This window comes from Methanolapillus africanus, from assembly GCF_032714475.1.
Taxonomy (GTDB): domain Archaea; phylum Halobacteriota; class Methanosarcinia; order Methanosarcinales; family Methanosarcinaceae; genus Methanolapillus; species Methanolapillus africanus.
Genome location: NZ_JAWDKD010000020.1, coordinates 57,672 through 115,342 on the forward strand (window position 1 = coordinate 57,672; position 57,671 = coordinate 115,342).

Genomic DNA, 57,671 nt, shown 5'->3' on the forward strand with positions numbered 1-57,671 from the left:
GCTTTGGAGATCCGTCACGTTAAACATCACTTTCGGCGTGCTGTCCATATCGATCATAATTCTGGAAATCACCGGCGCTTTTTTGTCGACGTTGGAAACCGTCACGACTTTAACGGCTTTGTTGCCGACATTGTCTTCCGTGTAAATCGTGTATTTTCCGTTTGCGGAAGCGATGAACTTATTGTCGCCGGTAATATCAGCGGCTGTGCTGTTCGGGAAAGTTGTCACATCAAATCTGCCTTTCTCGTATTTGACAAAGGCAACATCGCTTTGCGTATCCTCAACATGGAAAGAAACGTCAACCGTTTGGTTCCAAGTGTCTTCATCCGGACTCAGAGAAATCTGATCAATTTTCGGCGCTTTTTTGTCAACGTTGGTCACTTGAACCACCGTCACTCTTTTGTTTCCGGCATTGTCCGTTGCGCAAACTGTATATCTGCCGTTTGCGGAAACTGTAAATTCGGGGGAAGAGGTGATGTCGGTTGCCTCGCCGGTCGGGAAATCGGCGGCCGTGTATTTTCCTTTGATATACATGACGGAAGCCACAAGGCTTTGTTCGTCAGAAACAGTAACGGAAACATCAACCGTTTGATTCCAAATGCCTTCGATTGGATCCAGTGTCACGGATTCAAATGTCGGCGCCTTTTTATCCACATTGGTCACTTGGACGACATAAACCGCAGCGTTGCCGGCGGCGTCTATTGCATAAACTGTGTACCGTCCGTTTGCGGAAACTGTGAAGTTGGCATTGTCTGAGCTGTCCAAACTAATCGCATTTGACGTGCTGTCGGATGTGAAATTATCCGCCGTGAATCTTCCTTTCGCGTATCTCACTTCGGAAACGTCGCTTTGAGAATCTGTCACAAGAATAGAAACGTTGATGGTCGGGTTCCAAGAAGATGCCGGATCCAGTGAAGCCGTTCCGAATTCAGGCGCAGTTGTATCTATATTGGCGACTTCTTGAACAAAAACAAACGCATTGCCGACATTGTCGACCGCATAAATCGTATAATTATCATTTTCGGTGACGGTAAAACTGCCGTTTCCCTCAGCATCAAGGTCGACAGTCGTTTCGGTTCCGTCGTCCGGAAAATCATCAATCGTAAAGACGCCTTGCGCGTATTTGACGGCGGCGACGCCGCTTTGCAAATCCGTAACGGTCAGTGAAATATCAACCGATTGTCCCCAAGTTCCGTCGTCCGGATTCAATTCAATCGAATCAATGGCAGGCGTTGTGTTGTCTATTTTTTCAATCGTCAAAACAGAAGTATTCTTTCTTCCGTTGTCATCTTCCACATAAAAAGTCAATTTTCCATCGTCGGTGACATTGAACGGAATCGTATAATCAGAATAGTCCAGGGGATCTGTTGGGAATGTGTCGTTGTCATATTCGCCGACGACCCAGCGCGTGTATTTAATCGGAACTTTCGTCGTCTTGGAAACAATCGTTACTGTTTTTTCTTGAGACCAATCTTCAGGAGAATAGCTGCCGGAAACTGAAATTGCCGCGGCAATTTGTCCGGAACCGCCCGGGTTGACGTGAATCGGATCCGAACCACTTCCGGTTCCGCTGCCCGATGTACCGTCTGAGCCGGAATTGTTTTCCGGTTCAAATCCTTCGCCGGAAGAGCCGGCCGGCGGCTGAACCGAACCGTTTCCGGACGGACCGGGGACGGCCGGATTGCTGAAATAATCGTTGCCGACCACATAAACGGAAACGGAAAGAATGAGAACCGCTAAAACGGCTGCCGCGATCCAAAGAATTGTTTTTGAATTTTTCTGCGTCATGTCAACCCAACTTGAAATAATTTTAAACCACAAATATGTCTTTTAATTTCAAAAGTATACAAATATATTGAAAATATAATCTAATTTTTAAAGAATAATTCTTCATTTTTAGTATAAAAACTTAATGGAATAATATTAATATTAAATAGGTTCGACAGGTGCTGAATATCCAAAAATATAATTCGGAACAACTATTTAAAAATCAATAAACATGAGTATAATATTAAAAATGTCAAAAAAGAGATGAAAAAAGAAAAAATAATTGGAAAAAATCATCAAGAAGAAAGAGAAAATAGACGGAGAAATAAGGCAGAGAAGCAGAGAAAAAAGAACGAAAAAAAATAAAAAAGAAATAAATGATATCTGTCTGTCATTCCCAACGGACAATCTGATTTGCCGGTTCCGGCATCTCTGATATCTGATTTATTTCACTTTATTTTGAATTATCCCAGCTTTTGCCGGACCGTGTCGTAGAAACTGGCTTCCGAAAATTTCACGAAGCGTCCGGGATACCGGGCGCGTTTGATGGTGATCGTGTCGTGTTCCGTCACTTTCAGATGATGTTCGTCTTCGTGAACGCCGCTGCGCTCGCCGGCTTCGGCGGCTTTTTCAATCTTTTCATAAATCTCGTCGGACTTCTCGATGACTTTTCCGTCGGTCACGATGACGATTTCTTTGGGAACTTTGAGGCGAAGCGTGATTTCGCTGTCAAACGGAATAATCCACGGGCGGGACGACAATTTAAACGGCGCGATGGGGACGATCAAAATCGCGTCCACATCGGGAGACACGATCGGTCCGCCGGCGCTCATCGCATATGCGGTCGATCCGGTCGGCGTTGAAAAGACGATGCCGTCGGCACGGATTTCGTTGAGGAATTTGCCGTTGACCAACACTTCGTACGTCATCATTTTGGCGGGATAAGCGGACGTCGCCACCACTTCATTGATGGCGGTGCCTAAAAATTTCCCGTTGAGAGAAATTTCAAGACGGGGGCGTTCGTCGTACATAAATCCGGAAATGGCGCGCTCAATGGCGGCAATCGCGTCTTCCGGTTCGATGTCCGCCAAAAACCCGAGATTGCCCATGTTAATGCCGAGCATCGGAATCGGGTCCTTCATTTTGGACATGTTGCGCAGGATTGTGCCGTCGCCGCCAAGCGAAATGACAAAATCGACGCCGAGTTCTTCCATTTGAGCGACCGTAACGCCACGCTCTTCCATGCCGAGCAGGCGGGCGGGCGACGACGACAAATAAACGTCGACCTGGTCTGAAAACGTGTCAATAATGTGATGAACCATCTCGAGCGCCGCGGGGCTGTCGCAGCGGGAAACGATCGCGATCTTTTCCACGTCGCCTTTGTAATAGTAACGGTCGCCGCGGCACGAAATTTCCGGATAGGTGAGCAGATTGAGAATTTCCTGGTGAATGATGCCGTTGGACGCCACCAGATTGAGCGGCTTGATGTGGTTGTCCGGAATGGACAACGGATTTCCGATGCCGTCGGTCACGATGCCGCCCGCTTCCCGGACAATCAGTTGTCCGGCGGCAATGTCCACCAGGCGCAGCGCCATTCGGACGTCGATGAACGCGTCGATTTTGCCGGCGGCGACGTAACAGAGTTCAAGCGCGACGCTGCCGAGAACGCGCAGTTTTTGAACACGGGAACAGATTTTGGAGGCGCGGTCGGTGTTTTGGCGGTAACCGTAAGCGCTGATGGTCAGCTCCCGAATGGATGACGCCGTCGACGACACAATTTTTTGGTGATTCATAAACGCGCCCTTGCCGGCTTCGGCATAAAACTCGTCGCCGTTGGCCAAATTGGCGACGTATCCGAAAAAGATGTTTTTGAGATTCGGGCTTGAAAACGCAATGGAAAGGCTGTAAAACGGAATATTTTGAATCGCGTTGGTGGTGCCGTCAAGCGGGTCGACGATGACGGCGAACTCGGGGTCGTTGCCGATCACGATGCGGCCGCATTCTTCGCTGACGATGATCATGGATTTGCCGTACGATTTCAAGCGTTCGACGACGGCGTCTTCCGCCACCAAATCGATGCGCTTGGTGTCTGTTCCGTCGTCGCCGACAAACATAAAGTCGCCGGCGTCAATGGTTCCCCGCAGCGACGAAATCGCAAAGACGACGTCCCGGTAAATGGAGCGGCAGAGGTCAAGAAGTTCGGAACTCGGCACGGAACAAGAAAAGGCGGCTTTTTTTTCACTCATAAGATGACCCTTGTTTTTGAAATATAATTAAATTTGAAATCAATATCTATAATTTGAGATTTGCTTTTATTTTGAATTGAATGGTAATAATTCTTTTGTAAATATAAATGTGTCAGATTCCGCCATCTGATTTTGAGGCGCTTTTTGCTTGAGTTTTTAAAAAACAAATGTCGGTTTTTGAAAAATGCGGATCAAAAAAGTGCCGCCATAACGCTTGCGTATGCCGCCGCCAAAAAAAACGTTGCGAATTTAGATTCCCCCGCCGTTAACAAATCCGGGAAAGCGCAGAGTTTTGATACAAAATATGCCGGATGCACAGGTATAAAAAAAGAAGAAAGATAGAGGGAAAAAATATGAAAATAATATCGATGAATTATTGAATAATAAACATTAATTACAAAACGAAGACGATAATATTTTGATTGTAAAGTAGTTAGTCGAAACTATTATATATAAATCACAACATATATATCTAAATTATAAATATGAATTAAATAGAAATATGTTCGACAGTTTAAAAACGAATGCCGGAGATGCCGATGCAAAAAACCGATTTTAAAATACGAACTGTTCAGAGATTGCGTCCGTTCCGGCAATTCGGAATGCCGGCGGCATATGAATTAAAAAAGCGGGCCTATTGCGATTCGAACGCAAGTCGACGGATGTCTTCACAAGGATTTTGTTTCGAAGTCCGTCAGGATATCCGCTACCCTATAGGCCCAAAAGGCGGACTCAACAAAGATGTCTTTGATTTTAAAGCTTTTGCCGCCCGCGAGCGAATCAAACGCATGGTCCCTGAACAATCAACGCCAATGATATCATTGCCGTGTTTGAGGATGAAACACGGAAGTGTGTGATATATCGGAATATCTCACGTATTATTTGAAAAATATTATATATTTATTTAATAATATATAATTCACAGGGATTACTTGATTGAAATAAAATAAAATTTTGAAAAAAGAAATACTTATATAATAGATACGGTAATAATAAATGAAACATAAAGTAGTTTAATCAAATAATAATACACAAAACGAATAACTAAAACGAATAACTAAAACGTACGAATTATAGATTCTTATTCCATTGTAACTTAAAGAGTTGTAATATGACCTCCAAAAGCCTTACACCAATTCTTATTTGCCTGATTTTGGTGGCAACGTTGATCCCGCAGGCTGCATTAGCGGCACCGGCCGGCGTGTATCACACGGTCACATTTAATGTCGGGGGCGAAGACCCTTTTACACAACAAGTCCTGAACGAAACCCTCGTTTCTCAGCCGGCCGATCCGGCTGCCGGAGAGGACGGCATTCCCTTTTTGGGATGGTACGTCATGAACGGCAGCGTTCTTGAGCCCTATAATTTTAAGAAAATCCTGAAAAACGATTTGACTTTAACGGCAAAGTTTTCAGACGATCATTATATCCTGCTTTTTGACGACGGCCAAGGCGTTTACTTGGATGCGGTTGAAGTCGCCAAAGGCGATGCATTACCCGTGGAAAACATTCCGGTCAGAACGGACCTTCCGATTGAAAAAGGCATTGAATATTGGTCTTTGGATTCGGATGACAAGGAAAACACAAAAGTCGACTTCAATGATCTGGACTTTGAGAACAATGTTGTCGTTCTCTATCCGATGATTTCCGATAGAAACGTCGCCGTTTTCGTGACAAACGGCACGATCATTGAACCGCAGACCAACTTTGAACCATTTAAAGTCCTCAAACCGGATGATCCGGTCAGAGTCGGATACAACTTTGCCGGATGGACCGTGGGGCCGGAAAGCGACAGCGGAAGTTTCAACTTTGAAGATACCTATGTGGAAAACGGTACCAAAATTTATGCGCAATGGAGTCCCAAAGACGTCAACTACACGGTCAATTTCTGGAATGAAAAAGAAAATATTTCCGGCACACCGGGGCCGAATGACTATGAATTGGTTTACACCGTTGTGGTGGAAAACGGCGCTAAAGCCGGTTCAACAGTGACGTTCCCGATAAATACCGATCCGAGTCAATGGAGCGAAGCTGATAAATTGTATTTGGCCGGCAATAATAATACGCCGGTCGACCAAACCTTGAACTTTTCCACGATGACTCATTCGGAAAGTAAGACAATTTCAGGTTCCGGCGAAACGATCGTCAATGTTTATTACACGCGCAATATTTACAATGTAACATTTGATTTAACCAGAAATAATACAACGAGTACGAATCCGAAGCTTCCTGCCGGCGAGATCGTCACAGCAATCTTCCCCAACAGTGCAACAATTTCCGGCAACGGGACGACCACAGGTACATTGCCGGAGGGCATATTTTATGATCCGGATACACCCGGAATGTTCTCAATCAATGTCAAAATGGGACAAAATACCAGCAATATTTGGCCGCAGGAGATGACTTCTACAAACACAGCTGTTAAAGCCACCAACTGGAATGGTTATGCTTCTGTCGTTCAAACAAACATCTCAAAAGGTTTTATCAATAATATAACACACCCGCACAACAGCGGCTCCGCTGTGGTTAAAAACAGTTATGAAAACTACAGCCGAACAGATGTGCGTGATAAAACAATCATATTGGGATGGAAGAATGTCGCTTATACGGAACTTCGACATTATTACCAAGAGGTACTCCCCGGAGAAGAAGACGATAGCGGCGTTGTGGCATTTACCGGCAAAGGCGCCGATAAAACCGTTAAATATTATAAATATTATGCAGACGGCACGCCAAATAACCAATCATCCAATCCAAGTACGTCTGCGAGGGGATGGCCCGGAAAAGAATTCGAAGGGTTCTTGTCAATCATGAACGGTTCGGAATATAACGGCAATAGGATAAATATCAGCGACTATCAAGACATTGTCCGGGACGGCAATTCAAATCATTATGATATCTATTATTATATGCCGCGTCTCTCCTACGACTACACGTTGATTATTGGCAACGGAATGACGGATGAATCGATCGAAAAACTGGAACAAAACGGCTTCACAGTGGAGGGCAGCACCGCTCGGAAAACGGTGCTTTACGGAGACGAGATCGGAACGTTGCCTGCCGACATCACGGTTCAAGAGGGATATAACTTCAAAGGCTGGTACAGTGATGATGAATTGAAGGACGAATTCACCGGAACGATCGACGGCAGCAGTAAAATGCCCGCGCACCAAATTACCGTGTATGCGAAATATGAAGGAGACGCTTACACCGTCACCTATCATGACGGCAGCGACATCGTCGACACGCAGCAGTATCTGAACGGTAAATTCATCACCGAACACAATCTGACGAACAATCAGCCCTACAATAATCTGACAGTCGATCCCTACATGCCCGGAAGAGGCGAATTTTTGGGTTGGTTCTATCTGCTGAAAGTCGGAACGCAGACCTACATGGTTGAATTCCCATTAGATATTGAAATGACACAAAATTATGACTTGTACGCCCTTTGGGACTCAGAGGAATACACAGTTTTCTATTATAATTGGAACTTTGAAACGAACGGATACGACCTTGTTGAGAAAGTGACCTTAACGGCCGGACGCAACACACTGGCGACGAATGGTAAAAACGCACCAGTCCCGACCAAAACCGGTTATACGTTTGACGGTTGGTATATCCACGGGGGCGAGTTTGTCCAGTTTACAGCTGCGTCAAAAGTGACGGGTGATTGGGACGTTTATGCAGAATGGACACAGAACGACTATACTGTGACGTATGAAAATGGGACGAGTCAGCCGATCAGCAACATGCCGGTCAATCTGTCCGAGAAGCATTACAAGGATGAAATTTTGATTCCATCCGATGTTCCGGAATCTGACGGCATGATATTTTCTGCATGGGAAGATGTTGAAGGCAAAACCGTGTATCATCCCGGAGACATGTTTGAATTGCCGGCCAGAAACGTCACATTAAAGGCAACATGGGCCGGTATTCCGGACAGTGCGGATGGTGACAGTGCGGATGGTGAAGATGAAAGCGATCCGACGAGCGGCGGCGGATCCAATGGAACAGGAAAAGCCACCGTTACGAATCGTAACGACGGAACCAACATCATCAACGGCGCACAAGCAAACGAATCAGCCGGTTTCACACATGAATCCGTCGGGTCGCCATCCGGCGGCAACTGGGCCGTTGCCAACCTGGCCGCTGCCGGCGCCGGCATATTAATTGCCGCCGGTGTGGTTGCAAGTATGATCTTGAAGAGAAAAGACATCAAAGTCGACAAGTTCTTTGTCGTGAATGTCCTGGCTGTTGTCGTCGCGGTTGTTTCCGGCGGACTTTTCGCCTGGGGCGACGAACTGGGCGGCACCATGGTCATGACAAACGAATGGACGATTTACATTGTCTTGTTGCTCGTGATCGAAGTGGCGTTGCTTCTGCTGGGCAACTTGAATCTTTTGAAGATGAAATTGTCCAAAGAAGATGCGGAAAAAGCCGAATAAAATGCTTTAATAAACGCAATTGAAATAATGGAATACGAAAAACAGAAAAATAAAAAACAGAAAAACAAAAAATAATCAGGCAATGTAAAAAAACGGGAAACGGCATCATGCCGTTTTCCGTTTTTTTTTTGGATTATACTTTTACTTTTTTGAATTATACTTAATCGAAAAAATGTTTAATTTTTTCCGTCTTCGTGAGTCGGATCGATTGCAATGATATTGAATATGTTGTTTTCTTTAAATCCGTGAAGTCGAAACTTTTTATCCACATAAATGTGTTTCACTTGGACAGACAAATCTTTACGGAATTTCAAATTGCTGTTTTGATTTTCAAATCGTGTCAAAAACTCATCCCGGCGGCAATGATGCGCGCGATGTAAAAATTGACTTAATTTTTTGAGGGATTGGATATCCATTTCGCAAAAACACCGGTGTGCTCTTCTATTTGTTCCGCTCCCAAGATGTTCAAAGTTAAAATTCATAAACAAATCAATAGAAGGATCTGTCAGTGAATACTTCAATGAATCCGAATCCGGTGAAACACAAGTCATTGTTTTTAATTGAACCGTCGGCTTGAAATCCTTGATTTTTTTATTTTTAGTCATTTTGCGCCTCTTCATACACGCGCCGGTAAAATTTTTTCATGTCGTCAATCGAAATGATGTTTTCCGACGGCTCATATTCTTCAAGACCTTCGCGAGCGATAATCCATGGATCTTCATCATGTGTTAAAAATTCCAAATCATATCCTGAAAGGTCCTTGTACGTGTCCCACACCAATTCGAAAACATCCTCTGATTCTCCAAAATCTTTTTTCCCAAAAAGTTGGGGAATCGGCGTCCAGACGTAATTTTTATATTTTGAATAGAGGATGGAATTGACCGGTCCGTGAACCCAAGCTTGAAATTCATCCCTCCGGCAAAGCGGGCGGTCCAATAAAGCATAATGCCAAGCCACTGCGTAGTAACACAGTTTTTGAAGCCGTTTGTGCTGCACCGGACATTTGTTTAAAAACCAATCGGCGACATCCATAATGTCAAATTGTATGTTTTTGTTCATCGGGGAACCTCTTCAAATTTTTTTAAAAATGATTGTCTTTTCAATTTTTCTGAAATAAAGCAAAAGATGCGTGATTTCAATCTTATTTATCACTTTTTATATTTGTTTGAATCCGATAATTTTTCAAATTATATTAATCCGAAAATACGTGAACAGAAACCATTTAATAATCCCTTCTCTTTTTTGTTTCATTCATTTTTTGTTTTTTAATTTGTTTTTCGTTTTGAGGAAGTTTCATGAAGATCAGCCCGCGTTGTCCGTATTGTCTTTTGTCCCGCGTTCATTACCAATGCAATCTGTCCACAAACGATCCTGTTTTGGTGGAAACCGTCATGAAAGAGTGCTTGGGCGTCATGAGCCGGGAATACCGCGGCGGACGAACGTCGACGGACGTGGCGACCGCGGTTCACCGGAAATGTTACGCGGTGCTCAACGACAACGATCCGTACCGGCACGTCAAAAAAATCAACAACGAAACCGCACTTGAGATTTTGCCGTCGGTGTTGAAATTGATTTACGGCGCCGATACCGATGCCGACACTGACGCCTCCGGAAAGGCTTACACGCTTGACAACAGTCCGCTTCCTTTGGAAACGCTTTTCAAAAACGCGGTTTTGGCGGCGGTCATCGGCAACTATTTTGATTTCGGCGTGATGGGACACGACGCGTCGGACGAGGATTTTAAAAAGGAATTTGAAAACCACTTCCAAAAAGGATTGGCGATCGACGACACGGACGACATGCTCAACCGGCTGTCCAATGTGGTTTATTTGATTGACAATTGCGGCGAAATCATTTTTGATCGGGAAGTTTTGAAGATCATTCAAAAAATTCAAACCAATATGAAGAACAGCGGTCAAAAGACGAAACTCGTTCTCGTGGTGCGCGGAAAACCGATTTTGACGGACGTCACCATGGCGGAAGCGGAAGAGTTGAATTTAAAAGATTTCGTGGACGAAATCTTGACCACCGGCACCGACACGGTCGGTATTTCCGTTCGGGAAGCGCCGGCGGAAACGGTGGCGGCCATGAAAGACGCGTCGCTGATCATCAGCAAGGGCATGGCGAATTACGAAAGCCTGTCGGATGAAAATTTGGGTCCGATCGCGTTTTTGCTTCGGACAAAATGTGAAGTGGTGGCGGAATCTTTGGGACTGCCGATGGGCATGTCGGTGGCTAAAATGGTTCACGGGGATTGATCACGGAATTGATTTCAGGAACCGGCTCAGACTGATTCAGACTGATTCGGACTGATTCAGGGATTGATTTCAGATATTCAAATGAATGATTCAATTATATCTTTTAAAAATAATTATGGTTTAAAAACAAAGGGGAAATTTCAAATAATTTTCTTGGTTTCTTATGGATAATTTAATCTTTCAATTATTTTTTATTTAATTTTTATTTTTGTATCTATGACATATATCTTAAGTTCAAGAGGAAATGAAATGGCAAAAGTCAAAGTCGCAATCAACGGATACGGAACCATCGGAAAACGCGTCGCGGACGCCGTCGCTTTACAAGACGATATGGAAGTCGTCGGCATTTCCAAAACAAAACCGAATTTTGAAGCGCAAGTGGCCGCTTTGAAAGGATATGACATTTATGTGCCGGAATCGAGCAAGGATTCCTTTGCGAAAGCCGGCCTGAAAGTTGCCGGCGTGATTGAAGACATGATTGAAAAGGCGGACATCATTGTGGATTGCACGCCCGGAAAAATCGGCGTTACCAACAAAGCGCTTTACGAAAAGGCCGGCAAGAAAGCTATTTGGCAGGGCGGCGAAAGCAAAGACGTTTGCCCGATCTCTTTTAACGCGGAAGCGAATTATGATCAAGCCTACGGCGCCGACTTTGTTCGCGTCGTTTCCTGCAACACGACCGGTCTTTGCCGCGCGATTTATCCGCTCGACCAAAAATACGGCGTCGAGAAGGTTCGCGTGACAATCGTCCGCCGCGCGGGCGACCCGGGAGACATTAAAACCGGTCCGATTGACGCGCTGGTTCTCGATCCGGTCAAATTGCCGTCCCACCACGGTCCGGATGTGAAAACGATTATGCCGCACATCAACATCACGTCGGCCGCCATCAAAGCGCCGACGACGTTTATGCACCTGCACGTTCTCAACATCAAACTTAAAAAAGAATGCACGGCTGACGATGTACGGGCGTTGTTCCAATCCCGTTCCAGAATGAAACTGATTTCGGACGGCATTTCTTCGACCGCCGAAATTATCGAATTCGGCCGCGACTTGGGACGCAGCCGCAATGATATGTGGGAAAGCTGCATCTTTAAAGATTCAATTTCAATGGACGACGGCGAACTTTATTTCTTCCAGGCGATTCACCAGGAATCCGACGTGATTCCGGAAAACGTTGACGCGATCCGCGCCATGATGAAACTGGAAAAGGACAATTTGAAATCCATCGAAAAGACAAATAAAGCGATGGGCATCGGCTTATAATTTCAATTATTGCCGTTGTTTGGGATCTTTCGATTTGCCGGCGCTGCCGGCAAACGGATTGTTTAATCTGGCCGTTTCAGTCTTTTCAATGTATTTCTGAACATTTTCAATACATATTTCACACATATTTCGCACATATTTGATGCACATGGATCAACCGGACCAATTTTCAGATTGGGCGGAAAAATTCCGTCCGAAGACGTTTAAAGAAATTATCGGCAACAAAAAAGCCCTTCATGAGCTTCGCTTGTGGGCGGACGAATGGACCGTGAAGGTTCCGGAAAACCGCGCCGTCATTTTGTACGGTCCGGCCGGCGTCGGAAAAACAACGTCGGCACATGCGCTGGCGCGTGAGATGGGCTGGGAAATGATCGAACTCAACGCCGGAGATCAGCGAACGGCCGACGTCATTGACAAAGTGGCCGGCTCCGCCTCCCGGATGAGAACGCTTTTTTCACACGAAAAGGCTGAGGGCGACGACAAAGGGTCGGACAAACGTTTGATTGTTTTGGATGAAGCGGATAATCTGCACGGCACGTATGATAAAGGCGGCAGCAAAGCGATTTCCGACGTCATTTCCAAAACGACGCACCCGATTATTCTTATTGCGAACGATGTTTACGGGATCACGCAAACCATTCGTTCTCAATGTCTTGAGATTCCGTTTTCAAGCATTCAAAGTCGTTCCATCGTTCCGGCACTGAAACGCGCGTGCGACGCGGAAGGGTTGGTTTGCGGCGAAGACGCGCTGATGAAAATCGCGGAAAATGCCGGCGGCGACCTTCGAAGCGCCATGAACGATTTGCAGGCGTGCGCGGCCGGGAAATCTGAAATTAAAGCGGAAGACGTTGTGGTTTCCGGACGCGATGTGAAAGAAACGATTTTTAAAGCCCTTGTCAAAGTGTTTAAGGGTAAAAACCGAAAAGAAGCTTTGGACGCCGTCGGAACCCTCGACGAAACGCCGGAAGACTTGATCATGTGGGTGGATGAAAATCTGCCGCTTCAGTTTCCGGACGATCCGAAAGCGCCGGGACCAAAAATGGTCAATCCGGACATCGCCAACGGTTACGCCGTTTTGTCGCGCGCCGATCTTTATTTGGGCCGCGTGCGGCTGCGCCAAAACTACCGGATGTGGCGGTACGCCGGTTTTATGATGACGGTCGGTCCGATGTCGGTCCGTTCCAAGGAATATACCGGATTTATCAAATATTCGTCGCCGTCCGGCTGGAAACGGATGGGGCAAGCCAAGTCGATGCGTTCCATGCGGGACAACATCGCCGTCAAGATTTCTGCCCGCCATATGGATTCGATGCGGGTTTCCCGAAACGAATTGATCCCGTATTACATGCGCCTCATGGAAAACGAGGATTATGCCGTCAACTTGACGGGCGTTTCCGATTTTGATTTAGACGAACTTGTTTATTTGCTGCGCGCCAAATCCGCCACGAAAGCCGTTCAAGGCGTCTACGACAAATCGCGCGCGATTGCCGCCAAACATCACGGCGCCGAGCCGGAATTCTTTAAAGAGAAAAAGCCGCGCAAGGAAAAAGAAGATAAGAGCCAAATGACGCTTGAAGAAATCGCAGCGGCTGCCGAGAAGAAAAAGCAGTTGGATGCGGAAAAGCAAAAGGCAGAGGCGGATGAGAAAGCCAGAAAAGAAAAAGCAGAGAAAGGTGAACCGCCGAAAAATCAGAAAAGTTTGTTTGATTTTTGATTTTTCGAATCTTTTTTTATTTTAATTTTTTCTTTTTGGCGAGCCGCTGCGCGCGCGTTATGGCATACATTTTTGTTTTCGTTTTTAAAAATCGTGTGGTCACTTTTTACAAATGTCAAGCAAACCATCCCGTAAAATCAGATGCGAAGCATCTGTATTTTACGGATATCGCGAACTGATACAGTTGAGATGGAAAACTGTAGGTGCAAATTGGTTTTATTCTGTATTTGCAAACTGTAAATGCAATCCGAAATCTAAAAACAGTTACCCGTATGTGCAATCTAAACTGTAAAATATAAGCAGTAGGTGTAATCCGTACTGTAAATTGGAATGTATCTACTGATCGGATTCCGCAAAATACAGACGCAAAGCGTCTGATTTTGCGGGGCGGCTTGCTCGATTTGGATAACCGTTTGCGGGATGGTTTGCTTGATTTGGCATAAATGTTTGCAGGTCGGTTTGCTTGATTTGGAATAAAATTTGAGGATCGGTTTGCCTGATTCCGATTTAATGTTGTTTTTAAAAATTTTATTTTTCAAAACAAACTTTTTAAAATATACAGGTAAATATAAAAACATTCAACTCCTTTCTTTTTCCATGACTGCCTCTCTTTACAGCCGCTTGCAAACGGCTCAATCGGAACTCGAATCTTATCAAAAATCACGTCAGGACGACCAACAACAATCTTTTCTTTATTTCGTCCGCTTTTCCGAAAGCGTGAAAGGAATCATGGACGACCTTTTCAAGGAAGTCGTCGACATGGAATCCGGGATGGAAACGTCTCTCATTGGAAGGCACAACGCCAATACCGTTGCAGCCGTTCGAAATTCCGCGCGCAAAAAAATCGCGGAAAACAAACTCAAATCTCAAGCGGCTGAATTTCCGGCGTCGAAGCGCTGGACAAGCAAAGGAATCGACGCGCATATGGAACGGGTCAAAGAACTGGAGCGGTCGGCTAAGGGCAGCATGCAAACGATGGACGAACTGGAGTCTTTCATCACGAAATATATGACCGTTGCCAACTACAAACTGGCGCGGGACAATGTCGTGGTCGGGCTTCAGAAACGGAAAACCAATCCGGACTTTTCGGTTGACAGCCTGATTGACGCCAAATACCGGATTTTTGTCAACAGCGGCGACATTAAATCAGTCAACGTCATTTTTGATTTTCTGATTGATGAGATCGACGCGCCGGAACTGGCGGAAATCGGCGCCATGAATTACGTTCAGTTCAAATACGTGATGATCTCGGCGATTGACGCCGCCCGCATCAGCGCCGAATTTTTGCCGAGCTACGAAGTTTACCGGTTCGCCGCAGGCCTTCCGAAAAACCCGACCGAAAATTCCGAGCTGGTTCAGAAAACGCCGGAATTGATTGCGTTTACGGTCGATAAAATGAAAAACATGATGAAGCTCGCCAAATCGTACGAGAATTTTGAAAAAGACGAAGAAAAAGTGATGAGCTGATCGTTTTTTTTATTTTATTTTTATTTTTGAAAACCAATCCTTTCTTTTTTTAAATCAAGAGAATGTGCCGCCGTAACGCGCGCGGCGCCGGGCACAAAAAAATGAACATGAAACGAAATATCTTTCGTTTCATATTCCTTTTTTAATTGTCGCTCAAAATTGCACGAAGACCGACGACGGTTTTTTCGACGTCTTTGGCCGGAATCGAGAACAACAATTCGTCGTCCATGATTTTGGTGTAAGAACGGCTGCCGCTGCAGCCGATTGTCATGTTCGGTTTGTTGTTTTTCATGACGTGGGCCACCGCGTCGGAACAAACGCTTTGTTTTCCAGAGAATGCCGCCTCAATCCGGCCGCCGTCCCGGTATTCGTAGCCTTGCGTGAGAAGCATGGCTTGCTTCGGATTGCAAATGAAAATCACAACATCGGGGTCGTAGTTGACGGTTTCAAGCGGCGCGTAAAGTGCGGCAATCCGGGTGTTGGGTCCCAAAAATGTGATCAGGTCGACGGTTTTTTTTGCGCTTTCCACGGTTTTGAAGTGGTGCAGTCCGTCGCAATAGAACTGTCCGCTGCGGACCTTGTCCGGAAGAACGCCCAGGCCGAGCGCGGCGGCGCCGCCTTTGCATTGGTGGTCGTCGTACGTCGTCGAAAAGCTTTCGCCGGTCCGGCGGACGTAGTCCGTCATTTGGCAGTGGCGCATCTGTTTGTCAATTTTGTTCATGCCGGCGGGAATGTCGGATTCGCGGCCGGGCTCAATGAGCTTGACGGCAACCGGAGATCCGTTTAATTTTAAAAGGTCTTTGAGCTCGTTTCCGTAGGCGTTTAATTGTGTGCGTTTTTCTTGGTTTTCAGTCATTTTCTCCACCTCAAGTTTAAGATTAAGTCAAAAGATTATATCTATTTCATGATTTATTTATCCGGCAAAATAAAAAGATATTGTTTGATTTGTTGACCTATTAAATATGTTGATCTATTGAATATCAATTGATATGATCTGTCTCATTTTATTTCATTTAATGTTTGTCAAGTATTGTAAATTTAACGAAAAATAGTTCAAAGGTTTACATATATGTCTTCTTTTCCACATTTTCTTTATTTTCATGCGTAAGGTTTAAATATATCCGTCAATTCCTAAAATTTAGAAAGATATTTGGAGTTTCGATTTTTTCAGACGGAAATCGGCAAATAAAGGGTTGCTTCTTTCTGTTTTTTATTTGTAGTCCGATCCTTCTTTGAATATCTTTTTGATAGTCAAACCAACAAGCCGATTTCTCCCATAAAATACATATAATACTTTGATTTTTATAGACAAAGACCCCCGAAAAGGAAGGTCGGCTAAATATTTTAATGAAAATACATTATGAAAGACAGAATGTCTCAAAAACGAATCCGAAATCCAAACTGTTCGCCAAATTATCATGAATGTTCTCAATCATTAAATTTTATGATCTATGAATGTCATGAATTTTGGAAAATAAGCGGATTAATTTCAGGTGATTGAATGAGTAAAACAGTAGAATATAAACCAACAACAAGACATGAGGGACACACCAATTTGGTCTTAACGGTCGATGATGAAGGTATCGTCGAATACGGCGCGTATCACAGCGTGACGCCCGTCCGTGGATTTGAGAAATTCCTGACCGGAAAAGTCGCCGATTTCGCACCGATTGCGGTTTCCCGGTTCTGCGGCATTTGCCCGACCTCTCACTCCGTCTCCGCCGTCGAGTGTATCGAAGACGCCTGCAACATTGAGCCGACCAAAGACGGTTTGATCTTGAGGGAACTCACCGGCATCGGCAACAAAATGCAATCCCACCCGCTTCACCAGTTCCTCGTTTCCCCCGACTATGTTCCGGCCGAGGACCGCGTGGAAGTCATCAAAAGAATCCAAGAAATGAGACGCATCGGTCAATATTTCGTGGACACCATCGGCGGCGAAGCCATTCACCCCCCGAACGTCAAAATCGGCGGTATGGCCAAGAACATCACGCCCGAAGCTAAAAATAAACTCATCGAACGCGCCAAAGAATACCAAATCTTGGCGGAAATCCAGTCCGAATACATGATGGACATTTTCAACAAAGGAAAACTGGCTGACGGTACCGAAATTCCGGAAAAGCTCGGCGTTCACAAATACCCGACCCTGGCCACCAGTTTGACCTACCGCGACCGCTCTTTATACAACCACGCCGACACCGTCGAAGTGTCGCCGTTTGAGGTTTTCCCCAAAGAAGTCGCTCTTCACGCTTGTACCAACGTTCCGAAATACAAAGGCAGCTTGGTCGAAGTCGGTCCCCGCGCCCGCATGGCCAAATTCCAAGGTTTCAAAGAACAAGGAACGCTTGGCATCCACAAAGCCCGCGCGCTTGAAATGTGCCACTACGCGCCCAGAGCGCTTGACTTGTTGGACGCGCTCAACACCAACGGCGCCCCGCGTTCGGAAAGCCCGATCGTCGGCGACGGCGAGAAAGTCGGCGTCGGACCCTTTGAAGCCGCCCGCGGCCACAATGTGCACACCGCGGTCATCGACCGGAGCGGCCGCATTGTCGACTACACCGCCATCGTTGCCACCACCTGGAACATTCCGATCATCGGCGAAGCCACCATCGGCCAACACTACAAGTTTGCCGAACACGTTGCCCGCGCCTACGACCCCTGTGTTTCATGCGCCACGCACATGATTGTCAAGGACCAGGACGACAAAGTCATTGACGAAAAGGTGTTCCAGTAAGAACGTTCACGTTCACCGTTCGTTCATCGCAATGCAGATTAAAATGCAGATCATAAAATAATCATAAGAAAACATGTCAAACTGAGAGGGTAAAAATTGCCGGAATATTTGGAAAAAGAAGTCCTTGTATTGGGCTGCGGAAACATCTTGTTCGGAGATGACGGATTCGGATTCCATGTCGTCAACCGTTTGAATGAACTCAAAACGGGCGGCGCGGGAAGCAGCTGCGATGCTTCCGTTTTGTCAAACGACAAAATCGGGTTCATTGACGCCGGGACCGGTGCGTCTCACTTCATTCTTTCCCTGATTGACGAATCCACGATTATTCGAAAGATTATCATCGTCGACATCGTTGATTACGGGCTCGTTCCCGGGGAAATGATCAAGCTGTATCCGAAAGATTTGCCGAACATTCCGAAATATCAAATTGACGCGCATGATATGCCGCTTGCGGGCATGCTGGTCGATTTGAATAAAGATTTCGGAATCGACGTCGTTGTCGTCGGCTGTCAATACAAGAATATGCCGGCGCCGGACATTTGTATGGATTTGTCTCCCGAAGCGGAAGGATCCATTGACAAAGCGGTCGACATGGTTTTGGATGAATTGCAGATGCTGGAATTTTAACGGTTGAATTGAAAACGTTACGCATTGTATTCAGATAATTTAGATTGATTTCATAGGAATAATAAATAATTGAATAAAATCGGGTGATAAATTGGTAAGAGTCTCACACGTCCACTTAAGCGGATGTACGGGGTGTCTCATTTCATTTGCTGACACTTACGAAAAACTGCTGGATATTTTAAACATGGTCGATTTGGTCTACGCCATTACGTTGGCAGACGAATTGACCCAAATTACGGAAACGGAAGACAAACTCACAATTGCGCGCAACTATCCGGAAAATGTGGATATTGCGCTTGTGGAAGGCAGCGTCTGTTTGGACGACCACCATGCGGTCGAACTCATCAAAGACGTCCGCGCCAAATCCAAAATTGTCGTTGCGCTCGGCGCTTGCGCCACCACCGGCTGTGTGACAAGATTCAGCCGCGGCGGTCAAAACCCGCAGCCGACCCACGTCGCATTCGTTCCTGTTTGCGAAGTGGTGCCGGTCGACTTTGCGATTCCGGGCTGCCCGCCGTCGACGGACGCCATCGTGAAGTTCGTGGTGGCCGCGCTTGAAGGCGACACGGACTACTTGGAGCCGTACGCCGAATTCGTGAAGAACAAAGACGCCAGCGGCGACGACTTGTGGAAACGCGTCATCAGCCAGGGCCTTTGTATGGGCTGCGGCTCTTGTTCCGCCGCTTGTCAAACACGTGCGATTGAAATGTTTGAAGGCAAACCGGACGTCCGGATGGAACTCTGTATCAACTGCGGTTCCTGCATTATGCAATGCCCGAGAATCAGAATGCCGAAAGCTAAGGGAATTTTGGGGGTATAAATATGTCATCTGTCGGAGAATATATTTCAGTGATTGCCGCCCGGTCGACGGACCCGGAAATTTTAAAGCGGTCCCAAGACGGCGGTATTGTGTCGGCCGCCTACATTTACGGTCTTGAAAAAGGCCTCTTGGACGGCGTGATTGTGGCGAAAACGGAAGAGGGATTCACCCCGAAACCGAAAATTGCCCGCACCAAAGACGAAGTTTTGGCTGCCGCCGGCACGAAATATTCCTTGTGCCCGAACGTTTCCATGGTCAAGAGCGCCGTTAAAGAATACGCGCTTGAGAAAGTCGGTTTCGTCGGTACCCCGTGTCAAGTCATTGCCATGCGCAAAATGATGCAGTACCCGGCCGGATTCCGCCTCACCGCCGGAAACATCGGCCTTGTGATCGGTATTTTCTGTATGGAAAACTTCCCGTACGAAGGCATGAAAACGTTGATTGAGGAATACGCCGACGTGAAAATGGGCGACGTTCTCAAAACCGATATCGGAAAAGGAAAACTCTTCGTTTATCCGAAAGACGGCAGCGAGCCCAAAGCCATTCCGATCAAGGAAACCATGCCGTACGAGCAAAAGGCCTGCCACATCTGTATGGACTACACCTCCGAATACGCCGACTTCTCCACCGGATCAGTCGGAACGCCGGACGGCTGGAGCACCGTGCTCATCCGCAACCAGCGCGGCAAGGACTTCATCGACCAGATGATTGCCGACGGCAAACTTGAAACCCAGCCGATCGACATGGAAGGAAAAATCGGATTCCCGCTTCTTGAAAAATTGTCCGTGGACAAAAAGACGAGAAACGCCAAGGAAATCGAACACCGCCTCGAAATGGGCTTGCCCGTTCCGTACTAATGAAAACCGGCGCGAAAGCGCCAAAACATACTCTTCATTCACCTCAAAATTGAAAGAGAAAAGCAGCAGTTGTCTGTTTTCTTCTTTCTTTTTTGATTGAGTTTTGAGAAAATCTATTTTGTGTGTGTTTTCTTTTTTATTGTTTTTTTCGGGCGGCTGCGGCGCGCGCGTTATGGCGATGATTTTGACCGCGTGTCAAAGAAAATTAGGTCGCATTTTTTTTAATATTTTGAATCCATCTTTCAATTTCTATTTTTTCAGTTGTTGATGATTTTAAAATAACTTCTTCTGGTGTCGTTTTATATATTGGGGTATTTCTTTTTTGGAAATTATATACAAGAAAATTGTATTCAATCGACATCAATTTAAAAATGCTTATATCTTATTGATTTTTTACGGTTATTTCAGATAAATCCAATATGAGAGGTTGTAATTATGGATGAAACATATTATCTGAGATTTCCTTCCGTTTTGAAAAAAGCATTGTTGAATCGTAAAGTTGTTTTTGATGCATTCTTGATTTGTCATTATGAACCGTTTTTTGCTTATCGGGCAATCGACCGGAAAAAAGATGATGGCACACCGATCAATCGAAAAGACTTCAGATCTTATGCCGAACTTCACGTCGATGGCGTTTTTAAAGGCCGGGTTCGGAAGAACATTTCTTTTTACGGATGTTCTTTATTTACAAATTTGAATGAGATGAAAGAAAAAATGAATTGCAAGCTCCCCGGTATTTCAGATTCTCAAAAGATTATTGCCGGATATGTTAAAGATTCAAACGGGCCGTGTGCTGTTAAAAATGAAAACAGTCATGTGGATTGGTGGTTGTTTGAGGGGTGTGATCCTTCTTCCGATTTTGAGGTGATGTCATGAAAGAAGTTTATTTTTCAGTTCCGGAGACCGGATCTCTTTATTTAGATGAAGTATTGGTTCAAATAGACGCCGTTGCGCTCTTGTTTACTTGCCGGGATGAACAAAACCGGCCGTATTTGTGCGTCTGTACGGATTCTTATGAACCGGGATACGTCGTTGTTTTGACGACGCCTGAAATTTTAATTCAAATGCTCAACAATGAAATTCCAATGTATGACGCCTTCTTGCAATCGCCGGACGGAATCGCTTTTAAAATTGAAGAGAAGGATTCGCTTGAAAATGATATTGTTGCATCCGTTTCAATTCATGATGTTTCGGAGAAAGACTTACCTCTGAGGAATGCTTTTTTTGAAATTCATACGAAAAGCATCACGGATTACATATTTCGATTGCAAGAAGGATTTGAAAACGAATCTTTAGACAAATCTGAAGGGACCCGATCCAATAAGCAGTTCGCTTTCGATGATCAAAATCATGTTAAGCCGGTAATTTATGAGACGAAATAAAAGATGTTTGTGCAAAAACTGTTTCAGAAACCGTCATTCCTAAAATGAATTTGTTCTTGAATGATTTGATTCAATAACATATCATTCCATTTTTCATATAATATTTTATAGTTGATATAATAAAGTATAAATAGGATATCCTCTTTTAATCATTTGTTATTATAAAAATCCAAAAATGACTCATAACAGAAAGGTATCTTCATGAAACTCATTCGTAAAGCGTCGTTTGTCCTCGCTCTCTTGTCGGTCTTATTGGTCCTGACCGCTTTAGCCTTGGCCGGCTGCGATTGTGAAAACGATGTTGAGTTGACCGAGTTCTCTGTCCAAAACGGCGGACAGAATGCTTCCGCCGAGAATTATTCTTATCTATACAAAAATGCCGGCGACAGTGCCGCCGGCAGTTACTACACAACGGATTGCGGATTTGAGAGCGCCTCCTTCTCAAATCCGACCGTTGAGAATCCCGTTCGCGCCGAAACGGTGTGGCACGAATGCGGTTTGTTTGGAGAATGCCGGAACCTGTTTTTATCTTGGATTGAATAACCGGAAAAACAGCTTTTTCATTCTTTGATTTTTTATTTTCTTTTCATTTTCTCTTTCTCTTCTTTTCTCATTTTTTCCTTTCATTTTTTCCTTTCTTCTTGCAAATCTTTTTATGGCTTTGCCGTTTATTTTTAAAGCATGGATCCGATGTTTGAAATCCGGAACGTTTCTTTTCAAAACACAATTTTTTATCCGGACATATCGATTTTTCCGAATCAAGTTACTTTTATTTCCGGCGAGAGCGGCAGCGGCAAAAGCACGCTTCTCCGGTTTTTAAACGGCACGATGACGCCGAATTCCGGTTCCGTTTTGTTCTTCGGAAATGACGTTGCGGTTATGGATCCGATCGATCTGCGCCGGCAAGTGTTGCTGGCCAACCAATCGGTTTTTTTGTTCGACGGCAGCATCCGGAACAATTTCGCTCAATTTTATTCTTTTTTGGACAAAAAGCCGCCGTCGTATGATGAGATTTCCCGCTTTCTCCGAATTTGCTGCCTGGATTTTCCGTTGGACAAGAATTGTTCTGTCTTGTCGGGTGGCGAACGCCACCGTGTTTTCATCGCCGTCTGCCTCTCTTTTTTGCCGAAAGTTCTTCTCATGGACGAACCAACATCGGATTTGGACGAACGAAACGCCGTTTGCCTGATCCGAAACGTGATTGCCTTTGCCAAAGAAAAAGGGATAACGCTTGTGATTGTGAGTCATGACGCCGAGATTGTCAAACAGTTTTCGGACTGGACGATTGTCATTGAAAAGTCGAATGAAAGCTGTGATGGTGCCGGCGCCCACGCCGGTTCCGGCGTGGACGCGGACGCGGTTTCGGATGCAAGTGATAATGGTGCGGACAATGATGTGGATAATGGTGCGGACAACAGTGCAGAAATCAAATCGGTTTCCGACAAAAAAGAGTATTCAGGCGGTGACTTCTGATGGACAACGTCGTTGTGCTCAACTTTTTCCAATTCGCACTCATTTACCTGCTGCTTTTGATTGTTCTGGCAATCATGAAACTTTCAAAAGCGGGACAATCGAAGCAGATCATTCTGGCGAGCATGACGATGACGGTTCAGTTGATTTTGGCCGGCCTCATTTTGTCTTACATTTTCAAAAACCCGAATCCGGTTTTCGTTGCCGTTTATGTCGCCGCCATGATTGCTTTTTCGATTTGGCGCGTTTTATCGAAGAATAAGGGTCTCAACAAACGCTTTAAAATCGCCGTTGCCGTTTCCATCGCCTTTTCCGGCCTTTTCGTGGTCGTTTATTTCGTCGGCATCGTTGTCGGCATCAGTCTTTTTAACCCGCAGTATGTGATTCCGATCAGCGGCATGGTTTTCGGAAACACGATGACGGGCGTCGGGCTTGCGCTCAAGACCTTTGACGAGAGTTTAAAATCGCAGCGCTTAAAGATGGACGTGCTTCTTAATTTGGGCGCGGCGCCGAAAAAGATTCTCCGGCCTTTCGCGAACAACGCGCTTGAAACGGCGCTTTTGCCGACGATTAACTCAATGTTCGGGATGGGGATTGTGTCGCTGCCGGGCATGATGACGGGACAAATTCTTGCGGGGACGGATCCTTTTGTGGCTATTTTGTATCAAATTGCCATCATGATTTCGATTTGTACAGCGGTTTGTTTGAGCGTTTATTTGTGCTTGGAGATGGGTTATCGGACTTTGTATAATAAGAAGGGGCAGTTTGAGTTTTGATTTTTTCAAATCTTAACTCAATAATAAATTATTAGAATTTTTAGATTCAGTTTCAGAATTTATAAAAATTAGCTTATTGAATGTAACCAGAAGAGTTCTAATGCTAATTATGGCAAAATCTGTTCTTGAAAATGATGTATTGACTAAATATTCTTCATCTGCTTCTAATATTTGTTTTATATTTTCAGAAATGATTGCTTCCATTTCTTCTTTGGAATATAAAACACTTAGAGATGAAATTGTTTTTATGAATTTTTCAGTTTTTTGAACATTTTCGGCATTCTCCCTATAATAACTGGGTATACTTTTAAGAAGTGGGGTCAGTGCTGTAAAAATCAAAGGTGAAAATATTTCAAAAGCTTGTGGAATCTTCTTGTAAATATGAGTTAAAAGTGAAGATATTGAAGAAATGAGTTTTTCTTTACTTAATTCTTCAAATTCTTTTGGAATAAAGGGCTCAATTTCTGAAAAAACAATTGATAATAATTCATTAATTAGTTCGTAATTTTTTACTAAAAAAAGTTTTATCTCACGTATTGAAAATTCAAATGATATAGAGGCATTATCTAGTTCTATAATTGGAATATTTCCATAACCTTCTTCCATTAAAGCCCAATGTGCACGTATCAGTAATCCTTCAAGAGTTGTGAAATTTTTATTTTTGACTACCTCTATATTTTTCTTATTTATACCAATTAATTCTTTTAACTCTTTTTTATATCTATTAAATTCATTATAATCAATTGTATGATTATGTGCAACTTGATTCCTTCCTTCTCTTACGTCTTCCAACATCATACTATCAAAGGATGAAAAATCGTTAATAAATAGTCTGTCCCATAAAGAATGTGGTCTGAATTTATTTAAACTACTTATGATTTCCTCCTTGCTCATAGTTTGCATATTAGAATCAGACAAATAATCCCATAATTCTTTATTTGTTTCTTCCTTATCAAACAAAAATTTATATAATTCTGTAATTGTAGATGCCTGCAATCCATATTCTATTTTATTGCTTGTTTTTACCTTAAATCGAGTTTGTTCTGGCCAGTTTGAACCATACGTTCTAATCACAACTAAATAGGCTAATTCTCGCAATGAATTTTCAAATGTTCCAAAAAGAGGAAATAAACGCTTACAATAATATTCCGAAGACTCATCTTTAGTTTTTACAATATAGTAATTTTTTCTATGGGAATTAGATGTAATAGCTTTATGAGCTTGGCTTAAAATTCTCGCATCCTTGTTTATTGGACCTTTTTTTGATTCAATCCAAAAGTAACATAAATTGTTTTTAGGGTCCAAAACTTCATCATAAGAAATATTGATTAATTCATTTCCATTTATTATTTCTAATTTTTTTCTGTATATCTTTGAACAGACATTTTTTAAAAAGTCTTCTGATGGTGATTTAATTTTTTCGTTTTTTGACATTATCAAATATTCTATTTTCATGTTTTTATCACCATTTTTAATATTACATGTTCCAATACTTTCTTTTTTTGTTTTTTAAATATTAAAATTTTTTCTTTTCCATTCAATAATATTTTTATAATTTCGGATACAATTGTTTTGAAATTATATTATTCTAAATACTTTTTATTGTTTGTATTCATTGTTGTTTTTATAATTGGTTTTGGTGTTTTGGGATGGAAAGTAATTTCAGCTTCTTGAAGGAAGATTTTCCGGCACTTGAAAAGCTCGGCAGCCTAGCGGAAAACTATCTTTATTCTGACCCGAATGCATGTCTTCTCAAGATGGGAATGTTTGCCGAATCTGTTGTGAATTATATTTTTGAAATTGAGGGGCTGAGTCTCCAAGAAGAACTTGAGAACACGGCAGCAAATAAAATTAAAAAACTGAATCAAGAGGGTTTGATTCCGAAAGAAATTGACAATATTCTGTACACTCTCAGAAAGAAAAGAAATCTGGCCATTCATGAAGGATATGATTCGCCGGATGACTGTTTCCCTTTACTTCAAATGACTTATAAGTTGGGTGTTTGGTTTTTCCAAACTTACGACAGTTTGGATTACAAACCGGTTGACTTTTTTACACCCCAGGACAACCGCGAATCTCAGGATTATGACGTCCTTTTGAAAGAAAATGAAAGATTGGCGACAGAACTTGAATCTCTTAAAAGTCCGGAATCCGTTGTTCAGGCAGCTGCTTCCGTTACGAAAGACGAACGCAGAAAACGTTCTTCAACAATTGCAAGCAACATGAAAATGTTGGAAGAGGAAACTCGTTATTTGATTGACGAGAAATTGAGGGCAGTTGGATGGGAAGCCGATACGGTCAACCTTCGTTTTGCAAATGGAACACGTCCGCAAAAGGGAAAAAATATTGCCATTGCGGAATGGCCGACAATTTCTAAAGACGGAACGCGAGGATATGTCGATTATGCTCTATTTGTTGGCCTGAAAATGATCGGCGTTGTCGAAGCCAAACGTACTTTCACGGATGTCTCTTCCGTTATTGATAATCAATGCCGGACTTATGCGATGTCAATGACTTTTGAAAACGACGATTCTCAAATGGGTATGTGGGGAGAATATCGTGTTCCTTTCGTTTTTGCGACAAACGGCCGTCCTTACTTGAAACAACTGGAAACGAAATCCGGTATTTGGTTCAGAGACGTCCGCCTGGACTCTAATATTCCGAAAGCATTGCATAATTGGATGAGTCCGGATGGAATGATGGAATTGTTTGAAAAGGATGTCGTCGAATCCAATAAAACACTTCAAGAAATGCCTTTTGATTTCCTGACAGATCATAATGGTCTCGGACTTCGTCCGTATCAACTTCGTGCGATAGAGGCGGCGGAAAATGCCGTCATTGACGGGAAACAAGGTGTTTTGATTTCAATGGCAACCGGTACCGGAAAGACACGAACGGTTTCCGGATTGATTTACCGTTTCCTTAAATCGGGTCGTTTCAATAGAGTTTTGTTTTTGGTGGACAGAAACGCTTTGGGTGAACAAGCTATTGACATGTTCAGCGATACGAAAATTGAAGATCTGATGACGCTGAATCAAATTTATGATATTAAAAAGTTGGATGACAAAGAGTTTGACAAAGAAACGAAAATTCATGTGGCGACGGTTCAAAGTCTTGTCAAACGCATTTTGTATAATGACGGCGAAACGGTTCCGGCTGTTACAGATTATGATTTAATTGTTGTTGATGAAGCACATCGCGGATACATTTTAGATCGGGAATTGGGGGACGACGAGTTTCTTTATCGCGATCAAAACGATTACATCAGCAAGTATCGTATGGTGATTGAATACTTCGATGCCGTCAAAGTTGCACTGACGGCAACGCCGGCTATTCATACGACTCAAATTTTCGGTAAGCCGGTTTTTACTTATTCATATCGTGAAGCAGTTATTGAAGGATATTTATCCGATCATAACCCGCCGCATCGTATCGTATCCAAGTTAAAGCTTGAAGGCATCAATTTCAAACCCGGTGAAACAGTTCCGATTTATAATCCGATCACAAATGAAATTCTCAACAGCGACGAGTTGGAAGACGAACTCAATTTTGAGATTGACAACTTCAACCGCCAGGTGATTACTGAGAATTTCAATCGTACAAATTTGGAGGAAATTGCCAAGGACTTAAATCCGGAAGGCGACGGCAAAACGCTCATTTATGCGGTTGACGACAATCATGCAGATCTGATTGTCCGGATTTTGAAGGAGATTTATGAACCAATGGGCGTTTCAAACGACGCCATTATGAAAATTACGGGCAGTATTGGCAACAAGAAAAATATTCTTGGAGCGGTCAAGCGTTTCAAAAATGAAAAATACCCGAATATTGCGGTTACCGTGGATTTGCTGACAACCGGCATTGATGTTCCTAAAATTACATCTCTTGTTTTTATGCGCCGCGTCAAATCCCGTATTTTGTTTGAACAAATGATGGGGCGAGCGACGCGCCTCTGTCCGGAAATTCAAAAAACGCACTTTGACATTTACGATCCTGTCGGTGTTTATGAATCTTTAGATAAAGTCAGTACAATGTTGCCGGTGGTGTCGAATGTTTCCACAACATTTGAAGACCTGCTTGACGGACTTTCAACTTTTGATTCCGATGCTCAAATTCAAAATCAGTTGGATATGATTGTTGCCAAAATGCAGCGTCAAAAACGCCGGATGAGTGATGAAGCGGAGGAAAGTTTTGAAGATTTGTCCGGGGGGTTGAGCGTTTCTCAATTCATTGAAGAAATCAGACATATGGCGCCGTCAAAAGCTAAAGATTATGTTCTTCAAAATCCTCAACTCTTTGACCTTTTCAATGAGAAAAGACCGCCGAGAATGCTTGTTATTTCTAACCAACCGGATGAAATTATCAGTCACGAACGCGGTTACGGCGTCGGCGTTCTCAAACCGGAAGATTATTTGAGCGAATTCAATCGTTTCATCAATGAAAACATGGACAAAATCGCAGGTTTGAACATCGTCTGTACACGCCCGAAAGAATTAACTCTTGAATCTCTGAAAAGTCTCCGAAATGAAATGGCCAGACAGGGTTTTACAGAGCAATATCTTAATATGGCTGTGAAAGAAATTAGAAATGTAGATGTTGCTGCAGATTTAATCACTTTTATTCGAAATGAAGCGCTTGGTGTTCCGTTGACAAGTCATGAAGAACGCGTCAAATTCGCAACGAACAAGGTTCGGGAAAAACACCACTTTAACAAAATGCAATCGGATTGGTTCAATCGGATTGAAATGGCTGTCATGAACGAATCTGTTGCTGACCCGGATATTTTTGAAAGGGGTGCTTTTAAAACAGGTGGCGGCTTTAACAAAATCAACCGGATTTTTGACAATCAATTGGAAAAAATCATGCAGGATTTGAATTATTATTTGTATGAATAAGGAATTTTCACTATGAACAATCAGGAAATCGTTGCCAAGCTTTGGAATTTATGTAATGTTCTTCGGGATGACGGTATTACTTATCATCAATACGTCACCGAATTGACTTACATTTTGTTTTTGAAAATGACCAAAGAAACAGGTCGTGAAGATTCCATTCCTAAAGAATACCGCTGGGACAATTTGGTGAATAAGCAAGGCGTTGACTTGAAACGGTTTTACAACGATCTTTTGAACCATTTGGGTGAAAACACAAAAGGTCGCATTAAGGAAATTTATTCCGGCGCCCGTTCCAACATTGACGAGCCGAAAAATCTTGAAAAACTGATTACAACCATTGATTCTTTGGATTGGTATTCTGCTAAAGAAGAAGGCCTCGGCAACCTCTATGAAGGTCTTTTGGAGAAAAATGCCGGCGAAAAGAAATCCGGTGCCGGTCAATACTTTACACCTCGTGTTTTGATTGATGTGATGGTTGAATTAACCGATCCAAAACCGGGAGAACTTTGTAATGACCCGGCTTGCGGGACTTTCGGTTTCATGATTGCAGCCGACCGTTATATCAAAGATAATAACAATCAACTTTTTGATCTTCCTATTACTCAGCAAGAGTTCCAAAAAGAGAAAGCATTTACAGGCTGTGAATTGGTTCATGACACGCACCGTTTGGCTCTCATGAACGCTATGCTTCACGATATTGAAGGAGAAATTCTTCTTGGCGATACGCTTTCCACAATGGGAAAAGATATGAATGGTTTTGATGTGGTTTTAACAAATCCGCCATTTGGAACCAAAAAAGGCGGAGAGCGTGCAACCCGTGACGACTTCACATATCCGACATCCAACAAGCAGCTCAATTTCCTTCAACACATTTACCGCAGTTTAAAACATGACGGAAAATCCCGCGCAGCCGTTGTTCTTCCGGACAACGTTCTTTTTGCCGACGGTGACGGTGAAAGCATTCGCGTTGACTTAATGGATAAATGCAATCTTCATACGATTCTCCGGCTTCCGACCGGTATATTTTATGCTCAAGGCGTCAAGACAAATGTTTTGTTTTTCACGCGTGGAAAATCCGACAAGGATAGCACCAAAACTGTTTGGATTTATGATCTGAGAACAAACATGCCTTCTTTTGGAAAAACAAACCCGTTAAACAAAGAGCATTTTGTTGATTTTATTAAAGCTTACACTGCCAAAGACCGTTCCAAAATCGAAGATGAACGCTTTTCCTGTTTTACAAGAGAACAAGTCAAAGCCAAAAACAATAGTCTTGATATCGGTTTAATTCGCGATGACAGCGTTTTGGATTATGATGATTTACAAGACCCGATTGAAAGTGGAGAAGAAATTATTGCTGATCTTGAAGAAGCTGTTGATTTGATTAAAAGCGTTGTTAAGGAACTGAAAAGTCTTGAAGGTGAGCGTTGATGGCAAAGCAGAACTTATCTGTAAATCAAATATTAGTTCCTGAAGATGAGCAACCATATAATATTCCAGAAAATTGGACTTGGGTGAGATTGGGTAATTTTGTTGAGATATTGAGTGGTTTTCCATTTGAATCAGATTCATTTTCTCCGGATCCAAGAATGGGTATTCCATTAATACGAATCCGGGATGTGGTCCGTGGATTTACTGAAACATATACGTCACAAAAATGTGATGACGTTTATATTATCAATTTTGGTGACATTTTAATTGGAATGGATGGAGATTTTAACGTTGCTACTTGGAAAAGTGAGAAAGCTTATCTTAATCAGCGGGTTTGTAAGATTAAATCGGCTAATTCTGCTCTAATTGATAGTTACTTCTTGTATTATTTACCAATGCCTTTATTAAAAATTCACTCTAGTACTCCGAGTGTTACTGTTAAACATTTATCTACAAAAACCATAAATTCTATACCTTTCCCTCTTCCTCCATTGGCTGAACAACAACGCATCGTCGAGAGAATTGAAACCCTTTTTGAAAAACTTGATCAAGCAAAGGAACTTGTTCAACACGCTTTAGACTCTTTTGAAAAGCGTAAGGCTGCCATTCTTCATAAGGCTTTTAAGGGGGAGTTGACGGCGAAGTGGCGTGAAGAAAATGATATATCGATAGATAATTGGAGCGTTCATACCCTCGGAGAAGTATGCACTATTAATCCTCCCAAAAGTGATGTAAGTAAATGTGTTGACGATTTAGATGTTTCTTTTATTCCAATGCCTGCTGTATCTGAAATTTCTGGAAAAATTGAAACTCCGCAAATTAAGCACTTGGGTGACGTTAAAAAAGGATATACAAATTTTTGTGAAGGCGATGTCATATTTGCAAAGATTACGCCGTGTATGGAGAATGGTAAATCTGCCATTGTAGGTCCATTGGTTAACAATATTGGATTCGGTTCTACAGAATTTTATGTCCTCAGATGTTCTCCAAAATTAAATAGCAGATATTTGCATTATATGGTTCGAAATCAAAAGTTTAGAGATGAAGCACAAGCTGATATGACCGGTGCAGTTGGTCAGCAGAGGGTTCCAAGAAGCTTCTTAGAGAACTATTCATTGTCACTTCCAGATATTTTTGAGCAACAAGAAATTGTCCATATTCTTGATGGAATTTTTGAAAAGGAAAACCATGCTTTTGAACTTTATGACATCATTGAAAAAATAGATTTGATAAAAAAATCAATTCTGGCAAAAGCTTTTCGAGGAAAGTTGGGGACAAATAATCCAAATGATGATCGAATCAATTATTAAAGGGGGATTTATTTTGACAGAAGATATATATAAATGGATTTCAAAAAAATATGGAACAGAACCATATGTAATAAGGGAAATATTGAAGGATGAAACTGTTTTTTCTTTTCTTATGATTTGGACAATTTTTGAGCAAAAACTTTTTGATGGGTCTTTTAAGAGAAGCAGCATTGAAACATTCATAGATCGTAGACTTCAACAAATTAATGTAGCTAATTTTGAATCTATAGTTGAACATTTTCATGAACGTTACCAAAATATTTCATTATATGCACATCTTAAGAAAGATGAATCTTACATTCCTGTTGATAGAATTATTTAGAAAAAGTATTGCGATTTAAATGAAAAAGAAAAAATGACTCTTTTGTTATACGTAATTTCTAGATATCGAAATAATATATTTCATGGAAATAAACCTTTTTTAGAATGGAATAATTATCGCCCTCAAATAAAATATTGTTTGAGTTCTATGACACTTCTTATAGATCAAATCAACATCGAGTCACAACAAGCTTAAATTATGGGGGATTGAATGTATATTTCTGAAGTAAATATTAAGGGATTTAGAAATTTTGAAAATACCACAATAAATCTTACAAATAAAACTCTTATTATTGGAGCAAATGATATTGGTAAAACAAATTTTATTTATGCTTTAAGAATTATTTTTGACAAAAGTTTGAATGAAAATGATTTAGAGTTATATGATACTGATTATAATGCTTATACAGAGGCTGATGAAATTGAAATTACGGTGTGTCTCTCTGGAATCGTGGAAGATTGTTTAAAAAGTCATTTCGGTGGAGACATTAAAGATGGTAAAACATATATTCGCTATAAAAATAATAAAAAGGGAAACTACCAAATTTATGGTGGATATGATATTAATTTATTGGAATTGAAACAGGGACGTAATTATTTAAAATGTATTTGTATTGAATATGTCGACACTAATCGAGATTTATACTCTTTTATTCGACGTGAACGTGCAAAACTTTTAGCAACATCCAAAGACAATTTAAATGATTCTGATTTTCTGAATGACCAAAATTCCATTGAAGATATACAGAAAGATTTGAATGAAATTAATGAAAAGGTAGACAATTTAAATTATATTAAAAATGCACTTTCAATAGTTAACGATGAGTTAAACAAACTTTCAGTACATAATGAAGATCAGAATATTAGTTTTGTTGCTGGAAAGAATGATGCAAAAAAAATGCTTGATAATTTAGATCTTGCATATTTATCTACCGATAAAAGCCCTCTACTTTTGGGCGGTGATGGACGGAATAATCAGATATTTTTAGCAACTTGGTCATCTAAGCAAAAGATGCAAAAATCTTCAGCTCAAGTTACTATATTCGCTATAGAAGAACCTGAAGCTCATCTTCATCCGCATCAACAACGTAAGTTATCAAAATATTTGCTAGACATTTTTGAAGAACAGGTATTAATTACGACTCATTCTCCGCACATTGCTTCAAATTTTCGGCCAGATAAAATTGTAAGAATATATGCAAAAAACAAGATTAGTTGCGTTGCTCAAGGTGGTTGTAGTAAAAATTTAGGAATGACCTTTGAAGATTTTGGATATCGATTAAATGCAATTACTTCCGAATTATTTTTCTGTAATGGTGTTTTTCTAGTCGAAGGTCCTTCTGAAAAAATGTTTTATACGGCTCTCTCTCAAAAAATAGGAATTGATATTGACAGATTTAATTTATCTATAATTTCGGTTGAAGGAATTAGTTTTAAACCTTACATCAAAGTTTGTAAAGCTTTAGATATTCCTTTTGTAATGAGGACAGATAATGATATTTATTTTAAAGACGGAACATCTAAGTTTTCTGGGCTTTCTAGGGCGGTTGGGATATACAATGAGTTAATCTCTTCGTCTCGTCAGGATCCAATTAGCCAGTATTGGATTGAAAATAAATCTGAAAATGAGTGGAATACGTCACAGATTCCACCCGAATCTTTGGAATTAAATAAAACGATGAGAGAAAAATTAAAAACATTTAATATTTTTTTATCAAATACAGATTTGGAATATGATCTTGTTGAATCAAAATTAAAATTGAGTTTATCAATACATTATAATGAAAAGGATAATAATTCCATCGTTAAAAGAATGCAAAAAAATAAAGCTGAAAACATGTTAGAATATCTTGAAAAACATTATGATACCCTCTATATTTTGAAAAATGATGATATTTTGTTGCCATTAAAAAAGTTAGTTTCTTTAATTGCACCGGAGGTGCATCCACTTGGTGTTAAAGCCAACCCCTGAACAAGAAAAAATTATCAATGAATCTGGTAATATTGTTGTTACGGCAAAACCTGGAAGTGGAAAAACTTTTACAATTATAGAAAAAATCAAAATTATTTCCGACTCATTGCTAAGTTATCAAGGAGTAATCGCAATATCTTTTACTCAGAAGTCAAGCTATGAACTTTCAATTCGTTCAAAAAGACGTGAAATTCCTAAGAAAAAATCTTTTTATGGAACAATTGATGGATTTTGTATTAATGAAATTATTCGACCATTTTCAAAGCATTTTACTAATCAAATAAACCTATTTGAAGTCAAAACTACTTTAAATGATTATCCAATATATAAAGAATTAAAATCTCTTGAAAATGTTAATGAAGAAGTTTCACAATCGAATATGGATTTGCTTTCTCAATCTTTAAAAGAAGGACATATATTTTTGGATATATGTGGAGAAACCGCTCTTTTTATTTTAAATAATGTTCCAGCATGTTTAGAATATCTTAAGTCTAGATACACACATATTTTCATAGATGAGTATCAAGATTGTGGTGAGGCCCAGGATGCGATTTTTAAAAAACTTGTCAATGCCGGAATCATTGGGGTAGCAGTTGGGGATTTAGATCAAGCTATTTATGCCTTTAGTAATCGTTATTCAAAGTTTCTCTCATCTTTAATGTCAAATCCTAATTTTAAACATTTTAAATTAACAGAAAATCGCAGATGTCATAAGTCAATTTCAGATTATTCTTTAGCGTTGATGGGTATTAGCATAGATTCAATTGATTACGATTATCGCATGTAGAATGTATATGTTAATGGAAATGAAACAGAAATAGTAAGATATATTGATGAAAATATTGAAAATATAATGAAAAAGTATAACATTGAGCATAAAAATGATATAGCAGTTTTGTGTAGAAAAAATGAAACGGCTGAAAAAGTACATCTCTTGTTCAAAACACCATCTAAACTATTTATTGATACAGAATTAGACAGATTCAGTTCTTATTGGGCAAGGTTTTTTTGCGATTTTTTGAGATGTTATTATGACAAAAATATTTATGGTATTGATTTTGTAAATGCATATTTCGACAGAGAATATCAATCCAAATCATATTTTAAGGCCTTAGATGTAGTTAACAAACTTTTTTCCTTAAGGGACACGGATTTGTTTAATAATGTAAGTCTCATTATTCTTCTGGCAGAGATGGTATACCCTAAATATAAAAATGAAGAAGTTGTTGTGAAATTAAAACAAATCCTTCTAAACTATAATCAGAGATCAAGTTTTAAGCCCGCAGATGATAATCAGATATGTATTTTAACCCTCCATAAATCAAAAGGGTTGGAATACAAGGCTGTGTTTCTTTTAGATTTATATAAATGGATATTTCCTCGTGAAAAATGCTCAAAAGATAATTATATTCAAGATTTAAATCTTCATTATGTAGGAATAACACGTTCAAAAGAAGTTTGCTATATTATGCAAGGTAATAAGCGATTCAGTAAACAGTATGGCACTTATATAAACGCAGAAGAGTCTTCATTTCTAAAATTTTATAATTTGCCTTCTTTAAGATGCAATATTGATTGGGAAGGTTAATTTTCCTCTTTCTTCCACCCTCATCCTTTACAAAAACGTTTCATCCTCTTCTCTAAAAACGCCACCTTAATCCCTTCAGATAGAAACTCCACAATTTCCGAATAATAATTCACAATCGTATTCAATGATAAGTATCTGAATTCAAAGAATAAGAAACTCATCCAATTCTCTCTTTCAAAAAAAGTTCAGAAGAAGACATCCCAAGGACATCTTCTTCGACATACAACATTGTTGATTTGAGAAAATAATCAACATTTATAACTTCTAATCCCAAATCTTCAACACTCAAATCCACCGTCCACTCTCAGACTCTGTCCGGTGACGAACGATGAATCGTCCGTGGCGAAGAACAAAGCAACGGTGGCGATTTCTTCGGGTTTTCCGGGTCTTTTGAGCGGCGCGCCGTCGATCATGTAGCTGACGGCGGCCTCGCCGCCGGCTTGGTCCAGCATGGCCGTGACGATGGCGCCGGGCGCAATACAGTTGGCTCTGATTTCGGGACCGAGCTCATTGGCCATCGCCTTGTTGAGGCCTTCCATGGCGTGTTTCGATGTGGAATAAGCGACCGGGCCGAAGTGGGCGGCATATCCGGCAACAGACGACGTGTTGATGATTGATCCTTTGCCTTTTTTCTTCATGATCGGCGCAACCTGCTGGGCGAGCAGCATGGCGGCGGTCAGATTCACGCTGAACACGCGGTTCCACTCTTCCAGCGTCATCTCCGTGATCGGCGTGAGACTCAGCATGCCGGCATTGTTGAAGAGAATGTCGACCGTTCCGTAGGCTTCAACCGTTTTCGGAATGATTTTTTTGATGTCATTGAGATCCGTCATGTCGACGAGCACATACATCGCTTCGCCGCCGGCTTTTTTAATGTTTTCAACGACTTCTTGCGCTCTTTTCTCGTCTCGGCCGGTCACAACGACTTTCGCGCCCTCTTTCGCAAATAAATAAGCTGTGCTGCGTCCCATTCCGGATGTTGAACCCGTACAAATGGCAACTTTACCATCTAATCTACCCATGTTTTACCTCCAAACGATTGTAACCGATCAATACTTTTAACACTTTTAATACTTTGACAACTTCGATTCCCATGGTTTTACCGCCATGCGATTTGATCGATTGACATTTACTATTTTTGTCGGTCTATTTGTAGCTTTTGTTCAATTCAAAGGATCAATTGTGATAAAATCGGTCCTTTTGATCCGCACAATCCTTTCAACAAATCATATCCGGGAGATTCAATAAACAGTTGTCACGAATGATGACGAATGGTTTTTGTTGTCCCCAATTATAACGAATCATCACAAAATGTCATGATCTCTCTTTTTATTCCTCTTCTTTTCGCCATCCTTCGTCCTTCAAAAACGTCCCGTCCTCTCCTCTGAAGAAAGCCGACCCGACCCCCGCCTCTAAAAATTCCATAATCTCCGGATCATAATTCGCAATCGTATTCAACGAATAAACATCCGAGTTCGCCGCGTCCGCCATATAATCATCCGATTCGTCTCCCGCAAAAAAGCGCCAGCCGCTGTCTTCCGGATAATCCGATTCCTCGCGGTACATAAAGCCGACGCGGAAACCGTCGACCGTAATCCGGTCGGTCGCGATGCAGCCGATCGGTCCGTTCCAATCAAACAACGGTTGAATGTCTTCTGTCGCGATTTTGAAATTCTTCTGCCGGCGAACCGGCGGCGCATCAAACCGACAGACGTTTCGCCGGTGAACGTCAATCACGTGATCCAAGGCGTCGTCATCGTCCGCGTCGCCGAAAAGATCGAGAAGCGCTTCCGCACTGTTTTCCATCTTGTAATTCATTTCTTCTTCATAAATCGGAATAATCTGGTAGAAATTCACGTCGTCGCCGCCCGGAAGCACGCAAACGTGGCCGTCGTCGGTGTACGGATTCAGCAGCAAAACGCCGGCCAGCTCCGTGTCATCGGCAAACGGACCGCCGTTGGCAATCGTGTGCCCCCAGCCGAGCCAAGTATCGCTGTTGATCGGCAAACGTGCCAAAATTTTCAGCCAGCGCAGCGGCCAATAATATTTTTCGTCGCTGTTTTGAATATCCCAGTCGGCCGGCAGCGTGACCATCATTTCCGCACGCTTGAGTTTCATGTCGTCGAGTTCTCGGGGCGCATTCATGAGGTGAGCGCCCATGCCGGTCGTGACGAGCGTATAAAAGTCCCGGCCAATGTTTTTGTCCGGCGGAATCACGCAAATGTCGACGTGAATGTCGGGCGAGACGAGTTCATGGAAAACAGTTTCAAACGGACCGAAATAGGTTTCAATGTGTTCTTCGACAGCGGCGAGCTCGTCTTCTTCGTAGAGTTCGGGAGAAAATTCGAAGTCGGTGTCGTCGCCGACATCTTCGCCACCGTTTTCGTTGAAATTCTCTATTTCAAAGTCATCCGCGTGCGGTAAATTGTTATTTTCATTTTCGTTTGTCATAAATCGAAAACGCGGTTCAAGATATATAATTGATTTGATTTTATCCAAATTGAAGGCTTTTTATATTCGATTTCGCATTACTTTATATTTCATAAAATCATCCAAAAATAAAAAATTCAGGAGACATTTTTTTGTTCGGAAAATTAAAGGAAAAACTTCAAGGATTTACGAAATCCTTGAACAAAACCATTGACGAAAAGGCGGTTGAGCTCGACAATCCGGAAGTTGTGACAGAAGAGCAGCTTCTCTTGACAGAAGAAACAATTGAAGAGAATGCTGAATCAAAAACAGCCGCCGAAGAATCCGCCACTGTTGAAGAAGCGCCGATTGAAGAAGAAATGATTATCACGGAAGAAACCACCGTCGCCGGAGAATCCGGCGACGAATGGGCTGTTGAAGAAGAAATCACAGCCGAGACCGTCAACACTAAAACCGGTAAAAAAGAGAAAGTCGGCTTTTTCGGACGCGCCAAAGCGCTCGTTTTCGACCGTGAAGTGATTCTCGACGACGACGATCTCGAAGGCCCACTCATGGACCTTCAAATCGCGCTCCTCGAAAGCGATCTCGCGCTTTCCGTGACCGACGCCATTGTCGCTTCCGTCAAAGACCAGCTTTCCGGCACCAGAAAGAAGTTCGGCAAAAACACCGGCAACATCGTTGAAGACGCGCTGAAAACCGCTATTCTTGACGTGATGTCCGCCAACACATTCGATTTTGATGAGTTCATCGAATCCAAAAAAGGAACCACGGCGCACATCGTTTTCGTCGGCATCAACGGCACCGGCAAAACCACCAGCATCGCGAAAATCGCGAACCGTCTCCAAAAGCAAGGAAAAACTGTTACCATCGCTGCCGGCGACACGTTCCGTGCCGGCGCCATTGACCAAATTCAAATCCATGCCGACCGCCTCGGCGTCAAAACGATCCGCCACCAAGAAGGCTCGGATCCGGCTGCCGTCATCTATGACGCGCTTCAATATTCCAAAGCGCACAAAATCGACGTTCTCCTGTCCGATACCGCCGGCCGCATGCACACCAACGTCAACCTGATGGCGCAGCTGGAAAAGATTTGCCGCGTCGGAAATCCGGATCTCGTCATTTTCGTTGACGAAGCAACCGCCGGAAACGATGCTGTCGAGCGCGCGTCCCAGTACAGCGACGCTGTTGCGATCAGCGGCACCATTCTCACCAAACTGGACGCCGATTCCAAAGGCGGCGCCGCCATTTCGATTGCTTACATCACGCAAAAACCGATTCTCTTTTTCGGCGTCGGCCAGAACTATGACGATTTGATGAAGTTCGACCCGGTTTGGTTTGTCAACAAAATCTTTGAGGATTAAAATAAATGGATGAAAAAGATCAACCGGCGGCGGGTTTTTTGAAAATCGAAGAAGGCACGACAAACGTTTTGGTGCCGGCTGAAAACGACGTCAAAATCCCGACCGCCTCGGTTTCTGTTTTTTACAATCCGGAAATGGAAATGAACCGCGACATCAATGTGGCGGCAACCTCCGTTTTTGTCGGCCGGTTGGCCGAACGCAAAGGCTTTGAAAAAATCAACATCCGGTATCTGGACGCCTTTTCCGCCTCCGGCATCCGCGGTCTTCGGATCGCCAACGAAGTCGGCATTTCCGTTGTTCTCAACGATATTAAACCGGAAGCTGTCAATTTGATTCAAAAAAACATCACTGAAAATAATCTCCAAAACGCCTCTGCCGTTTGCGAAGACGCGAACGTTCTTCTCTGTCGGGAAAAATTCGCCATCGTCGACATTGATCCGTTCGGCACACCGTCTCCGTTTTTGGACGCCGCCGCCATGTCGGCAACGTTTCTTCTCGGCGTGACCGCTACCGATACCGCTCCGCTTTGCGGTGCCCATCTCAAATCCGGCATGCGCAAATATGATGCTGTTCCGCTCAACAATGAATTTCACAGTGAAATGGGGCTTCGCATTCTGCTCGGCAGCATTGCCCGCGAAACCGCCAAGTTTGACAAAGGAATTCGTCCTTTGTTGTCGCATTCAACGCGGCACTACGTCCGTGTTTATGCCGAAATTTTGCATGGCGCCGGCCGTGCCGACCAAACGCTTCAAAATCTCGGATTTTTAGCGTGGTGCCCGCATTGTAATAATCGGGAAACCAAAAATGGTCTTGCCGTTTTTATGTCGGAAACGTGCGAATGCGGAAGCAAGCGAAAACTCGCCGGTCCACTTTGGCTCGGACCACTTCGAGAAGAACAGTTCTGCAGCGACGTTATCAGCATGCTTGATCAAATGCCGCTCAACAAAAAAGAGCCTGCCAAAAAGCTCGTTGAATCTTGCAAAAACGAAGCCGATCTTCCGTTTTTCTATGACCAGCACATGTTTTGCGAAGAATTGAAAATCTCGGCGCCGCCGATCGAACCGTTTTTGGAAAAGTTGCGGACCGCCGGATATATTGCAACCCGAACGCATTTTTCAGGAACGTCTTTTAAAACAGACGCGCCGATTGATGAAATTAAAAAGAAGTTGTTGGAATAATTTCTCGTTTTCATTTTTTTAATTTCCTTTTTTGTTTTGTTTTTTTGGCGGCAGCAGGCGTGCGCGTTATGGCGACACATTCTTTTTCAAATCTTTGAAAATTGCCCATTGTTTTTGATTTTGAGTTAAGAAGATGACGTTGTAGATTTTTTCAAATTCAAGCAAACCAACCCGCAAAATCTGACGCAAAAATTCCGTCGCTTCGCTAGGAATTTTTCAAGGGCGGTGGGAGTCCGTTTCCGTAAGTTTGCTTCGCAAACGGCTCCCTTCGGTCGCTAAAAGTTTGGGTTTCATTTATTCATATTTATTGTGTAAACCATCCCGCAAAATCAGACGCTTTGCGTCTGTATTTTGCGGATTCCGATCAGTAAGATGCAGTGATTTACAAATTCAGATTGCACCTACAGGTGACTGTTTTTAGATTTCAGTTTGCACCCGCAGATTATGGAACTGAGCTGCATCTGCCGCTTGCTGTTCAATTTGTATCTGCTGAACGGTATCCGTAAAATACAGATGCTTCGCATCTGCATTTTGCGGGGCCGTTTGCATCTTCTGTTTCCAACAATACAGTTGCGTCTTGTTCTGGTTTGAATCAACCGGTTTTATTTCAAAAAAACCGCTTCCATTATTTTAATATTTTCTTTTTTATATATCGGTCGGGCGTTTTGGTGAACAACACTTATATACCAAAGTCCCATATATTCATTAACTTTCAATTTACTGTTCCTATATTGTTTTATGATTCTATATTATTTCCATGGAATCAAATTCGGTCTATCGAATAATATCATATCGTCGAACGATATTTTGACAGTAAATTGGGAATCATCCATTCAAAGAGGAATATTTATGCAAATGAAAAAAACATTCATGGTTCTCTTAGCATTGGTTTTATTGATCGGCGCCGTCGGCGCAGCCGGATGTCTCGGCGGCGATGACGACAACGTGACCAACCAAAGCAACCAGTCCAACCAATCGAATCAAACAGAACCGACCACAGAACCGTCCCAGCCGGCCAACCCGGAACCGGCTCAACCGGCCAACCCGGAACCCGAACCGCCGGCACCATCCGGTGAAACGGTGACTGTTCAAAACACCTCTGAATTTGACGGAACACCCAAAGTTCTCGTCATTGCAAAGGACCGCAAATTTTCGGCAAACACGGTGAACATCAGTGCCGGCGAAACTGTCAGAATCTGGAACCGTGAAGACGTTAACTTCGCACATCTGTACCACTCTGAAGAAGGCGCTTTCCCGGACACCAAAGTCAACATCAAATACGATATTTACTTCACTTTCAACCAGCCCGGCACTTATAAAATTGACATTTACAATCCGAGCACCGGCGAACCCTACCCAACAAATGCGGTTTTGACGGTCAAGGTAACTTAATTTAATTTCATCAATAAAATCTCAACTTAACTAAATAAACAGCAACGGGGTTAACATATGAAAATGATTCATTCAAAATCATTTTTTACTTTTTTATTGCTTTTGATTCTCCTTTCCGTTGCCGGCTTTTCGGGTTGTATCGGCGGGTCCGATACATCCGGCAATAACACAGCCAATTCATCCGGTTCGGGTTTCGGCTCAGAATCGGTGACCGTTTGGTCGTCTTCCGATTATGAAGGATTTACCGACCAAACCGTTTTGGCAAAAGGCCGTCAATTTGTGAATTCTTCGGTCACCATTCAAACCGGCGAGACCGTCCGAATTTGGAACCGCGAAGATCAAGCGCACTACGACCACCTCTACCACTCGGAAGACGGTGCCTTTAAAGACATCCGCGTCAACGCTCTTGACAGCACTTATTTGGTATTTAACAAACCCGGCACTTACAAAATCGATCTTTACAATCCGGATACCAACTCATTTTACGGCACGACCGGCAATACTGTTTTGACGGTGACGGTGACGAAACCATAAATAAAAAACGGTTTTTCAATTTTTTTAATTTTTAGTTTGATTTATTTAATATTTGATTTATTTGAAATTTAATTTCATTTCAATATCGGGGAAATATTTTATGCAAATCACAAAATCCAAAACACTCATGATTTTAGTAACCCTTGTGGTTCTGATTTCCGTGGTCGGACTTGCCGGATGTATCGGCGGCGACAACTCGACCAACACCACCAACAACACAACCAACGCCACAAATAATACAACCAATAACACAACCAACACAACGCCATCTGCCGGCTCTGTGACTGTTCAAACCATGGAACAATTCACAGGCGACAAGAATACAGCGATTACCGTTCTGGCCAAAAACAGACAATTCATGAACGCAAATCCCAGCATCACAACCGGACAAACTCTTCACATCTGGAACAGAGAAGACGTTTCACCGTACAAACACCTTTACCACTCTGAAGAAGGCGTCTTTGAAGACATTCAAAACAATCCGAGATACGAGGTCTACATGACGTTCAACCAACCGGGCGTTTACCACATTGACCTTTACAACCCGGATACAGGCGCTTTCTATGACACCACCGGAAACAGAACAATGACGGTGACTGTTACAAACGCTTAATTTTTTAAAAATAAAAATTGATTCAAATCAATCATTTGAATTAATAATGCCGGCTTTGCCGGCAATCTTTTTTATTTAAAATTCAGGGTCCTCTTCTTTTTTTATGCATTTCATCTTTTCTTCAATATGTGTAATTTTGATTTCTGGTTTTTGATTCCATATTTTTATAAATTTAGCCAATGACTTAAAATATTATAATATACATTTAATCTTTGATTTTTTATAAAAGAGGAAATATGATGAAATCTGCAAAATCCCTGACGTTTGTCTTATTACTGCTCACGCTTGTGGTTGCCGTCGGAATTTCCGGTTGTGTCGACAGTTCGAACAACACCACACCGGATAACAATACGACGCCGGCCAACAACACAACCAATAATACGACAAATAACACGACCAACAACACAACAAACAATACCACACCGGGCCCCGGTTCTGTCACTGTTTCCCGTCCGGGAGAATATAACGGCACACCGGTTCAAACAATCATTGCGGAAAACCGTGAATTTACCACCCACAACACATCCATCTCCGTCGGCGACACGCTTCATGTTTGGAACCGCGAGATGAACACGCCTTACAACCACCTCTACCACTCTGAGGAAGGCGCTTTTGAAGATGTCCAAGTCAACGCCAAATATGAAATTTATTTCACATTCAACGAGCCCGGCGTTTACCACATTGACCTTTACAATCCGGACACAGGCACATTCTATATGTCTTCCGGTGATGTTTTGACGGTCACAGTGACTTAAAATCAGATCATTCGTAAATGAATTGAAAAACATCGCAGAAGCGATGTTTTTATTCATTTTTACTTTTTTTGTTTCATTTTTACTTTTTTTGTTTCATTTTTAATTTCTGTCTTTTTTTTAAATTTCTTTCTTTTTTTTAATTTGTTTCTTTTGTTAACATTTTTCACTTTGCTCTTTTTCTGATTTCATCAAAACATATATGTTTCATGAAACATATTATTCCTCATCATTGTTTTAAAATTAAGAGGATTTTCCATGATTCCCGATATTGAAAAATTTCTGTTTCAAGAAAAAACATGTCTTTCCATTCTTTTTATTTATGACAAAGAAGTCACGTACATTTCGGAAGTGGCGGCAAACATCGATTCAACGTTTGCACACACCAACAAAATCATCAAAAAGCTGGATGAAATCGGTTTTATTTCCACTTTTTTCGAAGGCCGGACGCGCTTCCTTCAATTGACGCCCAAAGGCTGGCATTACGCAAAAAATTTGACGCAGGCGCATCAAGTCGTTTTGTCTGACGAAATCTTTGAATTTCCGGAAGGCTACGTTCCGACCCGAAAGCCGGATCCTGAGCCCGAAGTTTCGGCGTCTGCCGGCGCATATGCCGAAACCGGCGGCGCAGACGGAACAGGTTTTGGCGGAAGCGAACGGAAGAAAGAGAAAAAAGTATATGTGGGACCGCTCACGCTGGAAGACCGGATTGAAATTTTCGGAGACAAAATCCAAGAGATTTATGAGGAACAAACGGAATCCGACGCCGATTCGGAAACACTTCTTCGAAAACTCGGGCCTTATGACCGTGAACTCAAAATGATCGGCAAAGAAATTGAAGGCTTGCCAGATCCGGATCCGAAATTGGTTAAGTCATACAGGGTTGCCGTTATGAAGTATTCTTTTTATTTGGGAAAAGAGTATGAGAAGTAATAAAAGAGATGGAAAGTTAGAATCTTTGAATAAATAAAATATTGTAAATAATGTAAATAATGTTGAAAACGTTGTTGATTTTATGATTATTGAATTATTGCAGCCGGTTTACGGTCACGAAGAAAACGCGAAAAAATCGCTCAAAGCGTTTATGGACGAAGAGTTTAAAGACCTTGACGTTGCTTTTGAGATTTTGTCGCCGAAAGTCGCGGGGAAAAAACATCTGTCGGTTATGGTTTCCGGAGACGACGAGGAAGTTTCCGCCAACTTTTTGTACAACGCATTCGGAAAGCCCCTTCAAAAATCCGACGCCGTCCCGGGAGAAACGTACAAAGGCTTTATTTCAAAAATCGAGCCCGACCAAATCACCGTTGACATCGGATTTGATGCAATCGTTTCCGCGATGTCGCTGTCAACGCTCGGCGCCGGAAACGCCGGACAAATTGCCGCCCGCTTCGGCATGATTCCGTATTTGCCGGTCACGGTGACAATTCCAACCGGATCCGTGCCGGCGGATGAGCTTTGGGCGGTCGGAAAAGTGAATTTTTCCAAAGAGCAAATTGATTTATGGTGGACGTGGAAAAAGTCGTCGACCGACCGGATTTTTTTGAACAACGCCACCCGTTCCCAGGTCAAAGCGGCGCTCAAAAAGAAAAGGCACGGCCGGGATGTTTACGGTGTCGAACGGCTCGGATTGATGGAATGCGTCGTCATTTGCAACGAAAAAACAGACGGTCCCGGAATTGTGGCGTCGATTGGAAAGTTACTGCCGTCGCAAATGGGCGTGCTGCTGGCGGATAAAAAAAGTGTGAAATAAATCATCCGTTCAATTATAAGTTGAACGAGACAAATGATTTAAATAAAGTGACTGAAATAAAAATATCCATCGGAATATTGTCTATTCATTATCTATTCATTCTCGAAATCATCATTGAAAATCAAATTTGAAAATCAAATCGGAGGTCTTCTATGAAAAATAAAATTTTAATGATTATCGCGCCCGAGCGCTTCCGCGACGAAGAGTTTTTCCACCCCAAAGAAGTCTTTGAAAAAAATGGCTTTACGGTTGTTGTTGCCTCGACCAAACTCGGCGTCGCCCAGGGCGTCAAAGGCGGTTCTTACAACGTCGACATCACGATTTCGGATGCCAAAGCCGACGATTACGACGCGATTACAATTTCCGGCGGCGGCGGTTCGAAGGCTTTTTTGTGGAATGACTCGGCGCTTCATGCTCTTTTAAAAGACGCGGACGCCAAAAACAAAGTCGTTTCCGCCATTTGTAATGCACCGGCGGTTTTGGCCAAGGCGGGGCTTTTGTCGGGCAAAAATGCCACCGTTTTTGACGATCCGGACGCCATTTCAGCTTTGAACGCGGCGGGCTCGAAATTAAAGCCGGAGCATGTCGTTCGCGACGGACGGATGATTACGGGAGACGGACCCGATGCTTCTTATGATTTTGGGGAAGAAGTCTTAAAAGCAATTCGTGAAACTGAAAAATGAGTGGTTGGCTCGTTTTTCTTTTTTTAATATTTTTCAGTTCCCATTTCTGTTCCCCACTTCTGTTTTCCGTTTGTGTTTCTCATTTACTAATTCCATCTGTCAATCTTAGGGGAATCCGCAAATTCAGACGCGAAACGCGTCTGAATTAGCGGGGCTGTTTGGAATTTTTCAGTAACAACAATACAGATGTTGCCTGTTCCGTATTCCCAATCTGTTTCCAACAATACAGTTGCTTTCTTGTTCAGTATTTTCAATCTGTTTCCACAAATACAGTTGCTTGCATGTTCTGTTTTCTCAATCTGTTTCCAACAATACAGTTGCTTTCTTGTTCCGTATTCTCAATCTGTTTCCAATAATACAGTTGCTCACTTGTTCCGTATTCTCAATCTGTTTCCACAAATACAGTTGCTTTCTTGTTCCGTATTTTCAATCTGTTTCCATAAATACAGTTGCTCACTTGTTCCCTATTTCCAATCTGTTTCCACAAATACACATAATTCCTTGCTCCAAAAGGAATCTCGCAGCCGCACGGTTTTTATTTTTGCTGCCGCAAAAATAAAAACTCGTCAACGATTTCGGATTTCTCAAAAAATGATTCTCACTCTCTTTTATAAATCCTATAAGCAATGCCGCCGCCGATGAGATTAATCAACACAATCAAAACGGCCGCCACATATTTGTTCGAAAACACGCCGCCGCCTGAAAAGGCCGAACCGCTGTTTTCTGTCAAATCTGAATCAGAATTCGTTTTTATCATTGATTTCCGAATAAATTCCGACATATTTTTGCTCAAATCGTTCTCAACAAAAACCGTCGCCTCGGTTTGTGTATATTTTCCGCTTTGTCCGGTCCATTTGATTGTGTAGCTTCCCGGTTCCAAACCGGAAACCGCGTATTTCGAGTAACCCGACGATGAAAAAATCTCATTTCCCGATCTCAAAATTTGAACGCTTTCCGTTCCCGGAAATTCAAGCGACAACGTCAACTTTTCCTTGGCCGGCAGCACATTTCCCTTAGAATGGCGCGGATGTTCGGCAATCCCGAACATCGACAAAAACGTCGGTGCAATGTCTTCTTGACCAACATCAGAGCCAACAATTCCTTTTTTCACGTTCGGTCCCCAAATAACCAACGGAACCGTTGTCGCTTCCACCGATTTCCCGTACTTTCCGGAACTGTGCCCGCCGCCTTTTTTGTCAAGCGTTTCAAAAGACATTCCGTGGTCGGCCGTCACAAACAAAACCAAATTGTTCCGCTTGCATTTGTTAAAAAGCGTCTCCAAATCCTTGTCCAGCCGTTCAATCGAATCCAAATAAGCGTAATAGCCGCGGTAATGCCCGGTCGAATCCGATGCGCCCGCGCTGATCACCACGACAAATTTTTGATTCGGATATTTTTCCATAACAGTCACCGCTGCACAGGCGGCGTCAAGCGCCCACCGGTTGTAGCCGGCATACCGGTCACCCGTATCCTTGGAAGAAACGTAAGACGAAGCGTTCTTTTGGAGTTTTTCAAATTCCGCTTCAATTTCTCCAATCATCTTTTGCCGCTGCGCCCCTTCCGCCGTCGACGAATCAAACCGGTCGTTTCGCTGAATCGCAAAATTCATGTTGTTGACCGAATTCGTTTCATCGTAAACAATGATATCGAATTTTTGCCGCATAGACATAAAATCGCCGCGCTGCATGACGCCGATGCACAAAAAATCCTCGTTCCGAAAGACATCCATCAACGTTGATCCGGAATAACCGACCATTTCGGAATCTGCCGCCGTATTTCCGGCGACGACGGTTGAATGCCCAAGCTCGGTCACCGGATGCGGCGCTTTCATCGTACATCGAAAACCATCCGCCCAAATCCGGGGAAGCGTCGTCAGGCGCGCGTTATTTCCGGTTTCGCCGGTCAGCGTCTGCGGTTTTTGTTCCGGAAAAATGTAGGCGGATCCCATCCCGTCGACAATCAAAAGAACGCCGCCCTGTGGGGCTGAGCCGGATAAATCAACGGAATAATAAGCGTCGGAAGAAGCATCCACTAAATGGACGAGAGCAATACCAATGCAAACTGAAAATAAAATCAGCAAGCAGAGAAAAACAAAAAATGTTTTCCATTCGTTTGTCAATTTTCTTTGAGACATAAAACAAAGCAGCGTCTCATTCTTTATAACCCGTTTGAAAATCTCAAAATCGGAAAATATAAATATAATTTGTTTGCGAATTCTCACTCGCTATCGTTTTTTAAAAAGATTACTTCTGACCATATTTTCGGACATGGTTCCAAGATTGGATCAACTTGATTTTTTCAGTTGTTTTCTGATCGGTTTCATCGGTTGTGTTTTCCATGTCTTGCGCCGTTGCGTCCATTCTGTAAACGCTCAAATCCTTTCGCCCGAAATGTTTTCGATCATCGCCGATCGGACAAACCTTGATACAAATGCCGCACGGGGAAATTCCATTGGCAGCCAAACGTTCGCTTTGAGCCGTGCATTTTTGTTTGTCAATTTTTGAGAGCGGGTACGGCATTTTTTTGTCGCCGCAAATAGCGCCGGCCGGGCAATGACGCACGCAAAGCATGCACTCGATGCAGAGATTCTTTGCCGGCTCATTTTTTGTTTCTATTTTTGATTTTGCAGCTGCCTTTTTTTTGTTCGGAACACCCAGTTCGTTCAATGTGGCCGTCGTTAAAACCGTTGTGAATCGAATCCGCGGTCCATACTCCTGCGTCAGAATCGTGTTGTTGCGGCCAAAAGTTCCGAGATCGGCGTAATAAGCGGCGTGCTTGTGAGAAAAAGCCGCCGTCGGTTCCTTCTTGAGCGCGGAAATGCCGGCGTAGCCGTCTCTTGAAATCGGCATGCTCGGCATGCCTTCTTCATTGAGAAACTGAGAAATCAAGAGAGCTTCCTGATCCAAAAAAGCGTTGAGCGTCTTGTAATGCTCGTTATAATAAACCGACGGCGTTGTTTCTAAAATCGGAAGATTGACAGAAACGCCGATCACAATGGCGGTTTTTACCGGCGGAAAAACATTTTCCGGAAAAAATTCGGCCGGCACCGGGTATTTTTCATCGGATTTCCAGGCGTCCGCCTGTGCAAAACCAAAGACGGGAAGAATATGATTCTTTTGTTTTTTCAAAAGAAGTTGATATAACGTTTTCATATATTTCCCTTCAATAAACGGTAGGAATCGGATGAATTATGTATCAATTTATGTATTGATTTTATATTATTTTTGCATCAAATCCAAAATGCGAACCGCCATGTGCGCGCCGTTGGCGCCGTTGTCGATACCGACGCTGGCCACAGGAACGCCGGGCGGCATTTGAGCAATTGACAAAAGAGCGTCAAGACCGCCGAGTTTGGCGCTCACCGGAACGCCGATCACCGGTTTTTTGGTTTTGGATGCGACGACGCCCGGAAGCGCGGCCGACAAACCGGCAATTGTAATGAAAACAAGCGCTTCGCTGTTTTTAATGTAAGCGTCTAAGTCGTCTGGGTTTCTGTGTGCGGAAATGACGACGACCTCATATGTATAACTCGTTTTATCCAAAACGGAAACCGCTCTGTCCGCAATCGCGCGGTCAGATTCGGATCCCATAATAACGGAAACTTGAACCAAATTGAATTCCACCATTGTTTTATGATATAATGAAATGATAAATTGAAATGATAAATTGAAATGTTGAATATCAAATTTTTAAATTTGAATAATATGAATATTTTAAATATTGAATAATGTGAATTTTTGTTATTCTGAAAATATGATTTATCTGTTGACCGTTGCTTTTCTAATATTTCATTGATTAAAAAGTTGCTGGGACAACAAGAATTGATTTCATGTCAATTAAAATTGAATTCGTATGATGAAAGTATCCCGACAAAATATATAAATTTTAATCGTCCGGCATTTCAGTTTTAATAAACGCTGACACCCTTAACGCCGTTGGCTTTCAAAATCCGTTCCACCAAATTTCCGGGAATTTTTTCATTGGTAATGATCGTCAGCCTTGGATTTTCCGTAAAATAAGGGTCGTCGGAAACGGCTTGCCGGATGCTGAGTCCGGCGTCGGAAATAATTCGTGTGACGTTGGAAATAATCCCGACGTCAGCGCCGTCATCAGGCGTGATGACGACCACGCCCAAATTCAAGAGCGGGGCGACGTCCGCCAAAAAGGGAATGGATCTTACGTTTTTGAAAATATCGTACAGCATCTCATCTTCCAGAATGTGTTTGGCGGTCGCGTCCACAACGCGACGGTCGACCCGCACTTCTTTTCCGATCTGAACGTGCGGAATCTCAATGTTTCCGGAAACGACTTTTCCTTCGGCGTTGATCTGAAATCCGCGCTCAAAAAGCAGCTTCACCACTTTTTCCTGAGCCGGATATTTTTCGAATTTGATACGAATCGGTTCCCAAATAACGATTCCTCCTGACGGCTGATCTTTTTTAAATTTGAAAAATGATGATTAAAACGTTGAAATGTAATTAGATGTATAATTATTCATTAATGATGTTAGTTGTACATTTCTGTACATCTTATATAAATATTCTTTATTCGGTTCACAATATTCGGTTCAATATTCTGTTGATTCAGTTCAATATCCGGTTCACAAAATTTATGTATTCATAATGTCTTTATAACAATCATGTCTACCGTCAAAAATGCCCCGAGAACAGCGACAACGATCATTGTCCGATCCGATTCCGGCGCGCGCGTCAGCAATTCCCGCGATCCGTATTACAGTTTGATGCGGCGCGTTTTTCAAGAAGACGCAACGGCTGTTCGCGGACAAAAGTTTTTGAACATGGTTGAAGAGCGCCAAAAAGAAGGCAACCCGCTTCGAACGGATGAATGGGAATCTATCATCGAGCAGCTCGGAACCAACCGCGCCTCGTTTTATTCGATGCGCAACAAATTGATGGGCGCAGGGCTTATTTCCGTCAAAAATCAAAAGTACCGGCTTTCCGGGCAGTTTTCCAAAGACTTGAGCGACATGGCTCGTTGGTGGTGGACGGCCGTTTTAGGAAACGAAGAAGAAACGGTGGATTAATCACGTGAGATCTATTTGATTAATCCGATGTGGATTAATCACGTGATTGATCAATTAGATTAATCTGATGTGGATTACTCTATTATATTCATATTTTTTATTTTCCGCGGGCTTTTTTTAAAAAACGGTGTCCGCCGGGAAAAGTATTTATATCATTTTTCACTTTTAGAACTGAATTCTTTGAATTCGTTCGTTTTTGAATCTTTCAAAAAAACCATCAACGAAGCCCGGTAGTGTAGTGGTCAATCATACGGGACTCTGGATCCTGTAACCTCGGTTCGAATCCGTGCCGGGCTACTCATTTTTATTTTTCATTTTATTTCGTTTCGATTATTTTCTCGTTTCTATTATCTATTTCTATTCTTTCTGTTTCTATCTTTACTGTTTCTGTTTTCAGGTTCAGTTTGCATCTACAGTTGACTATTTTCAAATTTCAGTTTGCATCTCTGCTTCTCTCTCATCTTTTTTGAGATATCCGCAAATTCAGACGCGAAACGCGTCTGAATTAGCGGGGCAACGCCGGACAAAACTACTAACAATACAGGTCTTTCCTATTCCGTTTTCCAATCCGTTTCCAACAATACAGGTTTTTCCTGTTCCGTTTTCTCAACCTGTTTCCAACAATACAGGTTTTTCCTGTTCCGTTTTCTCAACCTGTTTTCAACAATACAGGTTTTTCCTGTTCCGTTTTCTCAACCTGTTTCCAACAATACAGGTCTTTCCTGTTCCGTTTTCCAATCTGTTTCCACAAATACAGGTGTTATCTTGCTCCAACGGCCGCAACAGCCGCCGCCATGAGAGGTCCCTCCTTTTCAAAGATTCACCTCAAAGCCGCCGGTTTTTATTTTTGCGTTCGCAAAAACAAAAACCAACCCCGGTTTCATTCTTTAAACAATATTTTCTGTCTAAATATTTTATATTTTATGAAAAAAACAATTTTTCGACAACAGTTCAAAATCTCTCTCAAAATGACACATCCATCTGCATGTGATTTCGCTGTGACGAAAATTAAAACGGGAGTGAACAAAATATAAATAGAACGGTTTGACATTAACACATCACATCAAAAATCAAAATCATAAAAATATGTTTAAAGTTAAAAAATAACGGAGTTTTACAATTTGTATCTGATTGTCACGGAAAAAGAAACCGCCGCCAAAAGAATTGCGGCGATCCTGGCGGAAAACAAAGTGAAAAAGGTGCGCTACCCCAAGCTCGGGGTCGAAACGTACGAATTTTCGTACGGCGGACACGAACGAACGGTCGTGATGGGACTGTCGGGACACGTCGTCGGCATCGATTTTCCCAAAGAATACAACAACTGGCAAAAAAATTCGGCGAAAGATTTGATTGACGCCGACATTATTGTCACCACCACCAATAAAAAAATCGTCACCGCGCTCAAAGTCATCGGCAAAGACGCCGACCTCGTCACCATCGCGACTGACTACGACCGTGAAGGCGAATTGATCGGCGTCGAAGCGCTTTCGCTCATCCAATCCGCCAACCCGGACGTCAAGTTCAACCGCGCGCTTTACAGCGCCATCACGCCCAAAGACATCACGCACGCTTTTGAAAATTTGACAACCGTCAATTTCAACCTCGCCGACGCCGGCCACTCCCGCGAAGTCATCGATTTGGTGTGGGGCGCCTCGCTCACGCGATATATCTCTCTTTGCGCCGGCCGCCTCGGAAAACTGTTCTTGTCTGTCGGCCGCGTCCAGTCGCCGACGCTCGCCCTCATCGTCGAACGCGAAAAAGAGCGCGAAGCCTTCGTTCCGGTCGACTATTGGGAAATTGAAGCCACGCTGGAAACCAAAAAGAAAGAGCCGTTCGTCTCGGAATATCATCTCAACCGCATCTTTGAAAAAGAAGTCGCTGAACGCATCTTCAAAAATGTCGTTGTCGGCGGCACCGCAAAAGTCGCCGCTGTCGAAGCCAAAGAACGCAAAGAAAAGCCGCCGATCCCGTTTAACACGACCGAATTTTACGTGGCCGCCAACGCCGTCGGCATTTCCGTCAACAACGCCAAACGCATGTATCAAACGCTTTACGAAGCCGGTTACCTTTCTTATCCGAGAACGGACAGCACGATCTATCCGGAAAGCCTTGAATTGCGCACCTTAATCGAAATGTTCATCGGCACCGAGTTCGAAGTTTACGCCAAAGAACTGCTCAAGCAAAAAGAGCTCACGCCGATGCAAGGCAAAAAAGAAGATCCGGCCCACCCGCCGATTCACCCTGTGGCGCCCGCCAAGCGCTCCGACATGAAAGAAGACGAGTGGAAAATCTATGAGCTCGTCGTCCGCCGTTTCCTGGCCACATTCGCCGGCGAAGCGGAATGGCACACGCTGCGCGTCAACATCGATATCAACGAAGGGGAAAACAAAGAAGAATTCAAAGTCAACGGCTCCCGCCTGACCAACGAAGGCTGGCGCTGGTACTACCCGTACAACAAACCCGAAGACCGCCTCCTGCCGGAGTTGGCGCAAGGCGACCAACTCAAAGTCGCCAACAAAGAATTCTTTGAAAAAGAAACCCAGCCGCCGAGCCGTTATGGCCAGGGCCGCCTCATCCGTCTCATGGACGATTTGGGCCTCGGCACAAAAGCAACGCGTGCCGACATTATCAACAAGCTCACGTCCAGATATTATATTCACGGCAATCCGCTCCAGCCGACAAAAATGGCGTACGCCGTCGTCGATACGCTGGAACAGTACACGCCGACCATCGTGAAGCCGGACATGACGAAGCAGCTCGAAGAAGACATGGACAAGATTTCGGAAGGAAAAATCAAAGAAAGCGACGTGCTGGCCGAATCCCGTGAAATGCTGAACAAGATTTTTGAAGATTTGGAAAAGAACAGCGAAGAAATCGCTAAGTCCCTCCAATCCGGTCTTCTGGAAGACAAAATCGTCGGCCAATGCCAAAACTGCGGCTGCGATCTCATCATCCGAAAATCAAAGAAAGGTTCCCGTTTCATCGGCTGCAGCGGTTATCCGGAATGCAGTTACTCGCTGCCGCTCCCAAGAACCGGACAAGTTGTCGTGACCGACAAAATGTGCGACGAGCACAACATGGCGAAAATCAAAATCATCACCGAAGGCAAACGCCCCTGGGAATTCGGCTGCCCCGCCTGCAATTTCAGAGACTGGGAAAAGCAGAAGGAAGACGCCGACAAAAGCGGCCGGACCATGATTCCGTTCGGCGAAGCCGTGAAAAAAGCTCAAGCCCGCGCCAAAGCCAAGAGCAAATCGGAAACGCCGGAAACCCTTTCAGACATCAAAGGGCTCGGCGAAGCGTCCCTCAAAAAGTTAAACGACGCCAAGATTGAAACATTGGAAGATTTAGCGGCCGCCAATACGGAAAAGCTGGCCAAAAAGACCGGCATCAGCGTCAAAAATATTGACAAATGGAAAGAAGCGGCGAAGAATGCTCAGCAAGCAGAAGAGTAAAAATTTACAGTGAGCATTTGTAAGGTTTCTAACATTTTCTTCTTCAAATCACGCAAACCATCCCGAAAAATCAACCGAAAAATTCCGTCGCTTCGCTAGGAATTTTTCAAGGGCGGTGGAGGCCTGTTTCCGTAAGTTCGCTTCGCGACCGGCTCCCTGCGGTCGCGGAAAATAAATTCAACTAAATTAACGATCCCAAGCAAACCCTCCCGAAAAATCAAACGCTTTGCGTTTGATTTTCTCGGAATACGATGTAATGTGATGGATACAATAGCAGTAGATACAAACCGTAAAGTTAACAACTAATGGTACAAACTGAAAAACCAACAACTGCCGGTGCAATCTGTAATTAAAAATCAGTTGGTGCAAACTGTAAAACTAACAACTGCAGGTGTAAGTTATAAATTACAATCAGTAGGTACAAACGGAATCTGTAAAGTAATATCTATCTCATTATACTGCGAAATCCGCAAAATACAAACGCTATCGCGTTTGATTTTGCGGGTTGGTTTGCTCGAATCAGAATAAATCGGCAAAATTATTTTTTAGGATTAAAAATGGAACTTCAATTTTTAGGCGCTTGCCGTGACATCGGCCGCTCCGGGATTCTTGTCAACGGAGAAATTCTTTTCGACTACGGCATTAAAGTCGGCGAGGTCACCGAATATCCGTCCGGCTCCGTTTTTCCGAAAGCCGTATTCGTTTCTCACGGACATTTGGACCATGCCGGCGCGATTCCGGGACTTGTTCGTTATATGCCGGCGCCGCGGTTTTTTATGACGCCCCCAACGGCATCGCTTTCAGAAATGCTGGCGCGGGACACGCTCAAAATCGCCGCTGCCGACGGCGACTTTTGTCCGTTTATGGAAGACGATCTGCCCACTCTTTTTCGGCAAACAACTGAGATTGACCCCGGAAAATCATTTGATTTATCCGAATATGACGAATTGAACTTGAATATGGATTATAAAGTCCGTTTCTTTGACGCCGGCCATATTCCGGGCGCGTCTTCCATCTTTTTGAAGGAAAAAATGGGCGACGGCAAAAGCGTTTATTACACCGGCGACGTCAACCACCAAGACACGCGTTTGGTCGGAAAAGCCACAGAAGCCGCGCACGCCGACGTGCTCATCATCGAAAGCACCTATTTCGGGCGCGACCATCCGCCCCGCGCGGAAACCGAAAAGCGGTTTATCGAAGACATTTATGAAACCATCAACCGGGGAGGTTCTGTTCTGATTCCGGCATTTGCGATCGGACGGACGCAGGAAATTCTGATGTTGCTGCACGCCAACGGTATTTCTCCGTACATCGAAGGCATGGGCGTTGAAGCTTACAACCGCTTGATTCGATTCCCAAACTATTTGCGCGACAAAAAAGAATTGGTAGAAGCGTTTCAAAGCGCGATTAATCTGCAGCAAAAAGACAAAATTAAATCCGGCGGACACCACCGTCATGCGCCGCTGCATGGTTCCGTTATTTTGACGACGTCAGGCATGCTGGAAGGCGGACCGGCGCTTTATTATTTGGAAAAATTGAAAAACGACCCGCGGTCCCGGCTGATGTTTACCGGATATCAAGCGGAAGGAACAAACGGACGGCAAATCTTGAATTCCAAGTTCTTTGAAAAAGACGGCAAAATTCACCACATCAATATGCAAGTCAACCGATATGATTTTTCGGCGCACTCCGGCGATAAAGATCTCAAAAAGTTTGTGAAAAGCTTTTGCAAAAACGGAACGGAGAAGGTGTTCTGCGTTCATGGGGAAAACACGGAAGAATTCGCAAAATGGGTTGAAGAAAATGTCGGCGTTGAGGCGTTTGCGCCGGAAATAGGGGATAAGTTTGTGATTTAATTTTCAGATTTTCTTTTTCCTCCTCTTTTTCCTTCTCTTCCTTTTCATTTTTTAATTTTCATATTTTTAATTTTATTTTTTAAATCTTGGGTCAGATAATTTTCAATTATTCCGTCCACAAATACTTGTATTTGTCCAAAAACGCATACTGTTCTTGTTCCCGTTCCCGCTTGTAAATCATGGCGGCCGGATGGAATATTTTTAAAAGCATTTTACCGTCTTTTGTCTTTTTGAGTTCGCCCCAGCCGACGCTTTCTCCAAATGCTTTTTCGGCTGTATTTCCGAGCAGAATGATGACGGTCGGGTTCATGAGATGCAGCTGTTCCGTCAAAAATGGGCGGCAAATCTCGATTTCCTTCGTCGTCGGCGTCCGGTTTTCCGGGGGGCGGCATTTCAGCGTGTTGATCACGGCCCAGTCGCCGTCTTTCATTTCCATGTAATTGATCATTTTGTCGAGCAGTTTTCCGGCGCGGCCGCAGAACGGGACGCCGGTTTCGTCTTCATTTTTGCCGGGCGCCTCGCCGATAAAAACGACTTTCGGGTGGTTGGAGCCTTTGGAGATCACTTTGTTGGTGACGGTCAGGTGCAAATCACAGCGCCTGCACGCTAAAATCCGTTTGTTGAGGTCGTCGAATTCGGAATTGGTTGAACCGCCGTCTTCCTCTTCTAAAAAAGAATTTAAATCAACAGGTATAAGTTTCATAAAACCAAAAAGAGTTTAAATTATATATATTAACACTTCATATAGAAAGCACTTCAGCCTCAATCATTCTTTATATATTTTTAGTTATAAAATTCCAGACGGAGAAATCTTTCATGAAAGTCATTGTTGTCGGCGCCGGTGAAGTCGGTTACAACATTGCGAAAATTATGTCCGAAAAGAATGACGTGATCGTCATTGAAAAGGACACGGAGCGTGCGGCTCGCGCCAACGAGCTCGACGTCGGAATTGTTGTCGGGAACGGCGCGAACGTCGATCTCCTCAAAAAATTACCCTCTTTTGATTTATTTGTCGCCGTCAGCAGCAACGACGAAATCAACATCTTGGCTTGTTTGGCCGCCAAAGCCGTGTCCAAGGGAAAAGCCAAAACGATTGCACGTGTCAGCAACCCCGATTATATTAAAAAACCGATTTCCACCCGAACCGAAGTCGGTATCGACGTCATGGTTTGCCCGGAATTGGCATTGGCGTCTGAAATTGCGGAACTTTTGTATTTGCGCGGCGCCGTTGACGCCGAACTGTTTGCGGACGGCAAAGTGGAAATGGTCGTCTTCCAG

50 protein-coding genes and 2 tRNA genes (2 of these 52 cut by a window edge) are annotated in these 57,671 nt (G+C 43.0%); 35 read left to right on the forward strand and 17 right to left on the reverse strand.

All coding sequences use genetic code 11. From position 1 onward, the window contains the following. From MsAg5_RS07140 to MsAg5_RS07150, 3 genes are all read right to left on the reverse strand, one after another. Positions 1 to 1,788: the start of a TolB-like translocation protein gene (locus MsAg5_RS07140; protein WP_338099939.1), read on the reverse strand. Its footprint begins 2,166 nt before the window's first position; only the first 1,788 of its 3,954 coding nucleotides appear in the window; it begins with the start codon at positions 1,786 to 1,788; the stop codon falls past the left edge of the window. A 443-nt stretch (positions 1,789 to 2,231) separates the two neighbouring features. Then, positions 2,232 to 4,013 carry a bifunctional fructose-bisphosphatase/inositol-phosphate phosphatase gene (locus tag MsAg5_RS07145; RefSeq protein WP_338099940.1) on the reverse strand — a complete coding sequence of 594 codons (1,782 nt, stop codon included), beginning with the start codon at positions 4,011 to 4,013 and terminating at the stop codon, positions 2,232 to 2,234. A gap of 629 nt (positions 4,014 to 4,642) precedes the next feature. Further along, a tRNA-Arg gene (locus MsAg5_RS07150) sits at positions 4,643 to 4,734 on the reverse strand. Positions 4,735 to 5,124: 390 nt separating this feature from the next. On the opposite strand from MsAg5_RS07150, the gene MsAg5_RS07155 reads away from it, so the two are divergent. Next, complete coding sequence (locus MsAg5_RS07155; protein ID WP_338099941.1) at positions 5,125 to 8,460, forward strand: InlB B-repeat-containing protein; 3,336 nt, start codon at positions 5,125 to 5,127, stop codon at positions 8,458 to 8,460. Positions 8,461 to 8,636: 176 nt separating this feature from the next. Here the strand turns inward: MsAg5_RS07155 and MsAg5_RS07160 are convergent, their stop codons facing one another. After that, on the reverse strand, positions 8,637 to 9,065 hold the full coding sequence (locus tag MsAg5_RS07160; protein ID WP_338099942.1) for an MAG6450 family protein: 429 nt from the start codon (positions 9,063 to 9,065) through the stop codon (positions 8,637 to 8,639). Beyond that, the gene (locus MsAg5_RS07165; protein WP_338099943.1) at positions 9,058 to 9,519 is read right to left on the reverse strand and encodes a Panacea domain-containing protein; all 462 of its coding nucleotides are present in this window, start codon (positions 9,517 to 9,519) and stop codon (positions 9,058 to 9,060) included. The genes MsAg5_RS07160 and MsAg5_RS07165 overlap by 8 nt, the downstream gene beginning before the upstream one ends. A gap of 236 nt (positions 9,520 to 9,755) precedes the next feature. Between MsAg5_RS07165 and MsAg5_RS07170 the strand changes: the two genes are divergently transcribed. The 4 genes from MsAg5_RS07170 to MsAg5_RS07185 all read left to right on the forward strand — a co-directional run bounded on the left by MsAg5_RS07170 (position 9,756) and on the right by MsAg5_RS07185 (position 15,162). Further along, positions 9,756 to 10,718 carry a damage-control phosphatase ARMT1 family protein gene (locus tag MsAg5_RS07170; protein ID WP_338099944.1) on the forward strand — a complete coding sequence of 321 codons (963 nt, stop codon included), beginning with the start codon at positions 9,756 to 9,758 and terminating at the stop codon, positions 10,716 to 10,718. Positions 10,719 to 10,967: 249 nt separating this feature from the next. After that, positions 10,968 to 11,981, forward strand: coding sequence for a type II glyceraldehyde-3-phosphate dehydrogenase (locus tag MsAg5_RS07175; RefSeq protein ID WP_338099945.1), 1,014 nt, complete (start codon positions 10,968 to 10,970; stop codon positions 11,979 to 11,981). A gap of 148 nt (positions 11,982 to 12,129) precedes the next feature. Next, positions 12,130 to 13,695 (forward strand): replication factor C large subunit, encoded by a 1,566-nt coding sequence (locus MsAg5_RS07180; RefSeq protein ID WP_338099946.1) that lies wholly within the window; start codon positions 12,130 to 12,132, stop codon positions 13,693 to 13,695. A 597-nt stretch (positions 13,696 to 14,292) separates the two neighbouring features. Further along, a complete protein-coding gene (locus tag MsAg5_RS07185; protein WP_338099947.1) occupies positions 14,293 to 15,162 on the forward strand; it encodes a hypothetical protein in 870 nt (289 codons plus the stop codon). Positions 15,163 to 15,304: 142 nt separating this feature from the next. Here MsAg5_RS07185 and MsAg5_RS07190 read toward each other — a convergent pair whose 3' ends face one another. After that, positions 15,305 to 16,018 (reverse strand): DUF169 domain-containing protein, encoded by a 714-nt coding sequence (locus MsAg5_RS07190; RefSeq protein WP_338099948.1) that lies wholly within the window; start codon positions 16,016 to 16,018, stop codon positions 15,305 to 15,307. 645 nt (positions 16,019 to 16,663) lie between these two features. On the opposite strand from MsAg5_RS07190, the gene frhA reads away from it, so the two are divergent. The 4 genes from frhA (at position 16,664) to frhB (ending at position 20,200) form a co-directional block, all read left to right on the forward strand. Further along, the gene (gene frhA, locus MsAg5_RS07195) at positions 16,664 to 17,896 is read left to right on the forward strand and encodes a coenzyme F420 hydrogenase subunit alpha (RefSeq protein WP_338099949.1); all 1,233 of its coding nucleotides are present in this window, start codon (positions 16,664 to 16,666) and stop codon (positions 17,894 to 17,896) included. 96 nt (positions 17,897 to 17,992) lie between these two features. Further along, a complete protein-coding gene (gene frhD / locus MsAg5_RS07200; protein WP_338099950.1) occupies positions 17,993 to 18,523 on the forward strand; it encodes a coenzyme F420-reducing hydrogenase, FrhD protein in 531 nt (176 codons plus the stop codon). A gap of 91 nt (positions 18,524 to 18,614) precedes the next feature. Continuing rightward, positions 18,615 to 19,343 (forward strand): coenzyme F420 hydrogenase subunit gamma, encoded by a 729-nt coding sequence (gene frhG / locus MsAg5_RS07205; protein WP_338099951.1) that lies wholly within the window; start codon positions 18,615 to 18,617, stop codon positions 19,341 to 19,343. A gap of 2 nt (positions 19,344 to 19,345) precedes the next feature. Further along, positions 19,346 to 20,200, forward strand: coding sequence for a coenzyme F420 hydrogenase subunit beta (frhB, locus tag MsAg5_RS07210; RefSeq protein ID WP_338099952.1), 855 nt, complete (start codon positions 19,346 to 19,348; stop codon positions 20,198 to 20,200). Positions 20,201 to 20,405: 205 nt separating this feature from the next. Here frhB and MsAg5_RS07215 read toward each other — a convergent pair whose 3' ends face one another. Further along, positions 20,406 to 20,561 (reverse strand): hypothetical protein, encoded by a 156-nt coding sequence (locus MsAg5_RS07215; RefSeq protein WP_338099953.1) that lies wholly within the window; start codon positions 20,559 to 20,561, stop codon positions 20,406 to 20,408. 74 nt (positions 20,562 to 20,635) lie between these two features. Here MsAg5_RS07215 and MsAg5_RS07220 point away from each other — a divergent pair, with 74 nt between their 5' ends. The 5 genes from MsAg5_RS07220 to MsAg5_RS07240 all read left to right on the forward strand — a co-directional run bounded on the left by MsAg5_RS07220 (position 20,636) and on the right by MsAg5_RS07240 (position 23,828). Beyond that, on the forward strand, positions 20,636 to 21,076 hold the full coding sequence (locus MsAg5_RS07220) for a hypothetical protein (RefSeq protein ID WP_338099954.1): 441 nt from the start codon (positions 20,636 to 20,638) through the stop codon (positions 21,074 to 21,076). Next, on the forward strand, positions 21,073 to 21,582 hold the full coding sequence (locus MsAg5_RS07225; protein ID WP_338099955.1) for a hypothetical protein: 510 nt from the start codon (positions 21,073 to 21,075) through the stop codon (positions 21,580 to 21,582). The genes MsAg5_RS07220 and MsAg5_RS07225 overlap by 4 nt, the downstream gene beginning before the upstream one ends. A gap of 201 nt (positions 21,583 to 21,783) precedes the next feature. Next, positions 21,784 to 22,125 (forward strand): hypothetical protein, encoded by a 342-nt coding sequence (locus tag MsAg5_RS07230; RefSeq protein WP_338099956.1) that lies wholly within the window; start codon positions 21,784 to 21,786, stop codon positions 22,123 to 22,125. Positions 22,126 to 22,263: 138 nt separating this feature from the next. Then, positions 22,264 to 23,055: an ABC transporter ATP-binding protein gene (locus MsAg5_RS07235; RefSeq protein WP_338099957.1), complete on the forward strand. Its 792-nt coding sequence runs from the start codon at positions 22,264 to 22,266 to the stop codon at positions 23,053 to 23,055. Then, positions 23,055 to 23,828, forward strand: a complete 774-nt coding sequence (locus MsAg5_RS07240) for an ABC transporter permease (RefSeq protein ID WP_338099958.1) — start codon at positions 23,055 to 23,057, stop codon at positions 23,826 to 23,828. Before MsAg5_RS07235 ends, MsAg5_RS07240 begins: the two co-directional genes overlap by 1 nt. A gap of 12 nt (positions 23,829 to 23,840) precedes the next feature. Here MsAg5_RS07240 and MsAg5_RS07245 read toward each other — a convergent pair whose 3' ends face one another. Beyond that, entirely contained in the window at positions 23,841 to 25,283 is a 1,443-nt protein-coding gene (locus MsAg5_RS07245; RefSeq protein ID WP_338099959.1) for a hypothetical protein, read from the reverse strand. A gap of 194 nt (positions 25,284 to 25,477) precedes the next feature. Between MsAg5_RS07245 and hsdR the strand changes: the two genes are divergently transcribed. The 7 genes from hsdR (at position 25,478) to MsAg5_RS07280 (ending at position 35,345) form a co-directional block, all read left to right on the forward strand. Further along, positions 25,478 to 28,723, forward strand: coding sequence for a type I restriction-modification system endonuclease (hsdR, locus tag MsAg5_RS07250; RefSeq protein WP_338099961.1), 3,246 nt, complete (start codon positions 25,478 to 25,480; stop codon positions 28,721 to 28,723). Between the two features lie 12 nt (positions 28,724 to 28,735). After that, the gene (locus MsAg5_RS07255) at positions 28,736 to 30,154 is read left to right on the forward strand and encodes a class I SAM-dependent DNA methyltransferase (RefSeq protein ID WP_338099962.1); all 1,419 of its coding nucleotides are present in this window, start codon (positions 28,736 to 28,738) and stop codon (positions 30,152 to 30,154) included. Continuing rightward, a complete protein-coding gene (locus tag MsAg5_RS07260; protein WP_338099963.1) occupies positions 30,154 to 31,464 on the forward strand; it encodes a restriction endonuclease subunit S in 1,311 nt (436 codons plus the stop codon). Before MsAg5_RS07255 ends, MsAg5_RS07260 begins: the two co-directional genes overlap by 1 nt. A 13-nt stretch (positions 31,465 to 31,477) precedes the next feature. Continuing rightward, a complete protein-coding gene (locus tag MsAg5_RS07265) occupies positions 31,478 to 31,786 on the forward strand; it encodes a hypothetical protein (protein WP_338099964.1) in 309 nt (102 codons plus the stop codon). 210 nt (positions 31,787 to 31,996) lie between these two features. Then, positions 31,997 to 33,757, forward strand: coding sequence for an ATP-dependent nuclease (locus tag MsAg5_RS07270; protein ID WP_338099965.1), 1,761 nt, complete (start codon positions 31,997 to 31,999; stop codon positions 33,755 to 33,757). Continuing rightward, positions 33,738 to 34,544, forward strand: coding sequence for a UvrD-helicase domain-containing protein (locus tag MsAg5_RS07275; RefSeq protein WP_338099996.1), 807 nt, complete (start codon positions 33,738 to 33,740; stop codon positions 34,542 to 34,544). Before MsAg5_RS07270 ends, MsAg5_RS07275 begins: the two co-directional genes overlap by 20 nt. 66 nt (positions 34,545 to 34,610) lie before the next feature. Further along, positions 34,611 to 35,345 carry a 3'-5' exonuclease gene (locus tag MsAg5_RS07280; protein ID WP_338099966.1) on the forward strand — a complete coding sequence of 245 codons (735 nt, stop codon included), beginning with the start codon at positions 34,611 to 34,613 and terminating at the stop codon, positions 35,343 to 35,345. Between the two features lie 157 nt (positions 35,346 to 35,502). Here the strand turns inward: MsAg5_RS07280 and MsAg5_RS07285 are convergent, their stop codons facing one another. The 3 genes from MsAg5_RS07285 to MsAg5_RS07295 form a co-directional block, all read right to left on the reverse strand. Then, positions 35,503 to 35,634, reverse strand: a complete 132-nt coding sequence (locus tag MsAg5_RS07285; protein ID WP_338099967.1) for a hypothetical protein — start codon at positions 35,632 to 35,634, stop codon at positions 35,503 to 35,505. Then, positions 35,624 to 36,367 carry an SDR family NAD(P)-dependent oxidoreductase gene (locus tag MsAg5_RS07290; protein ID WP_338099968.1) on the reverse strand — a complete coding sequence of 248 codons (744 nt, stop codon included), beginning with the start codon at positions 36,365 to 36,367 and terminating at the stop codon, positions 35,624 to 35,626. Before MsAg5_RS07290 ends, MsAg5_RS07285 begins: the two co-directional genes overlap by 11 nt. 307 nt (positions 36,368 to 36,674) lie before the next feature. Continuing rightward, positions 36,675 to 37,796 (reverse strand): immunity protein Imm33 domain-containing protein, encoded by a 1,122-nt coding sequence (locus MsAg5_RS07295; RefSeq protein WP_338099969.1) that lies wholly within the window; start codon positions 37,794 to 37,796, stop codon positions 36,675 to 36,677. Between the two features lie 131 nt (positions 37,797 to 37,927). On the opposite strand from MsAg5_RS07295, the gene ftsY reads away from it, so the two are divergent. Next, positions 37,928 to 39,136: a signal recognition particle-docking protein FtsY gene (ftsY, locus tag MsAg5_RS07300; protein ID WP_338099970.1), complete on the forward strand. Its 1,209-nt coding sequence runs from the start codon at positions 37,928 to 37,930 to the stop codon at positions 39,134 to 39,136. 5 nt (positions 39,137 to 39,141) lie between these two features. Beyond that, a complete protein-coding gene (locus tag MsAg5_RS07305; RefSeq protein ID WP_338099971.1) occupies positions 39,142 to 40,314 on the forward strand; it encodes a tRNA (guanine(10)-N(2))-dimethyltransferase in 1,173 nt (390 codons plus the stop codon). Between the two features lie 417 nt (positions 40,315 to 40,731). On the opposite strand, the gene MsAg5_RS07310 is transcribed toward MsAg5_RS07305, so the two are convergent. Further along, positions 40,732 to 40,863: a hypothetical protein gene (locus tag MsAg5_RS07310; RefSeq protein ID WP_338099972.1), complete on the reverse strand. Its 132-nt coding sequence runs from the start codon at positions 40,861 to 40,863 to the stop codon at positions 40,732 to 40,734. A gap of 300 nt (positions 40,864 to 41,163) precedes the next feature. On the opposite strand from MsAg5_RS07310, the gene MsAg5_RS07315 reads away from it, so the two are divergent. The 7 genes from MsAg5_RS07315 to MsAg5_RS07345 all read left to right on the forward strand — a co-directional run bounded on the left by MsAg5_RS07315 (position 41,164) and on the right by MsAg5_RS07345 (position 46,038). After that, positions 41,164 to 41,706 (forward strand): cupredoxin domain-containing protein, encoded by a 543-nt coding sequence (locus tag MsAg5_RS07315; RefSeq protein WP_338099973.1) that lies wholly within the window; start codon positions 41,164 to 41,166, stop codon positions 41,704 to 41,706. A 57-nt stretch (positions 41,707 to 41,763) separates the two neighbouring features. Next, positions 41,764 to 42,240 (forward strand): cupredoxin domain-containing protein, encoded by a 477-nt coding sequence (locus MsAg5_RS07320; RefSeq protein ID WP_338099974.1) that lies wholly within the window; start codon positions 41,764 to 41,766, stop codon positions 42,238 to 42,240. Between the two features lie 100 nt (positions 42,241 to 42,340). Further along, positions 42,341 to 42,853: a hypothetical protein gene (locus MsAg5_RS07325; RefSeq protein WP_338099975.1), complete on the forward strand. Its 513-nt coding sequence runs from the start codon at positions 42,341 to 42,343 to the stop codon at positions 42,851 to 42,853. A gap of 236 nt (positions 42,854 to 43,089) precedes the next feature. After that, positions 43,090 to 43,608 carry a hypothetical protein gene (locus MsAg5_RS07330; protein WP_338099976.1) on the forward strand — a complete coding sequence of 173 codons (519 nt, stop codon included), beginning with the start codon at positions 43,090 to 43,092 and terminating at the stop codon, positions 43,606 to 43,608. A gap of 255 nt (positions 43,609 to 43,863) precedes the next feature. Beyond that, positions 43,864 to 44,538, forward strand: coding sequence for a hypothetical protein (locus MsAg5_RS07335; RefSeq protein ID WP_338099977.1), 675 nt, complete (start codon positions 43,864 to 43,866; stop codon positions 44,536 to 44,538). Positions 44,539 to 44,620: 82 nt separating this feature from the next. Then, on the forward strand, positions 44,621 to 45,355 hold the full coding sequence (locus MsAg5_RS07340) for a DUF2110 family protein (RefSeq protein ID WP_338099978.1): 735 nt from the start codon (positions 44,621 to 44,623) through the stop codon (positions 45,353 to 45,355). 152 nt (positions 45,356 to 45,507) lie between these two features. After that, positions 45,508 to 46,038, forward strand: a complete 531-nt coding sequence (locus tag MsAg5_RS07345; protein ID WP_338099979.1) for a DJ-1/PfpI family protein — start codon at positions 45,508 to 45,510, stop codon at positions 46,036 to 46,038. Between the two features lie 598 nt (positions 46,039 to 46,636). On the opposite strand, the gene MsAg5_RS07350 is transcribed toward MsAg5_RS07345, so the two are convergent. The 4 genes from MsAg5_RS07350 to MsAg5_RS07365 form a co-directional block, all read right to left on the reverse strand. Next, entirely contained in the window at positions 46,637 to 48,172 is a 1,536-nt protein-coding gene (locus MsAg5_RS07350) for a sulfatase-like hydrolase/transferase (RefSeq protein WP_338099980.1), read from the reverse strand. A 109-nt stretch (positions 48,173 to 48,281) separates the two neighbouring features. Beyond that, positions 48,282 to 49,190, reverse strand: coding sequence for an epoxyqueuosine reductase (locus MsAg5_RS07355; protein ID WP_338099981.1), 909 nt, complete (start codon positions 49,188 to 49,190; stop codon positions 48,282 to 48,284). A gap of 66 nt (positions 49,191 to 49,256) precedes the next feature. Beyond that, complete coding sequence (locus MsAg5_RS07360) at positions 49,257 to 49,649, reverse strand: 5-(carboxyamino)imidazole ribonucleotide mutase (protein ID WP_338099982.1); 393 nt, start codon at positions 49,647 to 49,649, stop codon at positions 49,257 to 49,259. A gap of 296 nt (positions 49,650 to 49,945) precedes the next feature. Then, a complete protein-coding gene (locus MsAg5_RS07365) occupies positions 49,946 to 50,449 on the reverse strand; it encodes a TrpY family transcription regulator (protein ID WP_338099997.1) in 504 nt (167 codons plus the stop codon). Positions 50,450 to 50,677: 228 nt separating this feature from the next. Between MsAg5_RS07365 and MsAg5_RS07370 the strand changes: the two genes are divergently transcribed. The 4 genes from MsAg5_RS07370 (at position 50,678) to MsAg5_RS07385 (ending at position 56,393) form a co-directional block, all read left to right on the forward strand. Next, the gene (locus MsAg5_RS07370) at positions 50,678 to 51,082 is read left to right on the forward strand and encodes a hypothetical protein (RefSeq protein ID WP_338099983.1); all 405 of its coding nucleotides are present in this window, start codon (positions 50,678 to 50,680) and stop codon (positions 51,080 to 51,082) included. Between the two features lie 224 nt (positions 51,083 to 51,306). Beyond that, a tRNA-Gln gene (locus MsAg5_RS07375) sits at positions 51,307 to 51,379 on the forward strand. Between the two features lie 824 nt (positions 51,380 to 52,203). After that, a complete protein-coding gene (locus MsAg5_RS07380; RefSeq protein ID WP_338099984.1) occupies positions 52,204 to 54,537 on the forward strand; it encodes a DNA topoisomerase I in 2,334 nt (777 codons plus the stop codon). A 557-nt stretch (positions 54,538 to 55,094) separates the two neighbouring features. Then, positions 55,095 to 56,393 (forward strand): MBL fold metallo-hydrolase, encoded by a 1,299-nt coding sequence (locus MsAg5_RS07385; RefSeq protein ID WP_338099985.1) that lies wholly within the window; start codon positions 55,095 to 55,097, stop codon positions 56,391 to 56,393. A gap of 106 nt (positions 56,394 to 56,499) precedes the next feature. On the opposite strand, the gene MsAg5_RS07390 is transcribed toward MsAg5_RS07385, so the two are convergent. Then, a complete protein-coding gene (locus tag MsAg5_RS07390) occupies positions 56,500 to 57,096 on the reverse strand; it encodes a uracil-DNA glycosylase (RefSeq protein WP_338099986.1) in 597 nt (198 codons plus the stop codon). Positions 57,097 to 57,209: 113 nt separating this feature from the next. Here MsAg5_RS07390 and trkA point away from each other — a divergent pair, with 113 nt between their 5' ends. Beyond that, positions 57,210 to 57,671, forward strand: partial view of a Trk system potassium transporter TrkA gene (gene trkA, locus MsAg5_RS07395; protein ID WP_338099987.1) — the start only. Its footprint extends 879 nt past the window's final position; the window shows 462 of its 1,341 coding nt (coding positions 1-462); it begins with the start codon at positions 57,210 to 57,212; the stop codon falls past the right edge of the window.

What these genes read in the sequence shown, in the direction of transcription:
- MsAg5_RS07145 (WP_338099940.1), bottom strand. Translation starts at nt 4,013, where the DNA reads ATGAGTGAAAAAAAAGCCGCCTTTTCTTGTTCCGTGCCGAGTTCCGAA.
- MsAg5_RS07155 (WP_338099941.1), top strand. Translation starts at nt 5,125, where the DNA reads ATGACCTCCAAAAGCCTTACACCAATTCTTATTTGCCTGATTTTGGTG.
- MsAg5_RS07160 (WP_338099942.1), bottom strand. Translation starts at nt 9,065, where the DNA reads ATGACTAAAAATAAAAAAATCAAGGATTTCAAGCCGACGGTTCAATTA.
- MsAg5_RS07165 (WP_338099943.1), bottom strand. Translation starts at nt 9,519, where the DNA reads ATGAACAAAAACATACAATTTGACATTATGGATGTCGCCGATTGGTTT.
- MsAg5_RS07170 (WP_338099944.1), top strand. Translation starts at nt 9,756, where the DNA reads ATGAAGATCAGCCCGCGTTGTCCGTATTGTCTTTTGTCCCGCGTTCAT.
- MsAg5_RS07175 (WP_338099945.1), top strand. Translation starts at nt 10,968, where the DNA reads ATGGCAAAAGTCAAAGTCGCAATCAACGGATACGGAACCATCGGAAAA.
- MsAg5_RS07180 (WP_338099946.1), top strand. Translation starts at nt 12,130, where the DNA reads ATGGATCAACCGGACCAATTTTCAGATTGGGCGGAAAAATTCCGTCCG.
- MsAg5_RS07185 (WP_338099947.1), top strand. Translation starts at nt 14,293, where the DNA reads ATGACTGCCTCTCTTTACAGCCGCTTGCAAACGGCTCAATCGGAACTC.
- MsAg5_RS07190 (WP_338099948.1), bottom strand. Translation starts at nt 16,018, where the DNA reads ATGACTGAAAACCAAGAAAAACGCACACAATTAAACGCCTACGGAAAC.
- frhA (WP_338099949.1), top strand. Translation starts at nt 16,664, where the DNA reads ATGAGTAAAACAGTAGAATATAAACCAACAACAAGACATGAGGGACAC.
- frhB (WP_338099952.1), top strand. Translation starts at nt 19,346, where the DNA reads ATGTCATCTGTCGGAGAATATATTTCAGTGATTGCCGCCCGGTCGACG.
- MsAg5_RS07215 (WP_338099953.1), bottom strand. Translation starts at nt 20,561, where the DNA reads ATGTCGATTGAATACAATTTTCTTGTATATAATTTCCAAAAAAGAAAT.
- MsAg5_RS07220 (WP_338099954.1), top strand. Translation starts at nt 20,636, where the DNA reads ATGGATGAAACATATTATCTGAGATTTCCTTCCGTTTTGAAAAAAGCA.
- MsAg5_RS07225 (WP_338099955.1), top strand. Translation starts at nt 21,073, where the DNA reads ATGAAAGAAGTTTATTTTTCAGTTCCGGAGACCGGATCTCTTTATTTA.
- MsAg5_RS07230 (WP_338099956.1), top strand. Translation starts at nt 21,784, where the DNA reads ATGAAACTCATTCGTAAAGCGTCGTTTGTCCTCGCTCTCTTGTCGGTC.
- MsAg5_RS07235 (WP_338099957.1), top strand. Translation starts at nt 22,264, where the DNA reads ATGGATCCGATGTTTGAAATCCGGAACGTTTCTTTTCAAAACACAATT.
- MsAg5_RS07240 (WP_338099958.1), top strand. Translation starts at nt 23,055, where the DNA reads ATGGACAACGTCGTTGTGCTCAACTTTTTCCAATTCGCACTCATTTAC.
- MsAg5_RS07245 (WP_338099959.1), bottom strand. Translation starts at nt 25,283, where the DNA reads ATGAAAATAGAATATTTGATAATGTCAAAAAACGAAAAAATTAAATCA.
- hsdR (WP_338099961.1), top strand. Translation starts at nt 25,478, where the DNA reads ATGGAAAGTAATTTCAGCTTCTTGAAGGAAGATTTTCCGGCACTTGAA.
- MsAg5_RS07255 (WP_338099962.1), top strand. Translation starts at nt 28,736, where the DNA reads ATGAACAATCAGGAAATCGTTGCCAAGCTTTGGAATTTATGTAATGTT.
- MsAg5_RS07260 (WP_338099963.1), top strand. Translation starts at nt 30,154, where the DNA reads ATGGCAAAGCAGAACTTATCTGTAAATCAAATATTAGTTCCTGAAGAT.
- MsAg5_RS07270 (WP_338099965.1), top strand. Translation starts at nt 31,997, where the DNA reads ATGTATATTTCTGAAGTAAATATTAAGGGATTTAGAAATTTTGAAAAT.
- MsAg5_RS07280 (WP_338099966.1), top strand. Translation starts at nt 34,611, where the DNA reads ATGAAAAAGTATAACATTGAGCATAAAAATGATATAGCAGTTTTGTGT.
- MsAg5_RS07290 (WP_338099968.1), bottom strand. Translation starts at nt 36,367, where the DNA reads ATGGGTAGATTAGATGGTAAAGTTGCCATTTGTACGGGTTCAACATCC.
- MsAg5_RS07295 (WP_338099969.1), bottom strand. Translation starts at nt 37,796, where the DNA reads ATGACAAACGAAAATGAAAATAACAATTTACCGCACGCGGATGACTTT.
- MsAg5_RS07305 (WP_338099971.1), top strand. Translation starts at nt 39,142, where the DNA reads ATGGATGAAAAAGATCAACCGGCGGCGGGTTTTTTGAAAATCGAAGAA.
- MsAg5_RS07310 (WP_338099972.1), bottom strand. Translation starts at nt 40,863, where the DNA reads ATGCAAACGGCCCCGCAAAATGCAGATGCGAAGCATCTGTATTTTACG.
- MsAg5_RS07315 (WP_338099973.1), top strand. Translation starts at nt 41,164, where the DNA reads ATGCAAATGAAAAAAACATTCATGGTTCTCTTAGCATTGGTTTTATTG.
- MsAg5_RS07320 (WP_338099974.1), top strand. Translation starts at nt 41,764, where the DNA reads ATGAAAATGATTCATTCAAAATCATTTTTTACTTTTTTATTGCTTTTG.
- MsAg5_RS07325 (WP_338099975.1), top strand. Translation starts at nt 42,341, where the DNA reads ATGCAAATCACAAAATCCAAAACACTCATGATTTTAGTAACCCTTGTG.
- MsAg5_RS07330 (WP_338099976.1), top strand. Translation starts at nt 43,090, where the DNA reads ATGATGAAATCTGCAAAATCCCTGACGTTTGTCTTATTACTGCTCACG.
- MsAg5_RS07335 (WP_338099977.1), top strand. Translation starts at nt 43,864, where the DNA reads ATGATTCCCGATATTGAAAAATTTCTGTTTCAAGAAAAAACATGTCTT.
- MsAg5_RS07340 (WP_338099978.1), top strand. Translation starts at nt 44,621, where the DNA reads ATGATTATTGAATTATTGCAGCCGGTTTACGGTCACGAAGAAAACGCG.
- MsAg5_RS07345 (WP_338099979.1), top strand. Translation starts at nt 45,508, where the DNA reads ATGAAAAATAAAATTTTAATGATTATCGCGCCCGAGCGCTTCCGCGAC.
- MsAg5_RS07350 (WP_338099980.1), bottom strand. Translation starts at nt 48,172, where the DNA reads ATGTCTCAAAGAAAATTGACAAACGAATGGAAAACATTTTTTGTTTTT.
- MsAg5_RS07355 (WP_338099981.1), bottom strand. Translation starts at nt 49,190, where the DNA reads ATGAAAACGTTATATCAACTTCTTTTGAAAAAACAAAAGAATCATATT.
- MsAg5_RS07370 (WP_338099983.1), top strand. Translation starts at nt 50,678, where the DNA reads ATGTCTACCGTCAAAAATGCCCCGAGAACAGCGACAACGATCATTGTC.
- MsAg5_RS07385 (WP_338099985.1), top strand. Translation starts at nt 55,095, where the DNA reads ATGGAACTTCAATTTTTAGGCGCTTGCCGTGACATCGGCCGCTCCGGG.
- MsAg5_RS07390 (WP_338099986.1), bottom strand. Translation starts at nt 57,096, where the DNA reads ATGAAACTTATACCTGTTGATTTAAATTCTTTTTTAGAAGAGGAAGAC.